Genomic DNA, 57,671 nt, shown 5'->3' with positions numbered 1-57,671 from the left:
GCCTTTGTATATGTATAAAAAAGCGGGATATGGCGCAGTAGCCAGATATCCCGCTTTTTTTGTATGTCCTAAAAGAGAAAAGCCCGCTGATGAAGGAATATGAACGCTATGAAAATTACACGAATTGCAGCATGAAGTGGAGAAGTCATGAACGATGAGTCATTGAAAACACAGGGGATTTTATCATCTAAAAATAGGTGAAATGTGTCGAAATGAAATATAGACGAGTGTATTTTGAACATTAATCATTGCGTAAAACGGTTAAAATCGTGCAGAAACATTCACATTTCTGCAAATTTCGCATTCCATGTTAGATATGTATAAATAAATGGGTTCATAAGGGCGATATATACAATATTAGGTATAATTTCATACCCGTGTCTTATTAATTATTGTATGTCTAAAGGGGAAAAGAGTGTGGTCAATGTGAAGAAAGCGGTGAAGGCACCAAAAGTACCAAAAGCACCGAAAATAAAGAAGGAGAAAAGCAAGCATTTTCGCTGGACGATTCGTAATCAGCTGATTGCTGCTTTTATCGTTATTTTGCTAGGTCCCAGTCTTGGCATTAGTTTAACGCTATATGATAAAGCTAGAGATCAGGTACAGTCGCAGCTGGTTACCAGTGCAGGGCAAAGCGTCAGTACAGCAGATAACTTTGTGCAAAGCTCGCTACAGGCGAAGTTTTACGATGCAGAGTATTTGTCGAAGCTATTTAACGCTTCGATGCTGGATGGGCGCTTTAGTCCACAAATTGTGCCGATACTTGCACAGTATAAGGGCTTGCATCCAGAAGTCGTGGATACTTTTGTAGGGACAACGGATGGTACGATGATCCGTGCCATCCCAAAGGAAAATGAGAACGGCTATGATCCACGTGAACGTGATTGGTACAAAATGGCGATCGCAGCGCCAGGTAAAACGGTCATGACAAGCGTTGTCATCAACTCCAGCAATCTGCCGGTTGTCGTTATCGCACGCACATTGCCGGACAATTCCGGGGTACTGGGCGTATCGCTTAACCTGCAAAATATCGCCAAGCTGGTCGATATTCCGGTTGGACATGAGGGCTACGTAATCGTACTGGATCAGGATCGTAAATATATCGTTAGCCGTAATGGTACACCGGGCGATGTAGCGACAGGCAACTATCTGGAGCAGATGTATGCGAAAGATAGCGGACAGATCGATTATGTATTCGAGAACCGTGGCAAAAAAATGGTGTTCCAAACCGACAAGCTGACCGGCTGGAAAATTGCCGGCACGATGTATACAAGTGAGATTGATAATGCTGTAGCACCGATTCGTCATACGGCAATGATCATCGTAGCGATTGCACTGGTTATCGCCGCTGGGATTATGATTTTCAGCATCCGTATGATCATGAAGCCGATTCGCTCGCTTCGTCAGACGACACAGCAGATCAGTCAGGGCGATCTTAGCGTCAAGATTGATCAGAGTAAAAATAATGAGGTTGGTGATCTGGCACGCGACTTTGCGGTCATGGTCGGCAATCTGCGTGATATGATCGAGCGTGTTCGGGATACGACCGATAATGTATCGGCTGCCTCGGAGGAGCTATCTGCTGGAGCGGAAGAAACCAGTCGTTCGGTTGAGCATGTAACGATGGCGATTCAGGAAGTTGCAACAGGCAGTGAGCGTCAGGTAAACAGTGTGAATGAGGGAGCGACAGCGATTCATCGTATGTCGGAGCGTGTAACCGAGATGTCTACGCATGTAAACGAGGTGACCACGACGCTGGGTGAAGCCTCCAAAGCTGCTGCTCGTGGTAATGAATCGGTTATCGATGTGGTACAAAAAATCTATGATATCCAGACAACGGTCGAGCATCTGAGTACAGTTATTAATCAGATGAGTGAGCATTCCTCCGAAATCGATGGTATCGTGGTGCTGATCCGCAATATCGCCAAGCAAACGAACCTGCTGGCACTGAATGCTTCGATCGAGGCAGCACGTGCAGGCGAGCATGGTAAAGGCTTCGCTGTAGTAGCAGAGGAAGTACGTAAGCTTGCTTCCGAGTCGTCAGATTCGGCACAGCGTATTGGCGATCTAATCGTTGGTATGCAGGGTGTGGTTACGCAATCGCTGGAGGTTATGGATCAGGCGAAACAAAATGTCGAGGGCGGTATTATGGCGGTAGATACGTCGGGTCGGTCGTTCTCGAAAATTAACCGCTCGATCAAAGCGGTTGCTCGTAAAATGGACGATATGACAGGCGTAACCGGACAACTGACGGGTGATGCCGAAGCGGTTGTTGCTGAGATTGAAAATATCGCTAGCATCTCGGATCAGGCAGCAGGCAATACAGAAACGATCTCCGCCGCAGCTGAGGAACAGCTTGCTTCTATGCAGGAGGTGTCCAGTGCTGCAACCGATCTGACACGTCTGGCAGAGCAGCTGCAAGAGCTGGTGGCGCGCTTCCGTCTGTAATAGAAACGGACGATAGTCAGGATTCATTCCTTAAACGTAAAGACGATGAAGCATTCCGTATATATTGGATCAATGCAGGCCTATGCATGGATGATGTCTAGCCGTGTACGTGGAATGGATGTAACGATGACGCTGGATCATTTTCACAGTATATCGCTGTAAAACTTGATCAACTATAAGGAAGTCATATAACGAAATATGCTCAGGCTTGTTTGATTGTTCAGCCGCTGCTCCATATATAGAATGGGGCAGCGGTTTTTTTTGTGGAAATAAGGCGTCAAGGAACTGGTATGTGCGTTTGAATATTTTATCGTATACACGCGACCATCTTCCGCAAATGATAGTTGTCGGATGACAGGTCGAAGATTATGCTAATGAGGACAGAAGAGGTTTGCAACTGTCGTCAGCTAGCAGGTATAATACATTATATTCGTTAGTTTGTTACAATTATTCAGTGAAATGAGTGTAGACCCTATCGAATCCAGCTTTGTGCATGTAGGCGCCGCTTGCATCTAAACAGATCAGGCAGGCTATTTAAATTTTGAGGAGGCAATCCGTCTATGATTCAGGTGTATCCTGCAGGTGAACGGTTTCATTTTGACCGTGAGTGGCTGCGTGGCAGTCACAGCTTCTCCTTTGGTGAATATCAGGACCCGAACAATATGAGCTTTGGGCCACTGCGTGTGTTTAACGATGATACGATTGCGCCATCGTATGGCTTTGGTGCACATCCGCATAGCGATATGGAGATTGTATCGATTATTTTACAGGGACAGCTTCGACATGAGGACAATATTGGTAATGTGGCAGTAAGCTCCTTTGGTGGTATTCAGCGTATGTCCGCAGGCACTGGTGTTATTCATACGGAGCATAATGCGTCCAAGGAAAACGATTGTAATCTGTTGCAGCTCTGGTTTGAACCGGAGGTACGCGGATTGACGCCATCGTATATGACATCTTCATTTAATCCAGCATCATTGAATGGGAAGCTGGTTCCGGTCGTGAGCCGTCAGGGTGGAGAGAATCAAGCGACGATCCATCAGGATCTCACGATTTATCTAAGTCGTCTGGAAAAGGGCGAGCAGATTGAGTTTGTGCAGCAGCCGAATCGCCGCATGTATGTATTCGTGATTAATGGTGCACTGCGTCTTGGCGATGGACAGGTATTGTTTGCACGTGATGCGGCACGAATCGAGCAGGAAAGCCGTCTGGAGCTGACGGCGGAGCAACCGGTATTCTGGATGCTGATTGATTTGCCTTGAGCACAAGGGGGATGACTATGAAGGAAACGGTAATGGTGAAGCATGCGGTAACAGGTCGCGAGTTTTTGAATAATAATCGGCAAGCGCTGGATTATCAGTTTTCCGAGTTGCCAGAGGGACGCTATCGGCTGGAGTTTGCTGGGATTGAGCCAGAGCTGGCGCAGGATATTTTGCGTTTTCGGCAGGAATTGAATATGTTCCGCTTTGAGCTTCCAGACAATGAGCCACAGATTAAGCACTGGTATTATGTGAACCCGGAACGAGTACAGTTTGATGCTGAGCAGGGGCGTTTGACGATTGAGGCGGATTCGCAAATCCGCTATTTGCCAACGGACTACTGGGCGTAAGTGTAGCTTTAGTCGTTTCGTCTAGGAATAGAATGTAAAAATAGGCCAGTTACCCTAGGTGACTGGCTTTTTGTTGTTGAAAATGAAGATGTTAAGAATGAAAGGGAAGTCGCTATTGGTAGAGAAACAAAAGCGAAGACGTAAAGGTAGTGGAGGATGAGGTGCAGGTATGTGACAGGCATGATCAGGTAGATCATTATGTTATATACGTATACTCACCCATTGTATGCTATACTTACTATATAAACTCTAAGAAAATGCAGTGGACTTGTTAACATCGCTTCGATTTTTAACAGGCTCGCTGCATTTTTTGCTAATGTATACTTTTCTAAACTTAACTATCCATATTACAGCTACAGGAGGTCAAATGATGAACTTAACTAACGAACAGGTCATTCACGAAACATTTGGTGTAGGGCAAGTAGTGGAAAATGACAACGAGCGTATTACCGTCATATTTGATCAAAATGTAGGCCGCAAAAGCTTCGTTTTTCCAGATGTGTTCAGCAGCCATTTGAAAATAAGCAAAGCGGATATTCAGGACACACTGAAAAAAGCATACGAGGCGAAGCTCAAACAGCAAGCCGAACAACAGGTGATTGAGAAGCGCGAAGCCGAAGAAGAAGCGGTTCGTCTTGCAGAAGAGCAAGCTCAGGCGAAGAAAAGTACTCGTAAAAAGGCAGTAAAAAAAAGTAGCTAACATTCTTAAATAATGAACAGCATGATGCTTTCATGGCAACGGAAGCAATTATGCTGTTTTAATTTTATAAAGCCTGATCGCTACATAATAGCTAGTTCGGTAGCCACACAGCATCAATAAGCACTCAAGACAATGGAAACAAAAGCAGAAAAATAACAATAACCCGCACCAGCAACAAAAATAGAATTAACGTAAATAACACCCGAATTTTAAGCTTCGACTACTTAATGCTTGCTATATTGCTTCAGTACTTATCTATATCTTTCCACCTAAACATATAAAATTTGAATTATATGTAAAATAAAACTGAAATACGGGTAAGGACATAATGAAGCCTATGCAGAAAAGGATAGAACTTTATTATGCTCCCTTATTCTGCATGCTTAGCAGGCTGCCTAAGTTTGCAAATTTAAGAACAAACACCGTGCTGAGTTAGATCGAAGTCAGATAAACGCTATCAGCGCGTCTTTACAATGCAAGCGAAGCAAGCCAACTTTCCCAATTCAGAAAGGAGAATCGATTATATATGAGTACAACCTCCAATTCCAAGACACATATCCGCCAGGCATTGTTGATTGGGGATTACGGAGATGACGCACCGTACCATCCGTTAGACCAGATTCAAGGACATATCGATAAGCTCATGCCGGAGGGTTGGGAGTTGCATGTGAGTGATGATTATGACATGTTTGAAATGGAGCGTCTGGAAGCGTATGATCTGTGCATCGTCTACACCGACGCATTCAACAAGAAGATCAGTTCAAGGCACGCCGCTGGTATTATTACATATGTAGCGAATGGAGGCGGCTTATTGATCCTCCATTGCGGCGTTTCATTACAGGAAACACGTTACGAGTTAAAGCAACTGATGGGAGCACAGTATCGTGGTCATACCGATTACCGTGCACTGGAAATGCATGTGTCCTCTCACGCGCATCCGATCATGAAGGGGATATCCAGTTTTGTGATGGAAGAGGAGCCCTATGAGTTCACTCTATTACCCGGCGCAGAGCGAACGATTTTGATGGAATATGTGATGGATGACGAAATGTGGCCTGCGGCGTGGTGCTCGGAATATGCGCTGGGGCGTACCGTTTATGTGATGCCAGGACATCATGCGCCTTCTTTTGAACAACCGGAGCTGCTTCGTCTGATCGCACAAAGCATGATCTGGGCAGCAGGGGAGTAAAGAGAAGGAATGATATACGAATGGTACCAACAGCAGACGCAAGCATGTTGCTATCCCATTCCTGTCAAAGGTATAGGTGTGCAACGATGATCGATTCTGTCGAGCGTATCTCCTATGGTTGTACGCTCGCTTCACCGCACTTAATAACGGGTAATTGATGCTTTATTCAAATGAAAGCTGGCATGCAGGCAGGATTAGGCATATGGACGGAGAACCGTTATACTAAGAACAGATAGATGACGCATGGTCATATTGGCATGAACCGATCATATTGCAATAAGATGGATCGGAGTATGCCAATATGCAAAATGGAAGTAGACGAAACACATGACTGTACTCAAATGATGTCAGGAGGAACGGAAATGAGCGATTTGTTCAAAAAAGCATTGTCTCTTGGACTTGGCGTAACGGTAGTAAGTAAGGAAAAGGTGGAAAAAGCAGTCAATGATATGGTGAAGCGCGGTGAACTGGCTCCATCTGAATCCCGTGCACTGGTGGATCGTTTGATGGATCGTGGTGCAGAGGAGCAAAACCAGATTAAAGATTGGGTTCGTCAACAAGTGCAAAAGGCCCTGACCGAGCTGGATGTGCCGACACGAGCGACCATCGACCAATTGCAGCAACGGATTACAGTTCTGGAACAGCGACTGGCTGAAAAGGAACAAGATCAGCCGCAGCCGCCACTAGCCTGAGATGTCTCTTCATATCCGGCATGCCGGGAGGTATAGAGAAATCGCCATGGCGCTGATGCGTCATGGCTTTGGTTATATGGTCGAAGAAATGGGTTTGAACCGCATGCTGTCAATCCCGCTCAAGCTCGCACGTCGAGATGTGCACGGCATTCGTACAGTAGGCGAGCGAATCCGGCTCGTATTAGAGGAGCTAGGCCCGACGTTTATTAAGCTGGGTCAGCTCGCGAGTACGCGCTCGGATCTGTTACCGGAAAATATTATCGAGGAGCTGGTGAAGCTACAGGATCAGGTGCCGCCATTTGCTGGTGAAGAAGCACGGCAGATCATCGAGCTAGAGCTAGGCTTGTCGATTGAGGACATGCTGGAAAGCTTTCAGGAGGAACCTGTCGCGGCGGCTTCGATTGGTCAGGTGCATCTGGGCAAGCTGCATTCGGGCGAGCTGGTAGCGATCAAGGTACAGCGTCCCGGTGTGGCGCGCATCGTACAGCGTGATTTGGAAATTTTGCAGGATCTGATCGGTATCGCCAAGCGTCATATGGATTGGGTTTCGCAGTACAATATTAGTGAGATTATTGACGAATTTTCCAAATCGATGCGTGCGGAGCTGGACTATAACGTGGAAGGGCGCAATATGGAGCGTTTGGGGCAGAATTTTGCCAATGATCGGCGTATCCGTATTCCGAAAACGTTCTGGAATTACACATCCGCACGGGTGCTGACGATGGAGTTTGTCGATGGGATTCATATGGGCAAGCCGGACGAGATCGTGCAGCAGGGGTTGCAATTGCCTGATGTCGCACAGCGTCTGGTCGATTCGATGCTCCAGCAGATTTTTATCGATGGCTTTTTCCATGCTGATCCGCATCCAGGTAATCTGCTGGCGCTGCGTGACGGACGCGTAGCGTATCTTGATTTTGGGATGATGGGTCGGCTGAATAGCGATACGAAAAATGGTCTGGCAAGCTTTGTGATCGCCATGCTACGTAAAAATACTGACAGTATGGTACGTGCCATTCTGAGGCTGGGCTTTGTACCGGATGATATCGATATCGCTGCGATGCGCGGTGAGCTGGAACGGCTGCGTGATCAGTATTATGAAGTGCCTTTCTCCCAGATTAACCTGGGCGAAGCACTCAATGAAATGTTCGCCATTATTCGTACATTTCGTATCGATATCCCGTCCGATCTCGCCCTGCTGGGCAAAGCACTGATCACACTTGAAGGCGTGATTGGCAGACTTGACCCGAACCTGAGCATCGTGAAAATGGCAGAGCCCTTCGGTCGCCGCCTGCTTGGTGAACGCTACAGCCCCAAACGTCTGCGCGAACGCATCACCGATGGCGCACTACAGGCCATCGAGGTACTCACCGACCTGCCACGCCAGACATCGGAGCTGTCACGCGTAATCCGCTCAGGCAAGCTAAAGGTCGAAGTCAACGTCCCCGAGCTTGGCGAGCTACTCCACAAAATGGATCAGATCGTCAACCGCCTGGCATTCAGTATCGTATTGCTCGCCTTCTGCATCATCATGGTCGGCTTAATCATCGGCTCATCGCTACGCGATCAGAGCCCCATCCTATGGGGACTCCCTGTCGTCGAGATCGGCTTCAGCATCGCAACGCTGATGGTGCTATGGTTGCTATTCGCGATCTTTAAGTCGGGACGGTTTTGAACTGTTATGCATCAATAGAGCACATAATTAGACAGACAGCTCATAGGCAAGTGATGATGGATTGTAATTACGGCATAAGATAAAGGTTATAAAATAACAATGCTATATCATTCAAGAGCGGGTCTTCTGCCCGTTCTTTTTTGCATAGCAATGAAAGTGTATACTTTTAAAAATGGCTGGAAAGGAGAACGGAATGAATAAATCTTTTGTTGGCATACTCGCAATTATATGCTCTGTAATGGTTAGCTTATCGATATTGGGGGGATTTTACATATTAAGTGAATCTTCGAAAAAACAAGAGAGTGTAGTTTCTTCTGTAAATTCGGATACGACCAAAGAAGTAATGAACGAGCAGGAGTTAGCAAGTTATCTAGGACTGACCACTTCTAATATAGAGGACATATTGAAACAAGACGCTTCTATCAAACAACAAACCGGTGGTGGAGTTTTCGATACCTATCAATTCCTACCTTACTTCCAGACAGCATCTGGACAGAAAATATTTTATAAAGAAGAAGTAAATAACTGGCTTTCTTATCAGACAAAGAGAATAAAATCTTAAGCATAGTCATCTTTTTTTGGTAAAAGGTCTACTCAGGGTAGGCCTTTTACGTTTTTCTAACGTTATAAATATTTTAATTTATACTAAATACTGATACGGTATAGCGTAGATATCATGATGTTGGAAAGTTCTGATTCTGAATAAGTATTCTAAAATTTATAAGATATCTAATAGATCGTATACGAGATACGCACATTTATTTTGAGTATAGTCTCGTTGATAAAACAACGTAGTAACTATTTAAAAGTCTACTTAGCCTGATGCGACAAGCACAGAACGGAGGAAAGGAAATAAGGGAAAAGGACTCCTTTGGAGGGGCGGGAATCTACATTTATTCCCAATCCAGTAGATTCCCGCGGCTCCACCCGAGTCCGTTCCCTTATTCCTTACCGGAGTGGTGTCCGCCCAAACTACTAAATTTCATATCATAACGCTTACATCCACAAAACATCTAGCCGTACATAATCAAATTGAGTATAATGAAGTCCTATGTTCATCCACGGCCCCGGTTGTCCTGCGAGAGGACACCCATTTATTTTGCAAACAAGCATGGCATAATGCTTCATTCGATCAGTCCTGTCCGGCAACTACACCTATGCAATCGGATCGCTGCGTTATGCCCGAAAGAGGAGGATTATGACCTATAAACAACAATGGTTTGGTAATATCCGTGCTGATGTACTGGCAGGGATAACGGTAGCGCTTGCCCTGATCCCGGAGGCGATCGGGTTTTCGATTATTGCAGGGGTAGACCCGATGGTCGGTCTGTACGCTTCGATCTGTATCGCGATTGTGATCTCACTGGCGGGTGGACGTCCGGGGATGATCTCGGCAGCAACAGGTGCGATTGCTGTGCTGGTCGGCACATTGGTTGCGCAGCATGGCGTAGAGTATCTGTTTGCAGCGACGATTCTGGCAGGTGTGTTTCAGATTATACTGGGCTGGCTACGAATTGGACGCTTTATTACATTTATTCCGCAATCGGTTTTGACCGGATTTGTGAATGCGCTGGCGATCGTTATCTTTTCCGCGCAATTGCCGCAGTTTGTAGGCGCGAGCTGGTTGATGTACGCGCTGGTGGGTCTGACGCTTCTTATTATCTATGTGTTACCGCTGTTTACAAAGGCAGTGCCGGCTCCACTGGTAGCGATTATTATCGTGTCGCTACTGACGTTCTTCCTGCATCTGGATGTGAAGACGGTGGGCGATATGGGAGATTTGAGTAATAAGCTGCCGTTTTTCCATTTGCCTGTTGTGCCGATTAGTTGGGATCTGTTCGTGACGATTTTGCCGTATTCGATCTCGATCGCATTTGTCGGTTTGCTGGAATCGTTGCTCACCGCGACGATTGTGGATGAGATGACCGATACGAAAAGTGATAAAAACCGTGAAGCCAAAGGACAGGGACTTGCGAACATTGTGAGCGGTCTGTTCGGCGGTATGGCTGGGTGCGCGATGATCGGGCAGTCGGTCATTAACGTGAAATCAGGTGGGCGCGGACGCCTGTCTACATTTATCGCAGGCGCATTCCTGCTCGTGCTGCTTGTCGTACTCGGTACAGTGGTACGCGAGGTGCCGATGGCGGCGCTCGTCGGCGTCATGATTATGGTATCGATCGGAACATTTAGCTGGAATTCGCTACGCACGATTCATAAAGTGCCGCTGGCAGAAGCCGTGATTATGGTAACGGTCGTAGTGATCGTCGTGCTGACAGACAATCTATCGATTGGTGTCGGCGTTGGTGTGGTCATGAGTGCACTGCGCTTTGGCTGGAAAATGTCGCAGCTTCATATTACAGAAGCACAGGATTCGTCCAGCGAGCATCGTGTCTATCAGGTGCGCGGACAGATGTTTTTCGGAACGATGAGTCAGTTTATCGATTATTTCAAGCCACAGGATGATTCGGATGAGGTGACAATTGATTTTGCTCGTTCGCATATCTGGGATCATTCGGCAGTGATTGGGATTAGCAAGCTGCGTGATAAATATACCGCAGCTGGCAAAACGATTCATATTCGCGGTCTAAACGAGGAAAGCCGTGAGCTGTATGACCGACTGAATCATGGAACGATTTCATCCGGGCATTGACGGGAAGCCGAATACACGTTATATTGACCCTAGGAGATTATGCCATTTGCACAGTCTTCGCTTGTTCTGGCATTGTGCTATAACGAGCAAAATGGAACCGCAATAGCATGTTTTATTTTCGAATGAGCATAGTGTATCTGACGATATAGACGCTGAAGCATCGGGATGAACCGATGCTTCTTTTTACGAGCAGCGATTGCGCTCCAACTGGCCTGAGTCGTACCCTTGTACGGCTGCACAGCAATGTGCGGACGGGCTGCCCAAATTTTATGAGAATAGGTGAATTCATTGACAACCAACTTTAATTCCTTTGACATTTCGTCTGCTGCGGTAGAACTGCTGGCAGCGAACGGCATTGCCCAGCCGACTGAAGTGCAGCAAGCCTCGATCCCTGTATTGCTAAAGGGTGACGATGCGATCGTACAGGCGAAGACCGGTACAGGTAAGACGCTGGCGTTTTTGCTCCCGATTTTTGAAAAGTTAAACCTGAATGTAACGGGTGCTCCACAAGCACTGATCGTCGCTCCAACGCGCGAGCTGGCACTACAGATTGCTACTGAAGCACGCAAGCTTGCGGATGCATATGAAGGTGTACGTATTCTGGCAGCTTATGGCGGTCAGGATGTAGAGCGTCAGCTGCGTAAGCTGGAAGGCGGTTGTCACCTCGTTGTAGGTACACCAGGACGCCTGCTTGACCATATGGGTCGTGGCACGCTGGATATGACGAAGATTCGTACGCTTGTACTGGATGAAGCGGATCAGATGCTGCATATGGGCTTCCTGAAGGAAGTAGAGCAGATCATTCTGGCAACGTCACCTTCCCGTCAAACGATGCTGTTTTCCGCAACGATTCCTGATGGGATTCGCCGTCTGTCGGCTCAATACATGCGTAAGCCGCATGATATTCGTGTCGGTACAGAAGAAACTGTTCCGCTGAATCTGATCCGTCAGCTTGTTGTAGAATGCACACCACGCGGCAAACTGGCTGCGTTAAACGAATATATTGAACGTGAACGTCCGTATCTGGCTGTTATTTTCTGCCGTACGAAGCGCCGTGCAGCGAAGCTGAATGAAGAATTGCAGGAAATGGGCTATGCATCGGATGAGCTGCATGGTGATCTGTCCCAGAACAAGCGTGAGCAGGTCATGAAGGCATTCCGTGATGCGAAGCTGCAATTACTCGTTGCTACCGATGTGGCAGCACGCGGTATCGACGTTGAAGGGGTAACTCATGTATTTAACTATGATATCCCGCAGGATGTTGAATATTATATCCACCGTATCGGTCGTACCGGTCGTGCAGGTGGTAAAGGTCGTGCGATCACATTTGTTACGCCACATGATCGTCGTGAGCTAGAGCAGATTGAGCGTGAAACCGGGCAAAATCTGCCGCGTGAAATTTCGAATACGTCGGCACAATCCGAGGATTCTGGCGAGCTGTTATCCAATGTTCGTTCACCTAAGCCACGTGCAGGCTCCAAAACTGGCAATGGTAGCAGCAGAGGCAAACGCAGTGAATCCGGTCGTTCCGAGCGCGCACAGAGCAGCGGCGGTCGCTCCGGTGGTAGACGTTCAGCACGTGGTGCTGGCGGCGAGCGCGGAGGCGCATCAGCATACGGCTCCGATGCTCCAAAACGTACAGGTAAAAACAAACGCCCAGCTAAATCTGCACGTGTAAGCGAGCAAAATGCAGTATCCAGCTACGATGCAGATGCACCGAAGCGTACAGGCTCCGGTCAATCGCGTACAGGTTCTAGCCAGCGCACAGGCTCTGATCAGCGCAGCGGCAAGCCAGCGCGTTCTGGTGGTAACGGTACAGCGATGTCTCGCCGTACAGATGAGCAGGGCAACTTCCGTCGTGATTCGTCCAAAGGAAACGGAAGCAAATCCAGTAACGGTAGTGGCAATGGACGTAGCCGTGAATACGGACCAGGCAGTCGCCAGAGCAGCAGCCGTTCCACACGCGGTGGCTCCGATGGTGGCAATCGCCGCGGACGTCGTTAATCTAATGTAGGGTGCCTGTAGGTGAAAGTAAGCCTACCGTTGCTCGGCAAAATCATGGTGTAAGATTCAATAGCATGATTAGCTTGCCACAATAAGATGACGGCACACCATTATCAGGCTTATCATTTAAATTGAGCGATTAGATCGCAGAATAGCTAGAAAAGGGTGCTCCTATGGAGCATCCTTTTTGTCTGTAGTGCGGTTGGAGTATGGCTTTGCATCTATCGTCCAATTGTATGTAGATGCTGTAGATGGGTACTCAAGCTATCTTTTTTGTTAACGATGATAGGGACAGATGCTAGCTCAAAGTGCAGAACCAGCGCGCTATATTGATCAGCAATGGGACATATGTCCTTTTCGCGAATGGTAATATACTTTTTAATGGAAACAACAGGAACACAGATAGGAAAAGGGAGGAACACGAAGTGCTGAAAGGAATTCTGTTCGCACTGCTGGGCGGTGCCTGTATTACACTGCAAGGCGTAGCGAACAATCGCATTAGCTATGATATCGGTACATGGCAGGCGGCAACGATTACCCAGCTCACCGGCTTTATTTTAGCAGCTCTGGTGCTAGTGGTTGTAAGGGATGGTAGCTGGAAGGATATGCGTCAGGTGCCGGCACTGTACTGGTTTGGCGGAGCCTTTGCTTCGGTCATTATTTTCAGTGAAGTGACGGCGATTCAATATATTGGCGTTACTTTTACAATTGCGATGCTGCTCATTGCGCAACTCTGTATGACGTTTGTGATTGATAGTCGAGGCTGGTTTGGTGTATTGCGTCGAAAAGTTACAGTGCCACAATGTATCGGTGTGATGCTGATGATTGCAGGCGTACTGATTTTGAAGCTGTAGGAGGAACGAGATATGGTTATGGGCATATTGCTCGCTATTGTAGCTGGCGCATTGGTCAGCTTGCAGACGATTTTTAACAATCAGGTAAATGCTAGAGCTGGTTCATGGGCGACCACGACACTGGTACTCGGGATGGGCTTTATTGCTTCATTTATCGCCAGCCTGATCTTTGAGGGTAGCGCGACATTTTCACTACAAAATATGAAGCCGTGGTATTGGATTAGCGGTGCGATTGGCGTCGGTGTGGTCTTTTGTCTGGTGCAGGGGATTAAGCGTCTGGGTCCGACTTTTGCTACATCGATCGTGCTTATTGCACAGCTCAGTACAGCGCTGCTATTTGATACAACAGGCTGGCTGGTTGCGCAGAAGATCGCGCTCACACCAGGTAAAATTATCGGCGTACTCGTCATTATTGTCGGTATTATCGTCTACAAATTCGGTGATCGCTGGGTTGGTAAAGCTGCACGCAGCAAAAAGCCTTCCACGTCACACACGCTAGGACAATAATCGTCGGCAGGCGTCAGGCATAGAATGCTTCAGACTTATAGCTTCAGATCATACGATAAAAGAAAAGGCAGACGGTCGATATGAGCCGTCTGCCTTTTTCGTATTGGAAGTTATTTAAAGCTATTTTTAGAAAGCAAGCGGATCATCTCAGTGTGATGCCATTACACAGGCTGACATTCCTGTGGTCATGCTAGGAAGCAGCAAGATGGCATCCCCATACTTTATCACATGTATCGTATTACATCAGACTGTCATTTTAAAAGTAAGGAATCAGACACCCTGACAACAAGGTAATCCGAACGAGCTGCCATCTACCTGAGCACTGAGCAGCTTAGCTTGAGATTCCATTCATAATCGTCTGTAGACTGGCACGCGTATTCTCGTAATTCAGGAACGCTCCTGCAATCTTCGTCAGCATCCATTGCTCATCATGCTTATGATAATGGATCGTGACCGCATTCGGCAGCAGATATACCAGTTCATCCGTCAGATCAAACGGCTCCAGCTTCACGCCAGCGCCAGTTGCATGCAGAAATAATCCTTCAGGTGTGCGGATCCCAATCTCACCGCAGTCGGAGCAATCTGCCCATACATCCACACTATCAAACAGATACGTACCATCCAAGCATCGGAACGTCATATTGACCGCATGTCCCGCATAATGGAAGGTTAACACCTCGTGTTGCCCGTCGCCCCATACTTCATCCGCCTGCGGCTTGAGTGCATCGAGCGCAGGAATTGCGCTACCAGCCAGACAGAGGGGGAGCTGTCCCTGAAATGCATACTGTTCAATCGGAACCGTCGCGATTGCTGCTCTGAATTTGCCGTTCATCGGATCACCACTTTCTGTTAAATGGAGTACGGGTACAAAACCAACGCCAGAGGCGTGTACACCGTTATGGACATTATACCGTGTTTTACGCAAAAAGCTCATTTTGCGCTCAAGTTATACATTCGACATACCAACCGAATTGCCTTCTCTGCTATAGTAGAACATAGTCATAGCTACAAAAGAATAGCATAGGACGCTAGCGTAAGCTCGGATACGATCGAGGTCTTTTACGTGAAGCGGTGAGGTTTACGATGTACGGCTCGCTATCCATGTACGTAATCGATGTATGTAATTGATGTACGTAGCTAGCACGCAATCTATTCCGAACAACATTGTCCAGATAGCAGGCTCACCGTGCTTTCCGCTCCAGCGTAATGCCCTGTCATACAGTAACAAATAGATCAAGCAGAACAAACTAGATACAATAGGAGTGGTGCATACATGAGTATGGAACAAATGCAAAAGCTAAAAAAGAAGTTGCCGGAATGGCTGGAAACGAGCCGCCTGCGTACAGGTCAGGGCGATGTAGCCGCCTATATTCCAGAGCTGGCAAAAGCATCACGTGATACGCTGGGCATTCATATTGCTGATTCACAGGGACAGACGGTATCGGCTGGAGATTGCGGTCTGCCATTTACGATGCAGAGCATTTCCAAAGTGTTCACGCTGATTCTGGCGCTCATGGATCATGGCGAGGAAGCGGTCTTTTATAATGTAGGCAAGGAGCCAACGGGCGATGATTTTAATTCGATGATCAAGCTGGAGCTGGTGGAGCCGGGGATTCCATTTAATCCGTTAATTAATGCAGGAGCGATTACCGTATCGTCGCTCATTGCTGGCGATAGCCCGGAGGAGAAGTCGGAGCGGATTTTGCAATTTTTCCGTAAGCTCGCTGGTAATGATCGACTCGATTACAATATGGATGTGTATCATTCTGAGCTGGAGACGGGTGATCTGAATCGCTCACTGGCTTATTTTCTTAAGCAAAATGGTGTACTAAAGGATCCGGTGGAGGATGTGCTATCTGTTTATTTCCGCCATTGCTCGATTGAGGTGGATTGCTCCGACCTGTCGCGTATGGCGCTTGTGCTTGCCTTTGACGGGGTCGATCCGCAGAGTGGAGAGAAGCTGATCCCACGCCGCTATATCCAGATCGCTAAGACCTTTATGGTCACCTGCGGTATGTATAATGCATCCGGTGAATTTGCGATTGATGTAGGTCTACCTGCGAAAAGTGGCGTGTCCGGTGGTATTATGGCACTTGTACCGGGACAGTATGGGATCGGTGTCGTCGGTCCTTCATTGAACAGCAAAGGTAACAGCATCGCCGGTGTTCATTTACTGGAGCGTCTGTCGAAGGAGTTTGACTGGAGTCTGTTTTAGACGATGTAGTCTCGTTGCCTGAATCACAATTCAAGAGCACCGAATGAGACTCATCTTACCTTTTCAGATCATGATGTAGCTCATTACATGGAGACGATAATTAGCGAAGTGTGCTGGCATTGAATAGCATATGACATCAAATTATTAGACAAAGCCATCAGAGTAGGGATAAATTCCGTACATTCTGATGGCTTTTTTGTGATTACGGTTGACAAGTGATAATGATTATCAGTATCTTAAATGATATGCAACAAATATGAAGTTATGATGAATATCGTAAATCAAGATAATGTTCTCGATACAGCAGTATAGATCAGCATCCGATTCATCAGCGTAAGACAGACTTAACTTTGTTACGCTGCGATGGTCGTACAGGGATGACTGATCAACCCATGTGGAAAGAGGCTTGGTTATGACTCGCAAGACGTTTGTGAAAGGTCGACAGACCTCACCCAAAGAAGAAATCTGGTCTCGGCCTTACGCAGCGCTTCTCATTATTATTGGCGGATTGGTTTTACTAGCATTTGGACTGGCATTTTCAGTAGCGAAAGGTAGCCGCGAGATTCCCCTGCATGTCGTCTGGCAGGCGCTGACGCATTTTGATGCGAGCAATCAGCTGCATCAGATTATCTGGGAGCTGCGTCTGCCGCGTGCGATTGCAGGAGCGCTCGTTGGTGCTTCGTTCGCTGTCGCCGGGGCGCTGATGCAAGGGATGACGCGTAATCCGCTGGCTGATCCGGGGCTACTCGGGATCAATGCTGGCGCAGGCTTTGTGCTCGCTCTGTGCTTTGCCTTTTTTCCAGGACTAGCCTTTAACCAGCTGATTTTATTTTCCTTTATCGGCGCTGCGATTAGTGTCGCGCTGGTATATGGGATTGGCTCACTCGCACGTGGAGGTCTAACTCCGGTCAGGCTGGCTCTAGCTGGTGCGGCTGTAGCTGCGATGCTGGTCGCGCTGTCGGAGGGGATTGCGCTGTACTTCCGCATTTCTCAGGATCTCGCATTCTGGTATGCAGGCGGTGTAGCAGGTGTGACGTGGAATCAGGTGGATATTTTATGGCCATGGATTGTTGCAGCTCTGATCGGGGCATTACTGTTATCTCGATCGATAACGATTCTCAGTCTGGGCGATGATGTAGCTGCCGGATTAGGACAGCGTACCGCGCTTATCCGACTCGGCGCTGTGCTTGTCGTGATGGTGCTGGCAGGTGCCTCGGTGTCTACAGTAGGAGCGATTGGCTTTGTTGGCTTGATGGTTCCACATGCGGCGCGTGCACTGGTCGGTGTCGATTATAAATGGATCATTCCGACATCGGCGATTCTCGGTGCGCTGCTGCTCGTCTTTGCCGATACATTTGGCAGATTGCTGAACCCACCGCATGAGCAGCCGGTCAGTGCGCTCATTGCCCTGATCGGTGTTCCTTACTTCTTCTATGTCATTCGGAAGAAAGTGGGGGATAATCTGTGAATGAAGCTGTATTTCACCGTAAACGGACACTGCGCACGCTGATTACATTGATCATACTGGTATTGACCGCCTTTGCAGTGCTGCTGATCAGTATGAATACAGGCTTTACGAAAATGTCGCCACTTGAGGTGTTACGTACATTATTTGGCGGCGGAACACCTCGTGACGAGCTGGTGCTATTCCAGTTCCGCTTGCCGCGTATTGTGATTGCACTGCTGGTCGGTATGGGCTTAGCGGTAGCAGGGGCGATCCTGCAAGGTGTATCGCGTAATGCACTGGCAGATCCCGGTATTCTCGGTATTAACTCTGGTGCTGGTCTTGCGGTCGTATTGTTCGTGGTAACGAATCCGATGCGCGAGTCCGCATCCCCGATGCTGCTACCTGTGCTAGCCTTGGTCGGCGCCTTTGCTGCTGCCGCAGGCATTTACCTGATGGCTTATAAAAAGAACAAAGGCATCTCGTCCTCGCGTCTGGTGTTATCCGGTATTGCAATGGCAACCGGGATCAATGCATTGATGATCGTGCTCACGCTACAGCTGGACCCCAATGAATTCAACTTCATTGCGACCTGGCAGGCAGGAAGCATCTGGGGAAGTAACTGGAAGTTTGTCGTTGCCTTACTGCCGTGGATCATCGTATTGCTACCCGCGGCACTATGGAAGGCAAGGCAAATGAACGTCTTTTCCCTCGGAGACGATACAGCGACTGGACTTGGTTCGTATCTGAATCGTCAGCGCCTACTGCTGCTGGTGATTGCGGTAGCACTAAGTGCAGCCTGCGTTGCGGTTAGTGGAGGCATCGGCTTTGTCGGACTGCTGGGGCCACATATCGCTCGGCGACTGGTTGGACCGCGCTATGAGCATGTGATTCCAGTCAGCGCATTGATCGGCGGCGTACTGTTACTGGTAGCTGATCTGATCGGGCGTACATTAATGGACAACTCGGAAATTCCAGCAGGCGTCATGGTTGCGATTATCGGAGGGCCGTACTTCCTGTACCTGCTCGCTCGTTCGCGTACCTAATCGGCTGGTACACATGATGGAACAATATTTACGTTGAAAATAACTACCGTGGCTAATGCTACGGAATGAACTCATACAATTCATGCTACACATTGCAAGCTAAACCTGAAACACGTCGTAAGCAAAACAATAACAATGATGGTGAGTCTGGCGAATCACGCCGCTAATTATGATATGCAGCTATACCGATACGGATGAGCTGCCTGAAAGGGATGGGTAAATATGGTGCGTTTGATGACTTCCAAACTGGATATTGCTTATGAGGATCGTTTGATTGTAGAGGATCTGAACATTCAGATTCCACAGGGACGTATTACAGCACTCGTCGGTGCAAATGGCTCTGGTAAATCAACGATTTTGAAAACGATGGCACGTATTATGCAGCCGAAAAATGGTTCTGTGCTGCTGGACGGCAAATCGATTCATAAGCAATCGACACGCGAGGTTGCCAAACAGCTCGCTATTTTACCACAAACGCCGACCGCACCGGAAGGCTTGACCGTAACCGAGCTCGTATCATATGGTCGTTTCCCATATCAGAAGGGCTTTGGCTCGATGAAGGCAGAGGATAAGGAAAAGATCGCCTGGGCGATGGAAGCAACAGGCATGATCGATTTCCATGATCGTCCGATCGATCAACTATCTGGTGGTCAGCGCCAGCGTGCATGGATTGCCATGTCACTGGCACAGGATACCGATATTCTGTTCCTGGATGAGCCGACCACGTATCTGGATATGGCGCATCAGCTGGAAGTATTACAGCTACTGGAGAAGCTGAATGCTACCTCCGGTCGTACGATCATCATGGTTGTGCACGATCTGAACCATGCGTCCCGTTATGCTCACCATATGATCGCGATCAAGAAGGGCAAGGCGATTGCCGAAGGCTCTCCAACAGAAGTCATGACATGCGATGTACTGCGCGATGTATTTGGCATCGAAGCCGATATTATCGTCGATCCACGTAGTGGCGTACCATTGTGCCTGCCGTATGCGCTGGAAGGTCATACACATGAAGCCGTACAGGCGGAGCAGAAGGTACAGCAGGTTCGCCAGCAAGCACCGATGCTGCAAGCGGTTCGTAACTGATCGTAAGCAGAACAGCAAGGATCAGTTGATTGCAAAAGCATTAATACGGAAGCATCCATATTCAAGCAGCAGTGTGAAGTCTGTTGCCGAATGTTTACTACTACTGTATGTTTCGCTTCTATATAGAACGATATATAAATAGAACGTTATGTAAAGAGCCACAGTCGATACGATTGTGGCTCTTTTGCTGTGTTTTTTGTTTGAGGTGAGAGCTAGATATAGGACAATAGCAGAAACGAAGGTGTATTTTAATGGCGGCTAGATCGGATTCTACGCATCCTCATTACAGGCTATGCACTTTCTCATATTAAAATTGTGAAAATATGAACAAAGTATGAACATCCATATAATCTATTGCATTGTGACAAAAATCACAATATAATAATCACATAAGGTGAAAACATTCACAAACCAATCGTTTCCACCATACCCCAATCGGTAACGGTTATCGTCATCCAGCGGAATCATCCTCATATGCTTCGATGTAGATGACGTAGCCATTGCCAATCATACAGACAGAATCGTTCTTATCAATGAGCCGAACGATAAGGTAGCAAACGACAGCATCCAAGGATGCTCAGGTAGAAAGCAGCAGTATGAAGGGATCAACTGGCTCCAAGTAAATCTAGACCCTGTAGACCAGATCGTATTCGCAGAAGTAGACGAGTCGCTTCAAGCATCAACCGTAGTCGTTTCGTATCACCATAAATGTGAATGTATTCACTAAGTTGTCTGCCCATTCCGCAACGATGCGTGATGGAGCAATGAACTGCTGCACATGTCGGAATGGATGACCAGCTTTGCACAAATATAGAACCACACAGGAGGAAGAAATCATGAAAGTAGCTGTTATTGGATGTACACACGCAGGAACCGCCGCCATCGTCAATACCGCTAAGTTGTACCCGGATGCTGAGATTACCGTTTACGAGCGTAACGATAATATTTCATTCTTATCTTGCGGTATTGCATTGTATGTAGGTGGAGTCGTTGAGGATGCACAGGGACTGTTCTATTCGTCGCCACAGCAACTGGCCGAGCTAGGTGTAACGACCAAAATGCTGCATGAAGTGACCTCCGTAGATACCGACGCCAAAACATTAACCGCACGCAATCTGAACACAGGTGAAGTGCTGACCGATACATTTGACAAATTAATCGTAACGACCGGCTCGTGGCCGATCATTCCGAAGTTCGAAGGCATTGAGCTAAACAATATCGTCCTGTCGAAAAACTTCAACCACTCCAATACGATCATCGAAAAAGCGAAAACCGCACGCAACATCGTCGTTGTTGGCGCAGGCTATATCGGTGTCGAGCTGGTCGAAGCGTTCCAGATGAATGGCAAACAGGTGACCCTGATCGACGCAGAGGATCGCATTTTGAGCAAATATCTCGATCCAGAATTCACTGCACGTACCGAGCAAACATTGACCGAGCAAGGCATTCAACTGGCGCTGAACGAGAAGGTTGTACGCTTTGAAGGTGAGAATGGCAATGTGACGACCGTTGTTACCGACCGTGGTGAGCATACTGCGGATATGGTTATTCTGTGCATCGGCTTCCGTCCACAAACCGAGCTGCTTGCCGGACAGGTCGACATGCTGCCGAACGGTGCGATCATCGTCGATAAATATATGCAAACGAGCAAGAAGGACGTATACGCTGCGGGCGATAGCTGTGCGATCTACTACAACCCAACAGGTCAGCACGCTTATATTCCACTCGCAACGAATGCAGTACGTATGGGTACACTGGTCGCACGTAATCTGGTGCAACCAACTACTGAATATATGGGCACACAGGGCACATCCGGTATCAAAATCTACGAAGACAACATCGCGGCAACCGGTATGACCGAAACCGCTGCGCGTCTGGCTGGACTGGATGTAGAAGCATCGACAATCGAGGATAACTATCGTCCAGAGTTTATGCCTACGCATGAGAAAGTAACCTTGAAGGTCGTCTACGAGAAAACAAGCCGCCGTATTGTAGGCGCACAGATCATGTCGCACGCTGACCTGACGCAGTCGATCAATACGATCTCGGTGTTCATTCAAGCCGGCATGACCGTCGATCAGCTCGCCTTTGTCGACTTCTTCTTCCAGCCGCACTATAACAAACCGTGGAACTATCTGAATAGTGTAGGTCTGCAAGCACTGCCTCCAGTGGCTGTGAAGGAGCCAGTGAACGCGTAAGGGACGTAATGTTCAGGTATAGATGAGTTTAATGTAGATGAATTGGAGTTTTAAAGATTGCAATTGCTGTACAGTAAATAGAAGTGAAAGAACTAGAACAGGTTGCGATGACGAAATTGCTATACTTGAATCCACGTTACACATGCTGGATGAAGATAAACATATGTGTTCAGCATGTTTGATATAAACGAAAGCCTACTTGCGATTGGGATGCAAGTAGGCTTTTTATTTTTTTGGAGTTTATGTGTCTTTTTTGGTAAAATAAAGAAATGTGTTCCTGTCGTAGTAGCTCCGTTTCTATACATTAGCAGTATCTTATTCAGATCACTCATACTTACAATCAGGAGTTGAGCATTGCATGATCATAGCTTTTTCAAAGTTAATCTGGAATTCGTGGAAGCATCATACACTCATTACGCTATTCATTATGTTGAGCGTATTGATTTCGCTTACCTTTTTAACAATTACAATGTCTGCTATTCAAACCCAGGTCGATCAGATTCATTACTTCACGTCCACCAAAACGATTACGTTCAAAAAGAATGCACCCATCACAGAACTAGAGAAGTTAAAAGCAAAATGGAAGGAGGCACAATGGATCCAAGCAGCCTCCATTACAGGCAATCCAAGGAAGCTTCCTATTCAGTATAACGATAAAATAAGTAATTACTACATATCACCCTATGATCCAGAACAATTCCAAATGAATGGCAGAACCGATATCGATTTGAAAAATAATGAAGTATACATTTCTGTACAGCTTGCTTCTAAATTACTAGGCTCCGATATACATATCGAAAATCCTAAAATCATAATCAATAATAAACCTTACATTATCAAATATATCGATAAGGAAGCTTTAGGAGATTTTATAACTTTAAATTATAAAAATGCACCTTATAAAAATGTAGAATCTAATAATGTTCAGGTTGTCACGACGAATGATCAAGCGATTACTAAAATTATGAATGATCTAAAACCATACAAACCTACATTGTCTGATCTAGAGACGTCAACGAAAAAAGAAGCTCAACAAAGGATTACATTTTTAGTCGTGGTGGCTATACTGCTGCTCATGATTGCCTTAATCAATTTTATTCAGCTTTACAATTATAAGCTATCGCTGGATGAGAACAAATGGTATATGTTGACTCTGTTAGGCGCTAATCAGAGAACCGTACAACTGTATATGTATGTGGAATGTCTGGCAATATGCTTCATTGCTTTTTTATTAAGTGGATTGGAATATGTACTATTTCATCAGCTGATCGATTCTACAATTTTGAAGCAAACGTTCAAGCTCCCTGTATTTATCATACTTAACCTGGTAGCTATGATCGTGATGATGCTCATCGTGGGCATTTTTACGAAAAAATTCAAAATGAAATTCAATTTTTAAAAGGAGCTGAACGGATATTGTTAGTTCATTTCACCATACCATTTTTGAAAAAGAACAAAACTAATGTCATGATTGCCTTAATTCAATTTGTGATCATTTTTGTGATCTTACAATATGTATCCGCACTGCTGCTTGATCAATATTCTAAAAGGAATGAGTTAGATCAAGGGATTGGAGCAAATACATGGACGATTGAGGCTGCGATCAAAAATATTAAAGATATCGATGGCGAAGGTCATCTGACCTGGCTGAATACGCAAATCGATGCATTAAATAAACAAGTATCTCCACAGCATGTTAGTTACTCCTATATCGATTATAATCAAAGGTCGAATCAAGGTTATTCCGTATTGTACGTGGAGAAAAAGCTATATGATCGTCTAGCTGAGCGGCTGCGACTGGATCAGGCTCCCTATTTATACACCAATATAAGCAATGAGAAGATACAGAGTATACATATCGGCAAAAATGATTTTAAAGCAGACCAGCGTTTTTTGATGGCAGATACGGAGCTGATTGATTCGCTAACCAATGGAATGCTGCAAAATTACATCTTATTACCAACCGATGGATTTCCTTACGATAATCTATCTGTGCAGATTAACATGTTCATCTATGATCTGGATTCACAAGCATTTGACTCGGCACAGCTGTTACACCAGCTGAATTCATTGAATCCACGCTACGAATATAGTATAAGCCAGACGATTGATTCTTCTACTAGCCTATTAAACTATTCAATTAATGATTTTTTATCTTATATTTTTATTGCTATTATGGCGCTCTGTCTGATTATGATTGGGTTTATCGGGTTTCTGCTCGTTCAATTTTATGAAGAAAAACGAAATGTGCAGTTACTTCGTATTATGGGCGCTTCGACAATTCAGATGTTTGCTTTATTTTTCATCCGAAATAGCTTGATTGTTCTGCCTGCATTTACGGTGGCAAGCCTTATTGGATATCTGAGCTTGAGAACACAATATGCAGACGTATGGATAGCGATGTTCTCATGGAATGTGGTTGGTATGATCGGACTATTATTGCTTGCCACCTTGCCCTCATTTATAAAAACGATCCAATTGAATCTAATCGACAATCATTAGGAGGGGTAGACATGTGCTTGATTGAGCTTGTAAATATAACTAAAGTGTATCGAGGGAAAAATGTAGAGACGAAGGTATTCGAAGGTATATCATTTGAAATTCATGTAGGCGATTATATTGGGCTGTATGGCAGATCGGGTTCAGGTAAAAGTACATTATTACATATATTAGGCTTACTGGATCGTCCGAGTAGCGGTACGGTAAAGTTTAAAGGTACAGATATTGGGCAAATTAAAGCCCATCAATTCTCGCAAATTCGGAATGAGCATATTGGATTTGTCTTTCAAGATTTTCGTTTGATTGATGAGCTAACGATATTTGAAAATGTAGAAATACCGCTAATTCTGTCCAAGCAAAAGTGTAGCAAGGCAGTGCGAGAGCAAAAAGTAATGGCTGTATTGAGTAAACTAGACATACAGGATAAACGAAACAGCTACCCGCAGGAGCTATCCGGTGGACAAAAGCAGCGCGTCGCTATTGCCAGAGCGCTCGTTAATGAGCCAAGCCTCATTTTAGCGGACGAACCAACAGGGAATTTGGACGAGCAGGCAGCCCGGAACACGATGCAAATCCTGTCTGAATTAAATAAAGAAGGAACCACTATTATAATTGTCACTCATGATCCAGAGGTCAAAAAGTATACGGATAAAGTGATTGATATGCGTGAAATTGTAGCGCAGATGTAGTAGGTATGACGTGTGAGAATTGCCCTGTTCAAAATAAAATATATACAGCCTGCATCTCATTTTAAAGTGCATTTGGATCATCTAGCGATATAGCTTATATCAAAGGAATCTTATTGAAATATAGCTCAGTATCTTCATGCAGTTCAGAAGGTGCTGAGCTATTTCGTTTTTTATTTTGATGTAAATCATTGTTGTACAGATTATTTGAGATCATCACCTTTTAGAGTGCACCTGTATTTCCGCTATTTATCTACCTAGCAAGACTGATTGGACTACATACTACTTCAACCCGATTCCTTCCACGTAGCCACACTTCACATTCGAATATTAAAAATGAAAATTCAAATATTTAAAATAATTCCCTACTGCACCCTCTCAACGTGATATTTGTTACTTTTTTCACAAAGTCAATCTATTAAAATTGAAATATGAAAATAACCGCTGATTACAGGCGAAAATAAAGTGAATTCCTGCTGGATTGATAGATATCGAAGACAAGCGTGCTTCTGTCTGGGTCTCCTTCATCCAGTAATGAATTCCTCAAAGGAGAGAACCTTCATTATGGCTTATTACAAACCGCAGCAGATCGCGCTTAACACCATTGATACAGGTGTGACCAAGGCGCGCTCTAGCTGGACGCAGATGCTGGTGCTAGGCTTTCTGGCAGGTGCTTTTATCGCGCTTGGTTTCTTGCTGGATATTCGGGTGATTGCGAGCATGCCGGAGGAATGGGGAAGCTTTGCTAATTTTGTAGGCGCATCGCTTTTCCCGGTGGGGCTTGTACTCGTATTGGTTGCCGGAGGAGAGCTATTAACAGGCAATATGATGGCGGTGCCTTTAGCACGAATGGCTGGACGCATTCGTACGCTGGAGGTGGTACGTAATCTGTTTGCGATCACGATTGCGAACCTGCTGGGTGCGTTATTCGTTGCTTATTTCTTTGGACATGTGGTGGGAATGACAGAGACGGGGCCTTATCTTGCGAAGACGGTCGAGATGGCAGGGCATAAGCTGGAGGGCAGCTTCCTGCAAATGTTTATATCCGGTATTGGCTGTAACTGGCTTGTGGCGCTGGCGGTCTGGTTATCCTACAGTGCGGACAATATTAGCGGCAAAGTGCTGGGCATCTGGTTCCCAACGATGGCGTTTGTGGCGATCGGCTTCCAGCACATTGTAGCGAATATGTTCCTGATTCCGGCTGCAATCTTCGCTGGATATTACTCATGGGGACAGTACGCGATGAACTTTGTTCCAGTATGGCTTGGTAATCTGACTGGTGGTGCCTTGTTTGTCGCCTGTGCTTATTTTACAGCGTATATTCGTCCTATGAGAGCAGGAACGGCTCCAGCTTCACCAGCAGATCACACGAATCATACAACACAGCCAGAACCTGCTGTACAGCCAGGAACAGGCGCTGCTGTAGCACTGCCGCTTCAGCATAGCGAGCAGGCGCATGGATGAGTTAGCGCTATAGCTCCTCCCCATAGCTCCTCTTTCATAAATGGAAGGGAGTATGTGCAAGGCGAGAGAAGTTGCTGTAGAGTGAAATCGTATCATCTACATGCTGAATGTACTGAGTACCAGATAGTAAACAATGAACACTAAATGCTGGGTACCAAGTACTGAATACCAAATACTGAATACTGAATACTGAATACCAAAGCACCTTCTACTGAGATATTAGACGACTCACATGTACTAATATTCAGCGCAGGGTGCTTTTTTTGTAGCTAAATTGGGGAATACTAGTTATAGCACGGATTACATACCATAAGCATTGCTATGTGATCATATCTAAATCTACACTTTGAAGCAGAAGCAGAAGCAGAAGCAGAAGCAGAAGCAGAAGCAGAAGCAGAAGCAGAAGCAGAAGCAGAAGCAGAAGCAGAAGCAGAAGCAGAAACAGAAACTAAAGCTATAGCTTGTAAAATAGACGAAACCAGACAGCCACCTTCCAGTACTCAGTCTCGTTTCAAAATATGATGATCGGGTAATAAATGGATTGATATGTCGCAGAACGAATCAAGAGGTGCAGTATGGAAAAGTTGAATGAATATAAATGGAATGAAATGATCCAAAAACAAAACGAGATGGAGCAGGAGCTACGGCAGCTTCAGCAGCAGCTTGCCAGCGAACAGCAGGAACGCGAACAGGCGGAGCAGTCAGCTGAGAATAAGGCGCGCTTCATCGCCATGCTGAGCCATGAGATTCGTACACCGATGAATGGAATTTTGTCCATGAGCGACCTGCTACGCAATACGAGTCTGGATGAGGAGCAGCAGGGTTATCTTCATGTGCTGCATACGAGCAGTGAATCGCTGATGACGCTTGTGAACAATTTGCTCGATATTGGTAAAATTGAAGCAGGAAAGATGAAGCTTGCACGCGATCCGTTTGATCTGATCAATACGATGGAGGATTTGACGTATGCGCTGGCACCACGCGCCTTTGAAAAGGGTGTGCAGGTGCATTTGAATGTGCATTCAGATATTCCGCTGTTCGTGATCGGGGATGCCCTCAAGGTGCGGCAGATCATTATGAATCTGCTACAAAATGCGATCAAATTCACGAAAAAAGGCGATATTAGCGTATCGCTGTTTATGTTGCCGAATGATGATCTCGAACGATTAACGGTAAAGGTATCTGTAGAGGATACAGGCATCGGGATTCCACCGGAGCGTCTGAACGATATTTTCAAAATGTATGAGCAAATGCATGAGCAGAGCGAGCATATGCATCAGGGAACCGGGCTTGGACTGGCGATCTGTAAGCAGCTCACCGAGCTGATGGGTGGCACGATTCAAGCGGAAAGTCTGCATGGTGTGGGTACCTCGGTTAGTATTACGCTGGAGTTTGAACGGTATACCGATCTACCGTCGATTCCATTTAAGGATAATGTACTGCATGATCTGCGTATTTTGTTGCTGGAGCACAATGCGATCTGTCGTGGTTTGATTCATGACATGCTGGTGGAGTGGGGCGCGCAGGTAACGATTGCAGATGATATGGATGAGCGTTTCTTTGATGAGTTGTATCATCATGATTATGATCTGGTGCTGGTCGATCTGGATATGCTGGATCGCGAGCGCTGGATACGCGAGCGGACGAAGATTCAGAAGCAGCAGCTATTCCTGCTTGCTCCGCTGGGTGAAAAGGTCGAGGGCGAATTCCGCGATACCTTCGAGACGGTTATCACCAAGCCGATCCGTAAAATTCATCTGCTCAATAGCATTCTGGCGCTACAGCAAGGACATCGTTAAAAGATATGGACATCTTATGATCCTGACGTACACGAATGATCCGAATATACACATGAGCTATTTGTACAAAATAGACCAAAAATGACCTGCCTGCTGGCGGGTCATTTGTTTATCTATATGATGGATTGAATTATGTATACGATAGCGACAGGCATTAAGCTGAAAATAGACAAAATGAAATCCGCCATGTCGCGGTTCGGGGGAACGAAACCGTGATATGGCGGATTCCGGGAGTGGTCCATGATATGACAGAGGGTGAGAATGAAGGGGACATCACTCTCGCCAAATGCCGTTACTTATTGTTAAACGGGCGCCGACCGATTGAAACATAACTGAATTTAAAATAACTAAAAAATTTGCAGTAGATTCTTCCATCTTCGATTCCAGCATAAACAGGTGCGTTTTTAATGGTGAAATAGGGCAATGGATCGCTTACTATTGTCTTCCACATTGTTATACGATTTCGCGATTTGGCAGGAGTCTGCGCTTAACCACATACATCGTTATTCCAGCTCGAAAAAGGATACGGTGTACCTTGCCTATTCAGCTCCTTATCCGTGTAAAGCGGCAAAGGATATGCTTGCCCATTATAACTGCCATGAAGCATACTAGAAGCTATGTGTTTGATCAATCATTTTGAACATGAATACATAACATATGCCTGCCGGGTTAATGGCAGCACTTGCAGTTGATTATACAGCATAGAGGTACGCTTGCGATTAGCAGGTCTACCTAGGGAAAGGAATTCATCATGCGCTGGCTCAAAACGTATCCACGGGAAATTCAAGTCTTTCTACTCGCCAGTCTGCTCAACGCAGCAGGCGGGTCTTTGATGTGGCCACTCGTCACATTATTCGTTTATCAGGAGCTAGGGCGTCCGATGCAGGATGCCGGGCTGGTGGTGCTCTTACAATCACTTGGTGGTATTATTGGGCAGCTATTAGGTGGCGCGCTCTATCATCGATTGGGTGTACGGCGTCTGATCGTAGGCTCGCTGCTGTTAAATGGGGCATTCTTGTTCACATTACCAGCCGTTAGCAGCCATTTTCCATTATTCATGGGGGCAATGGTGTTTATCGGATTGTTCAACTCTATGTCGATGCCAGCGATTCAGGCGTTTATCGGCTTCCGGTTTGCGGATCGGCGGGGAGAGCTATTTAATATCGTGTATGTAGCGAATAATATCGGGGTTGCGCTGGGGACGGCATTGTGTGGCGTGCTGGCGGATATTTCGTATTATTTATCATTTGTCATTAATGGGATCAGCTGCGTTGGATTTGCGATCTTTTTCTTTGTGTATCTGGGTAAGATCGGGACAGCCGATCCGTCTCAGATCGATGATAATAATCCAGGGCGACCCAAGTCTGCGCCAGGCGAACGAACAGGCTGGCTGCTACGGCAGGTGCGTGTGTATTTGTTTATGGGGATTGCGACGATGTTTCTATGGCTGGGCAATTCGATCTGGAATACAGGCGTATCGCCGCATATCGTCAGTTCCGGTCTGCTGATTAGCTATTACAGTCTGCTCTGGACGCTAAATGGCGTGCTGATCTTTGCCGGACAGCCATTTGTGAATCTGGTACGACGACTATTCGCGCGCACGGCACAGGCGCAGATGACAGCAAGTGCGGTCTTTTATTTGCTCGGGTACATTGTCATTTTAACGTATCCGGGATATCCAGCCTTTGTCATTGCGATGGTGCTGACAACGTTTGGTGAAATGCTCATCTCGCCAGCGATTCCGTCCTTTGTATCGGAACGCACGGGGGCGTATGCGCCATTTTATCTCGGTGTTGCAGGTGGGATTGGTGCAGTCGGTCGTGTCATCGGGCCATATGTGATGGGTGTATTTTATGATCGGGGTGGATTGATGCCAGTGACATGGGTGGCAGTCGCGGCTGCCATTCTGTCGTTGCTGTTTTATATGGTACACAGTGCAGCACAGCGGCATGGGGCGCAGCTACAGCCACGGCAGTAAGATTAATTAAGGTAAGGGCAGTAGAGAAGTATGGCAATAAAATAGTAGGTTGATAAATCGTTAAACTATAGCAGGGAACATAGGCTTACTGACGGTAGTGAAGCGAATAAGAAGGATAGCCGGAGATTTTGTAAAACGGACGCGGTGCAGTGTAAAACTTTGACTCCTCGATGTTAAGTATGGAGTGAGCAGTGCTATAATAAGCCATACAGGCGAACAATAGCGCTAAGACGTTGGTGATGTGCATTTCATGCCAGCGTCTATATGCTCAACCATTGCCTGATTGGATGGGCATAGCCCAGACCGCTGCTTTTTCCGAAAGGAGTCCTGTCATGTCGATCCCATTGACTTCTGAAACGATCATTCGCCCCTCTACAATGAAGGATGCTCGTCAGCTGATGCAGCTGGATCAGCTTGTGTGGAATCATTTGAATACACCGTCGGTCTTTTACTGCTCATCTCGCCGTCAATATTTGCAGGCGTGTCCGCCTGGTAGTCAGCTCCTGGCTGTGCATGGAGATCAGGTATGTGGGTATGTTGGCTTTGGTTATCCGCAATCGTTTACCGTTAGCCAGCATGTGTATGATATTCATATCGCGGTGCATCCGGATTATCGTCGTCAGGGCATTGCCAGACGGTTGCTGGATGCATTATGTGAGCATGCGCGTACACGACATATTCGTAAGCTAACGCTACGGGTGCTGTCGACCAATACAGAAGCCGTCCACTTTTACGACAAATACGGATTCGTCGAAAATGGACGGCTTCAGGAACAATTTTATATTCATGGACGATATGTGGATGACATTTTAATGACGTACTGGCTGTAGCCTACAGGTTATAAGGATGCTGTCCGTATACGCTTTTGGTAATCAGCTCGGTCAGCTCTTCCTTTTGCGCCCGGTATGTATCAGGCGTGATACTTCCGTTAATCAGTCGCTGCGTAAGCAGCTCGTTCATTTGTGCAACCTGCAGGTCGATAACCGCCTGCGGGTTTTTGTTGTTGCGGCGGGCAGTGTCTGCCAGGCTACCGCCTTCGTACAGGTCATCATAGACATCCTCATCTGAATCGGCGCCAACTGTACTCAAGAACGGGTCCTGCTGTTGCCGGACAACAGAAGAGCCAGTGGACGTTTTAACGGCTGCCTGTGCGTTGGCTTGCTCTCCGAGCAACAGACTGCTGATTGCGATGCCAAGCAGCAGTGTACTGATCATCCTTTTGCCCTTGCGAGCATGGTGATTAATGGTCGTGCGTTTCATATGGATACCTCGCTTTGCTATGCTTTCGTAATGAGTTGTTGCATAGCTATCATAACCGAGCTGGCTTAAATCAAACTTAAATTGACGTAAAGGGGAGATAAAAGTTTGGGCTCACTTAGGAGCCTTGTAATTAAGAATTGGATTATTAAGCAATCGATAAAAAGATAATGATTCCGATTCTATTCATCCATCATTTCGATCTCCGATGGGTAGATATAAATCCGCTTCGCAATAATCTTCGCGTGTGTTAACGATATCGATATATTCAAAATGGTGAGGGTGAGATTGTATGTAAGACGATCTTATCAGCCAATCGTCTATATAGTTCCAGATATCGTTAAGATCATGAATATTTAGATGTTCTGCATGAAAATCTCCAATGTATTTGAATACGGCGTATTTACAGCTAGGAATGACCGCTGTATCCCATTTCCCATCTATGCCGTCAAAAGAAGAAACCTCTGCCGAAGTCAGATAATCGGTCGCATAAGGCAGATGCTCCGGTGTATAAAGCGTCAGTCCAATATATACACCAGGATTTAGTTTATTTGGGATGTTCGGGTGTTCGTTGTAAAAGAATGAAGCTCCTTGTATATTTGCCGTCAGATTCTCCCAATTATCCTGCTCATTGATGGTCGCTTTCCGTCCGGCATACAGACTTTGCGGCTTCATCACAAATGTTGGTTCAAATACAATACCGCGCCGGATTTCCTTTAACGCTGACGTATCATACCGTTCGACCAGTGTGATCTCCTGATGTCCACGGCGAAATTGGGCTGGCGTCACGCCGAACTGCCGTTTGAACGAGCGGATATACGACTGCTCGTGATCAAAACCATAGGATAGTGCGAGATTCAGTATAGTCTTCTCACCGTCTGAAGCAAGCAGGTCTGTTACACTAGCAGACAATCGACGTGCACGGATATATTCCATAAGTGGTAGCCCCGTCGCAGCACGTATTAAGCGATGGAGGTGGAACTTGGACAGATGTACACACGCTGCTAATTCATCAAGCACGATTTTCTCCGCGAGCCGTCGTTCTACTTCTTGAAGGACTTTATCGATCCTCTCGATTGTTCCGTATTTTTCAGTTGAATCGGCGTCATATCGAGTATTCGTTTCTGTATGCGATTGTAGATGATACTGTGTTTTTTCATTCATGCTCATTTCCATCGTCCCACTTACCGACGTTCCTTTCACTTGTCCGATCTTTCCTACTATCCTAACAAAAAACGCCAGAGCCGTCAGCTTCGATCGATTTGGCGCTTTTCCGTTCATTTCAGTCTTTTACCGATCTTTCCAGCTGGGTGGAATGCAGTCATATAAGTCTGCAAGGATTGGATGAGAATCACAGCTAAAATAACCACATTTATTTCAATTTGCGCAAGAACGGTTCATTTCATCTCTTTTTTCTAGATCATACTGGAAATAAGCGGTTACTTGCTGGAAAGGATGATTCCATTTGATGGAATATCATGCTGCGAATTCCGATTTTTGTAAGGGGAACGCAATTTCATTGCAACGTAAAAATTCTGTTTATTCTATCCGACATTTTCGCGAAAGCGACTTCCCGGCACTTGATGCCTTTTACAATCAAATAGTTGAAGGGTGGCGTGTTATCCGTCGATCATGACCGAGTCGCATATACATTCTTAAACTGAAAGGGAGGATTGCTATGACCAAATTCGCTTTTCCTCATGTGACTTTTGCCGATTGTGTTTACAACTATTGGCTACCTGGCAACAATCGTACACAGCCTGGGACATATCGTGTGATCGTCGATGCCGAGCTACCGTCGGCGCGTAGTGTCATGCTACTTGATCTGTGTGGAGCGGGCGGGTTCCTTTCACTATCGCCCGATATTGCGCAGCGAACAGGATTGGAACTGGATAACGAGATTACTACCGATAAGTTATTCGAAACGCTTCAGCGTACGGGAGTAGAATTGAATGGCGCGGACCATCTGTTCTACTTACCAAGCGCGGAGCAAAATCGGATACAAAACGAACATTTCCCGGCAACGATTCGGCAGTTAACGCTAGACGATACCGCTGCTTTCGAAACCTTCTTCTCTGCTGCGCCCAAAGATGATTTGGATGAAGCGTTCGTTGAATTAGACCACTGGCTTGTGTTCGGATGTTTCATCGAGGATCGATTAGTATCGGTGGCTAGTATGTATCCATGGAAAGGTACGTCATTCGCTGATCTCGGTGTGATCACATTACCCCATTTCCGTGGTCACGGCTTCGGACGCCAGATTGTGCGGGCGATTTCTGCTCAGGCTTTAAAGCAAGGCTTCGAACCTCAGTATCGTTGTCAGCAGAATAATATATCATCCATTCGCTTAGCGGAAGCTTCCGGGTTCTCGCTGTTTGCGAATTGGGATGTGATTAAGTTGGATGAAGATTAGATTTGTAAGAGGGGACAAGCAAAAAGTTGAATAGCAAATCAGTTAAAGCTCGGCTTTTAAAGCCGAGCTTTTGCATGTATATAGAGGAAATTGCCTTTCCAAACTCTGTACAGGGTATTATCGTAATGTCTTAACATTATTTTGTGGTAGAAGAACATATATAGCTAAGCATTCCAAACATGCAAAGATGTATCTTATTACATATACTATTACTATAAAAGTAATAAATGTTTGGAATAAACCATCTATGATCATGCGAAGCTAGACTGCAAAGGTAATGAACAGTGTAAAGTACATAAGTAAAAAGGAGAAGAAATATGAAGAGAATACTATTAACCTGTACAGCGTTCGCTATAATCGCACTGTGTGCTGCCTGCTCCAACACGGCACCTGTAGACAAGTCGAACATAAATACATCGGCAGCAGAATCGGTTACAGCAGACAGCGCTGATACAAACAGCAATACTCCAGAGAATGGTGAAGAGTCGAGCTCTGATCTGGCAGAGGAGATGTCAAATACGCCAGACATGGCTACCTCTGATAAAGCAGCGTCAACAGCACCCACGGAATCTACCGATTCTAACTCAACCCAAAAGGAAGCAGTTCCAGCAACAGATACTCAGCAGCCAGCCGTTTATCATTATGTAAATAGTCGTTATGGCTATTCCATTGCTTATCCTGCGACATGGACAGCCGGCGAGGAGGCAGACAATGGGGATGGGAAGATACTGTATGTTGGCAATCCGGACATCGATATTCGCGTCTATGCTTCCAACTATATGGAGGACGTATCCGATCCATATCATAATGAGGATAACCATGTACAGCGACAACGCGTTGCTTTTAATAATGGCAAAGAGGGTACACTTGTAATCGGTAAAGAAGATAACAAGATTCTATATGACATGGTATATGTGTCAAAAGACGACGTAGAGTATCATTTTTACGCTAACGTCCCACAAAGCTTTTTTGATCAGAATGAGAAAGTGCTCTTAAAAGTTGCTAAAAGTCTGGATATTCCTAACGAATAATCAGTATTCATTTTAATCATATTAAGTTCTAAAGCTTTGCTACTGCAAAAACACCACGTTCCAGCGACTCATCGCCTGAACGTGGTGTTTTCATTATAGATAGAATGAAGAAGTATAGATAGAATGAAGAAGCACGAGTAAATAAAGCGAAAGCACATAAGCTACAAACAGCAATATGGGGCACACCCTACCGCTTCAGCTTCCATTCCTGCTGCAGCATGCCATACACCGCATGATCCACATAACCTGCTGGCAGCAGCTCCGCCTCCCGAATAATCCCTTCCAAAATAAAACCAAGCCGCTCCGGTACTGCCCGACTGCGCTTATTGCCTGTCGCACAGCGAATCTCTACCCGATGCAAATTCAGCTCAATGAGCGCATAGTCCAGCATCGCACGCAGGGCAGACGTAATCAGCCCATTGCCCTGAAATCGCTCACCCAGCCAGTAGCCAATGCCAACCGAGCGATGATTCCAGTTAATCTCATGAAATCCAATAATTCCAGCGAATTGCCCTTTGTACCAGATGCCCGCGTTCCAGCCGCCATTTTCCATCGCCTGTGTCAGGCTGGCACGTACAAAGTCTTCACTTGCATTTAGTGAGGTGGTCGAGTCGACCCAGGGTAGCCACTGGCGCAGATGCGCACGCGATTGATCGATCAGCTGGTAAATATGTCGTGCATGCGCTGGCTCCAGCGGACGCAGCTCGGTTTCTTCATCCAATATGTAAGTGAACATGCAGCTTGTCCTCTCTTTCTGTAAAGGTATATGCCAGTGCCGACAAGATGATAGCGTGAATCGCTCCACATCTGTATGTACATGTTAGCATTAACGAGGTCGCATAGGAGGACGCTGCTCCAATGCATAAATATCTTCTTCTATTCCTGCCATTCGTTCATTCACCAGCGTACGGCAATCTGCCAGCGCCTGATTGTACACATGCGGTCCAATCGTCGTCATCATAAAGTCCAGCACCTGATCGGCAGCTAGCTCGCCAATCGTCTCGCCGCGCTCCATTTCAAAAAACTGCTGAATGTTCGCAATCATTGTTTCACGTGTCTCACGTGGTAGCTTCGTCGGCTTCATCGAGCACGCTCCTTCCTGCATAGGTTTGCATTTTATTGTCTATGCTATCGTATTCGAGATCAGTCGTCAAAAGTCGCAAGTCCCGTCCTGATCGGCTTGTATACGGTATCATATCGGGTAGAAGAGGCGAACTGCCTTGCCTATGCCTGTATAACCGTTATAATAGATATATTCGCAACAGAAACTGAACGATGAAAGGTTGATAGGTGTGGAGAACTCGAATTTGACTCCTTCTAATTTTATTAAAACAATCATTACCGACGACCTGAAGTCCGGTAAGGTCAACAAAGTGGTGACCCGTTTCCCACCGGAGCCGAACGGCTATCTTCATATCGGTCATGCCAAAGCAATCTGGGTGAACTTTGCGCTGGCAGATGAGTTCGGTGGTAAGACGCATCTGCGTTTTGACGATACGAACCCGGCGAAGGAAGACGATGAATATGTACGTGCCATTGAAGAAGATGTAAAATGGCTCGGTTATGAGTGGGAAGGCAAATATTTTGCATCCGACTATTTTGATTTTATGTACGAAAAAGCAGAGCTGCTGATCAACAAAGGCCTTGCCTATGTAGATGACCAAACCGCGGATCAAATCCGTGAAACACGCGGCACACTGACTGAGCCGGGCACGAACAGCCCGTATCGTGATCGCAGTGTAGAGGAAAATCTGGAGCTATTCCGCCAGATGCGTGATGGCAAGTTTGGTAACGGGGAAAAGGTACTGCGTGCGAAGGTGGATATGGGCTCGCCGAACATCAATATGCGTGATCCGGTTATTTATCGTATTGCTCATCTGGAGCATCATAATACAGGTAACAAATGGTGCATCTATCCGATGTATACGTACGCTCATCCGTTGGAGGATGCATACGAGAAGATCACGCACTCTCTCTGTACGGTGGAGTTCGAGGATCAACGTCCATTTTATGACTGGGTGATCCGTGAGTGTGAAGTTGATGCGGAGCCGCATCAATATGAATACGGTCGCCTGAATGTCGCACAGACACTTACGAGTAAGCGTAAGCTCAAGCTGCTCGTCGATGAGAATATCGTTGATGGCTGGGACGATCCACGTATGCCAACGATCTCCGGTCTAAGACGTCGCGGCTACACACCGGAAGCGCTGCGCTCCTTTGTATATGAGACAGGTATTTCGAAAAGTCAGGGCATCATCGACCTGCAAATGCTGGATCACTTCGTTCGCGAGGATCTGAAGCTGAAGGTTCCACGCACGATGGGTGTACTGCGTCCGCTCAAAGTTGTCATTACCAACTATCCAGAAGGACAGGTGGAAATGCTGGATGCTGAGAACAATCCGGAGAATGAGGAAATGGGTGTTCGCCAAATTCCGTTCTCACGTGAAATCTACATCGAGCAGGACGACTTTATGGAAGTGCCACCACCGAAGTATCATCGTCTGTATCCAGGCAATGAGGTTCGTCTCAAGCATGCGTACTTCATTAAATGTAATGACTTTATCAAGGATGAAGACGGCAATATCGTCGAAATTCATTGCACATATGATATCGAAACGAAGAGCGGCAGCGACTTCAATGCTCGTAAAGTAAAAGGTACGATTCACTGGGTCGAAGCTTCTCAAGCCGTTCCAGCTGAATTCCGTCTGTACGAGCCATTGATCAAAGCAGAAGACGAAGAGCTGGTTGAAGAAACCGCTGGTGGTACAGATGAGATTCCAGAAAAAACATTCCTGGATTCGATCAATCCCAACTCGCTCGAAATCGTACATGGCTTCGTCGAGCCAGGCTTGAAAGATACCGCTGCATTTGATCGTTACCAATTTTTCCGCCACGGCTATTTCAGCGCTGATCCAAAATACACAATGCCAGGCGATCCTGTTTTCAATCTGGTCGTATCGATGAAGAGCTCGTTCAAATTGCCAAAGGCATAAGATATCTAACATTAATCTCTATGCATAACCGAGTGAGCATGATGTTTTCACGCTCATGATAAACAAAAAGGCGTTATCCCTGAGGGGATAGCGCCTTTTATTTACATTTATCCTTCTTCATCAGGCAGCTGATACCCTGTTCGCCGCACATTCAGCCACATCAATGCAAAACCAATCGACCCTACCAGCGACAATGCCACCCCAGCTAGATACATCTGCTCCGACCCAAAGTTCTGGAATAGCCACCCACCGAGAAAGCCAGCGATCACGCCCGAGACACCACTCCATGTCATCGTATACAGCGCCTGCCCTGTACTGCGGAACGCATTCGGTACGAACATCATCGTTAGCTGTGTTCCAACGTAAAAGTAACCGCCAAACGTCACGGCATGCAGCAATTGGATGAAAATAACCTGTATTGGACTCACTGCTTCTGCCATTAGCAGCCAGCGGAACGTGAACAACAGACTCACAATCGCTAGCCAGCCGATCATAAACGACACCTTTTTACGTAGAAAGCGATCGAATAGCAGGAATAGTACGGCTTCAAAAATAGACGAAGCGAATACTGCCCATCCGACCATACTTTTCGATCCGCCCAGCTCGATCACATACAGCGATAGGAAGGTGCTGTTCATCATATTGGGAATTGCGACCAGCACGCCCAGTATAATAAAGCCGATAAAATACAGATTGCTGCCGATCTGCTTTAATGTTGTCCAGTTGATCGGAGCAGCACCACCGGACAAACGCTCCTGCGGTGGCAATACGAGCATGAGCAGAATAGCGACTAGCAGGAGCGCGGTAAACACAATCCCGATTCGAGGTACGCCCAGCTGATCAATGACAGGCCCAGCAACGACGGCTGTCAGCGCCCATCCGAGCGAGCCATACAATCGGAAGCCGCCGAATTTATACGGGGTTCCATCGATATAGTTCAGAATCAATGTACTCGATTGCGCGAACATCGGTGTTTGAAAAAAGAAAAAGCAGGTCATCACAATATAAATAAGCGTATAATTTTCCACATTAAAGACGATCTGTACGAGCACAAGTGTACCAATCATCATCGTAAGCAGCACAAAGCGCACATTTTGCATCCGATCACCGAGATAGCCCCAGAATGGATTCGCAAATAGCGATACAAAGGGTCCGATCGCCATCAATGCGCCAATCTCGCTCTGGCTCATGCCGATATCTTGCAAATAAAGCTGAAAGAAGCTGGTGAAGATCACCATCGTTCCATAAATGAAAAACGTATACCAGCGAAGGGTGAGAAAAGGCGATTTAGAAGGTATAGAGCTCAAGAGACGACAATCCTTTCAAGGCGACATTTAGTTCACTTTATCATTTGTTGAAAGGGGATACAAACCATTTCCAGCCAATTTCACCTAACTATGGATTGGAGAAGTGACAAAAGAAATAGCAACTGTGAGCGTGTGCATTTTCGTCCTTCATTTTGGACTATAGGATGGTGCTGTATGTATAATGAACAGGTGAGGGGCTAGAAGTAGAAACAGACATACCTATACATACAGGGAATGTATTCAAGATCAAAGTATTAAAGAGAGAAGCGTACATACAACATAACCGAGATGATGGAAGCATCTTATCTCGAGAGGAGGAAGACATATGAAGCAGAAGATAGCAGGGATTCTGCTGGCTGGTGGGCAATCTAGCCGCATGGGTAGGGATAAGGCGATGCTGGATATCGGCGGCAAGCCCGTCATTCAGCGTGTGGCAGATACATTACTGCAATGCACACCTGATGTCTGTCTGGCGGTAGCGAATGAGGGCGATTATCGATTTCTGAATTTGCCAGTAGCTGCCGATGAGTACCCAGGATATGGACCTTTAGCAGGCATCTATGCCGGAATGAAGCATATCAAAGCAGAGTGGTATCTCGTCGCAGCTTGTGATATGCCATTTAGCAGTGTGGATTTAATGCGCAATATGTTGGAAATAGCGATTGACATGCATGGAGATGGAATTGGAATTCCGCTCAGTCAGGCTGTAGTACCTACGTATCAGGATCGTATGCATCCGCTGTATGCGGTCTATCATCGCACAGCAATGCCAGCACTCAAGAACGCATTGGAGCACAAACAGCTTAAAGTGATGAATTGGGTGGAGCAGCATAATCTGGGAGAAATACCGCTAGAAGGACAATTGCCTGATAGTCAGGATGAATTCCTAGAATCCTGCGATATTACGCCATGGTGCCTCTACAACATGAATGATCCAGAAGCCTATGAGCAAGCAAGACGGATGCATATTTTAAAAGAAATGCCCGGCAATTAAGCGATCTGCCGGGCATTATGACCATTTTATGAACGTATAGGCAAAATGCCCATATCGCTTGTGATATCGGTTACAATATAAGTAAGCAAAAACACAACCACGCAATACAGTTGGATCAGGCAGTATGATAAGTATTATTTATCAAGCTGATTACTATCATAACGCACATCCATCATTATGGTAGTGAATAAAATCACAAGGAGTGTATTTCAGATGGCAGTGAATACGGAAGTGAAAATGAGCATCGATTGGTTGTACAGTCGGGTAATCACGTATCGTTTGTTAAGTGAAATGCTACAGCGCAAGCCAACCCTGTCCAAGCTGATCGAATGGCGCCGGGATGCCGGACGCATTCGGCAGCTGTCTGCTCGCTCGTATTCCCTGCTGTCTGAACTGGAACAGACACCACTCGCTACAATTATTCAGTCGGCGACAGACCATGCGACAGCATATGAACGGCTGCTGAGCGCAGATCAGAGGGAAGAGCATCTGCGTGCTGCGCATTATGTATGTGGTGGGCAGGAACGCTGTGGATACGAGGCAATCTTGAATTCGGTCTATGCACGCGCAGGTATTGCTTTTAAAAAGATGGAGCATGAGTCGGATGATCATATTGGAATCGAGCTGGAATTCATGTCTCTGCTAGCAGAGCGTCTGGCAGAGAGTGAGGAGCGTCCATTAGAGCAGGCGGCGGTCATTCAGGCGCAGCTTGATTTTATCGAGCATTATCTGCTCGTCTGGACAGATAAGATGGGGACATGGCTTGCTGAGACTGCACCGGGTTCACTTTATCAGCAATGGGGCACGATGTTGTACGATTATTTGCGCCAGGATATGGACGATCTGCGGCAGTATGCTGTTCAGCTGCATGAGCATGCGTGAGAGTAGGCTTTTAGCAGACATGGATGAGTACATGAATGTTCATATTCAATTATGATCCTGGCACGTATAAGAGCAACAATCGATCGTGTTCGTGCATTCGATTTTTCAACCAATATAGACAAGCTATACAATCATCCAATATAAGCAAGCTATACGATGATAAGGAAGCGCTCGATCATGAAGATAGTCATCGAGCGCTTCTTATGTATGAGCAACTTGGTTAGCCAGCGCAGCGAGCAAGAGAACTTCATGTGCCTGCTCGTTCTAAGCTTCTAATAATCCCAAACATAATAATTTACTGTATGAATATAAATAATTCTGCAAATCGTTACAAAATTATTTGTAAGCGGATTCAATTTAGCATAAATAGTCTAATGGAGTAATAAAGGAGGTTTGCACCTTGAGCCACTACAGGGAGATACTGCCAAAGATCATCGTCAGATCATGTGATCGGACGAGGGAATTCCCTTCGCTCGATTGGGCAAGACAGTATGCGCTAAAGGAACTGGTCCCGCAGGAGATTAATTTTGTCGTTAGCGATCAGCAAACCGGTGAGATTTTTATGGACGTACGCTTTGCAGCACGAACCACAACAACAATCCCCTGAGCCTCAGGCTACAGGGGATTGTTCGATCTGAATAGCATTACCGATCTGCATCACATCATCTTTATCGATCCAGCCAGCGGCAGGCTGCAATGCACATGCACTGCCACATGCCGTACCCAGTCGTAGCATCGCACGGGTCGAACCCCCACGACTGGCAGAGACGATCATGCCTGCCATCATCGCATCTCCACTACCGAGTGCACTGCGAATAGATAGACGCGGCACACGAATCTGGTAAAAGGAGCCGGTGGAGCGTTCCGCTGCAATCGCACCTTCCGCGCCAAGCGAGATCACGGGTAGCTCGATACCATGATCCATCATCGCGGTGAGCGCCTGATGCAGACGTTCCTGTCGATTACTGCTATCCAGTGCGATACCTGCCCATTCACAGGCCTCCTGCTCATTCGGCTTTACCATATACGGTGCTGCTTTCATACCGTGCATCAATGCTTCACCGCTACTATCGAGCGCGGTGCCTGCTCCATTGCGACGTGCAATTTCGATCAGTCGTACATACACATCAGGTGGACAATGCTGGGGCAGACTACCGGAGAAAAGCACCCAGCTAGAGCAGGCTGCCAGCTCCGCAACGGTTTGCTCCAGCAGATCCAGCTGTTCAGCCGTAACCGTTGGAGCTTGCTCGATCAGCTCGGTTTGTGTGCGGCGGCTTTGATCGAGAACGGTAATCGCGAGCCTGGTCTCGCCCTCTGCTTCGGTAAATCGGCAACCGACCTGCTCCTGCCGCAATAAGGACACCAGCTTGCGTCCATTATGCCCGGCGATCAGCCCGGTAGCCGTAACGGGCTCACCTAATTGTTGGATGATGCGTGCGGCGTTCACGCCCTTGCCGCCTGGTAGTGTAATCGCATCCTCAATACGATGAACGGTATTTGGACGCAGGGAAGGCACCTGATAAATAACATCAAGTGCCGTATTCAGTGTTACTGTCGTAATCATGCCAACTACTCCTTCAACCTGCGAAAGTCATTGCTGGATTGGCGTTTACTTCATCTATGCTGCCGTTTGTATAAGTAAACGACAGACGGATCGTCACGCAATAAGCTTCAAGCCCACTGCGGACGTAATAATCATCGCGATGAACAGGATGCGCAATCCGCTTCTTGCTTCATTATACATGAGCATGCCCACCAATGCGCCACCGACTGTTCCGATTCCTGTCCATACTGCATAAGCGGTTCCCATCGAAATGCCATTCATGGCAATCGTCAGGAAGGAAAAGCTTCCGACAAACGCGATCACCATCATGAACAGATTAAGGAATGAGCGCTGCCGAATAATTCGATTCATCGAGATGACGCCGAATACTTCAAATGCGCCAGCAATCACAAGACTCAGCCAGTACATGATGCTTCACCTGCCTTTGTGTTTGCTTTTGTCTTCGCTTCTGCTTTGTGATCCTTATCCGTAACAAGCTTCAAGCCGATTACACCAGCGAGTAATAGTAAAATAAGTGCAATCTTCGTCCACTGGATCGGTTCGCCGAAAATAATCATCTCTGCCGCGACCGTACCTCCTGTACCAAGTCCAGTAAAAACAGCATAGACCGTGCCAACAGGCAGACGACGCGATGCCTGAATAATCAGATAAAAGCTAAACGCGATACCTATAGCGGTTAATGTCCATTCTCCAGCTGTAGCGGCATGCTTCAGCCCGGATACCCACACAACCTCAATCAGTCCGCCAATAAATACATAAAGCCAATTGCGATTCATACGGTGTTACCCCTTTCCAATAATTCCATTCCAATAGATCGGCCAGGTCGCATCCAGTCGCTGGACTGAGCGCTGCTCCTGACCATACAAAACCTCCAGCAAAATACCATCCGCACAGGTTAGATAAGCTCGCGCCGCTTGCATAGCCGATACGGAGCAATTTAAATTTTCCTTATGCAGATTATGTTCAAATAGTCGCACCAGTTGATTTTCCATCGTATCCAGCATGTGATAGATGAGCGGCATCACTTCATGCTCCAGCTCCTTGGGTGGGAAGAAGGACATGCGCATCACGAACTTGATCGTATCATCAGAGCGATATAGCTCCTGCATATGCTCCAGCAATCCATGTAGCTTATACTCCAGCGTATGGTGATGATGCGCCAGCATATAACGCTTGAGCGAATGCTGTTGCACACGCGAAGCACGATGAAGCACCTTCATGAACAGGTCTGCTTTGCTATTAAAATGCGCATAGATCGATGGCTTTTTGATGCCTGCTTCGGTTGCGATCTTGGCGAGTGAAGCTCCTTCATAACCATCACGAGCAAAATGGGAAAGTCCAATCTGTAGCAACTGCTGTTTTACATTCATTATTCACACCTACCTAACGGTCGTTAGGTAAATCTTAAAACAATTGAATTTTAAAGTCAACCCTGTGCTTTTGAATGGCTTTTAATGAGAAGTATGAATAATAACAGGGGGCTATATAAGTGGCTATATCATTTGCGAGCCAGTCTATAGAAGGAAGTGGTGTATGAGAGAGTAGTGCCTAATCTCCACACAGCGGTGGATGAAGAAACACCCTGCTTTCGTTTAACATGAAAATAGAGAGGTCATTGGAGCGACCTCTCTGTGGATGAAGGATAGTTGTCATAGGGTGAAAAGGGTGAACGATGACTACGTTAACTTTAAAACGTAGTAAATCCAAGAATCAGCTGTAAGCGATATGCGATGTCTTTGAGCCATGTGGTCTGCTCCTGATACATGCTCAGCGGTAAGGTATATTGCTCCCCATCATTGTTCCACAGCATATTGAAGTAGCTATTCACCTCAAGCATGAGCGGATTCTGATTCGATGCGCTGATCCACAGATCGTTTTCCAGATTATAATCCTTCAGATTGCGTGGGGTGAAGTTGGAAGAACCACCGATAATCAGGTCTTTGCCATCAGGCTTATGGATGTACATCAGCTTCGTATGATACTGCTCATCCGTGGTGTTATACCAGCGAATGCCGATTCGTCCACCAGACTTCTCGTTTAGCTCGGCGGCGACAGGACGATTAGGAATACCGATCTTATCCTGTCCAAAAGCATTCTGGTTCGGGTCCAGAATAAGCTTGATCGTGACACCGCGCTGATCAGCTGCGAGTAGCTCCTTGGTCACCTCCGGGTCGGCTAGATAGAACATGCCCATCCATAGCGTATCACCCTTTTTCGTATCATTGATCGCTTCTAGTAAACGGCTGTATACCTTGCCTTCGGTAATATAACGAAGCTGAATCGGATCGGAAGTAGACGCATCTGTGTTGCTATTCGCTCCATCCGTGGTTGTGGCATCGTTATTATTGCTCGTTGTACGGGAAGAATGCGCTCCCGATGTAGCTGACGCAGAGGAAGCGGCTGATGTAGTGCGCTCCCTATTGGCTTCGTTACCATTTCCATTCGTATTGCCATTTGCGTTAGACGAATTGGATGGTGCCGCGGCTTCCTTCGTATCCGAAGACGCGGTGACCTGATCGGTATCGGATGTCGTATCGATCGCTTTGGTGGGCGGTGTATACGTCGGTAGCTTTACCGGATAACCGGATAGATCAACTACCGCCTGCTCTGCCTTGAGCAGATCGCCAATAATTTTCCCCTGCATTTCAAAGGCAACATTGGAATGATAGGCACTCGCATCATGCACATTACCGGTAGATACGAGCGCACTATGATCGGTAATGACGGCTTTGCGATGATTCGCTTTTACATTGATCAGCTTCAAGTAGGAGCGGAATGTCACATCTGGTCCGCCTGTTGCCATCGCATTCGGAATTGTACCTTCTCCAGCCTGCCCGAACCATTGGAAAAAGGTACGCCACACCGCTGAATAGACAGGAGTAGAATCCCGCAATGGATCAACATCGGTCATGATGATGCTGATTCCCGCCTGACGCATTTTCTCCAGCAGTGGATTAGGGCCAGAATTATAGTTCGTATTCACCTCATCTGTAATGAACACAATTTGCATATCCGGCTGCTGTTGCTTGCGCTTAATGAGATGGTCAGCCAGCCCCTCGCTGAGCTTCGGATACTCCTGACCTTTATGTACATAGTTATTGAACAAAAACATGTCGATCACGATAAAGCGGTCGGCTTCATCGACCATTTGCAAGATCCGGTCATAAATATGCCTTTTTTGGGTAAATCGATCGCCTGAACCGGGTGCTGGATACGTCAGATCATAATAAAAATTTACATGATCAACCGTATAAAGCGGACTTTCATACGAGACACCTGCTGGGAGTGGCTTGTGCGTTTGATACAGCATAACGGCGATCAGCCAGACAACGAGCAGTCCGAGCATAATACGGATAACAGGCAACCGCCAGCCCTTTTTACGCTTATGCTTGCTGGAACGTGATGTATGAATAGGTGCGGAATTTTCGGGGAATGCTTTCATGAGCGGTAGCTCCTTTCCATTAACACAAGCTTAACTGGCACAAGCATAAAAATTACTGAGCGACCAGCCTAGCAAATATATAGACTAGATGTCTATATATGAATCTTTTGCAACCAACTGCTTTGATAAATAACAATCGGCAATAAAAAATATATATTGAATGATGATTACATAATAGAATATGAATCTAATCAATATTTCCAAAGTTTTAAAAATCAAACGCCCGAATATTTGAGTTGAATTCGGGCGTTTGATATGAATTATAGCCGCTTATATCGAAAGACCCCTTTCACGCGACTTGCTAGATATGATCCGTGAGAAGCAGCAGATAGTAGACCATCGTATATAAATACTGGAACATCATAATAAATATAAGTTGCGCCATCATGAAATCTTACATAAAGAGAAGCTGATTTGTCGTCATAAGCAATAGAGCTAATATGTGAAGAAGATACATGAGTCCAGTTCATTTAAAGTACTCCTTTTAATGTATATTAGATTGCAATTTCAATTGTACCGGAGATTAATCTCTCCACGATACTGTTATGAATAATCCCGACAAAAGTTCGAGCTGTCTCAGCAGTAATATGGATAGTGCGATTATTGTCATCGAACGCCACTCTCAAATTAACATCCAAGCGATCAACAGCCTCTTTGATTTTAGTAATGGAATGTTGAACTTGATCGGGTTTATATTTCGCAAGTCTCCTTGTAGCTCGGATGCTCTTATCCAGTTCACTACGAACTTCCTGAGCATCTAAACCTGTAAACGTGTAGTCTTCAGTTGAAATCTTAAAGTGTCCATTTAAAAACTTATCCAGAGTCAACTGTGACTTCATTTTTTGATTTTCATTCAGCGTCAGCATACTTTCAAATTTATTAACGTCATAGACAAAAAGCGTCCGATCAGAACAATTTAATCTGGCGGTCACTGTGTAAGGAACCTGAATGCCTTTGGGTACGATCAAAGAAGTTGAATTTGCCGTAATCGACATTGAAAGAACTAGCTTATGTTTGATTACAGATGTACTTGGGACTTGGAGGAAATAAAGTGAATTATTTGATTGAGCTATAATAAATTTGATCGCTTCATTTTCTTCAAAATCCTTGATTTCTTGAGTAGCGAAAGGGTTTTTAGAGAAGTGGATCACATTACAAGCTTGATTATCCAAAATCTCGACCACCTTTTCTTTGAATGCATATAAATATTCCTCCTCATCAATATCGCTCAAAGGAATAAAATATGGAATGTCGTCGATCAGAGCGCTACCATCTAGCTTGACCATTGATGTCTCATTATCTCTGTGCAAGCTAAGGTCTTCTTCAAAACATTCTCTAATAGCAGTTCTTGTTGTACCATCGGTTTGAAGAAGGTAAATTCGATGAAGCCTAGAGCTTTTAGAAGTGCATACCCAAATTTTTTGTAAAGTCATCTTAGTTCCTCATTTCTTATATGCTGTAATATAAGTCTTTGATTTTGCGGCATCCCCAATCTGATACACGAATGCCGCATCATGATCAGCTCCAGCAAAAATGAATACATAATGGCCTTGCTTTGTTTTACAAAGATCAACTCCGAGTAGTAGAAGCATGATATTAGGGAAAATGTCAGAAGATTTCTTTATTAAAATGAAGATAATAAATTGAAGCAATATAAACAAAACTATGGCTTCAAAAAGCGAATGTTCAAGAACTAGAATCGCTGGAAGAATATTCCCAAGCAAAAATGAAGTCACGCTGCCGTTTGATTCGGCAATATTGTTTTTGGAGAAGTGATGCAAATCGATATCTGTGACTGGGGTTCCATTACCCCTTTGAAATTGCTTATAAAGTAAATGTTTCAAAAATAAAGCAGTTAAGATCAGGAACGCGAGTAAAAAACCACACCACATGTATATGGTAGTTTGAAAGCCCAATATACTCCGATCAAAGGGTTGATTGAATTTGTGGTTAATTTGTAGCAAAAACAACAGATATGCAGGGGACATAGAAGTAACAAAATAAAGAAAGTCATAAAATAACCGAGTTCCATAAAACAGATTATTCACCTCTCAATCTTAATTTTAGTTTTCTTGAACTGTATTCTAGTATTGAAATACTAAAATGTAAAGTGTATAATTTGAAATGGGAAGAAAAGAAGGGAAGAGGAGGTGCTAGATTGATTGAAACATTCTGGAATTTATGTGCACGCTACGGTCTGAACACGCGGGACCACTTACTACGTGAAGCAACACGTATAGCGAAAATGAAATTAGTTCTAGAGAAGCTACCTGCGTCAGAACGTAATTTTTTTGAACAAAGTCCTGAACGTCTCTTTACTGAGATGAAGAATGTTGTAGGTAATATTGAGTTAGGTCATTTCCCGGGAGACAGAGAAATGTTTTTTGAAATGTATCATGTAGGGAAAAACCTAGATCTGTTAGAATACGCTTTTCAAACACTTCGCCAGGATCGAGCGATTGAAGTTATGCAGGTATATGGAGAAATATTTAATACATTTATTCATGAAGTAGTAGGTCATAAAAAAGGTCATGTTCTGATTGCTGAATCAGAAAAGTTTCTTGAGGGATTATCATTGTACAAAAAACAATCAAAATTCAAACTGCAACTTGTATTACTTACGGAAAACTACCTACTAGGCAGGCTGCTTAAAACAGCTTTTGCAGACTATGAGCAAGTAGACATTGTTCAAGGTTCTTTATATCAACCTCTTCCGTTAAGCCAAAGATTCCATGCTATTCTCACTGTTCCGGTATTTGGCTCTAAGTTGGAGGATGATTCCTTAACGTATCGGGAAAGCGAAATAGCTGCAATTCATCATTTGTCCCCTTTATTAAATCGAGGAGGAACATTAGCTGCTGTATTGCCTGCTAGAATAATGTTCCAGTCGGGAGACATTAGTACATGGCGGCGAAATGTTAACGAGCATACACCAGTCAGAGCAATCTATACATTGCCAGAAGGATTTTTCCGCCCAGTTACATCGATCAAAACGTATTTATTGTTGCTGGGTGGTAGCGAAATTGAACAAAAAGTACGGATAGGACGTCTTGTGCTAACCAATGGAGAACTTGTTGAAGAGAAGATGATTAGTCTTACTTCAGCGGCGTTCAATCAACTGAAAGATTGGCGGATTGATCTGCTGTTGGAACAGAATGGAGGTACATTAACTGCTTTTCAACAGTCCGTTATACCTAAGATCAAGCTTAAAGAGGCAGCTACTGATATTTTCCGAGGTAAATCGATTCTCAAAAATGACCTGCGACCAGGTGCTATATCGGTTCTTAATATCTCTAATTTAGATAATGGCGAAGTGCTGATGGAAGAAATGGAGACAATAGATGAAGAAGAGCGCAAATTAAAAAGATATCAGATAGAAGAAGGGGATCTTGTAATAACCTGTAGAGGGACACAAACGAAATTAGCTGTATTCCCTTCGAGTAATTCATTTGTGATCGCTTCCGCCAATATTATTGTGATTCGTTTCAAGGAAGTGATTGATAGTTATTATGCCAAAATATTTTTAGAAAGTCCGTTAGGTATTACCTTAATTCAGAGCTTTCAACGAGGAACGACAGTGATGAATTTGAATCCTTCAGATGTGAGTGAGATTGAGATTCCATTACTCTCTAAGGAACGACAAAAGGAACTTAGCGATCGATACAGGCTGGAAAAGCAGCGTTATACTGAAGTGGTTACTGAAGCTACGAATCGGTGGGAAAATCAAAAAAAAGAATTATACGAAGCGGTACTAAGTGATTCAAACAAGGAGGAAGAGCGTTTATATGGCAACGGCGAATATCGGTTTTGAGGAAAAATTGTGGAGTATGGCGGATAAGTTACGTGGTAGCATGGACTCTTCGGAATATAAGCATGTGGTGTTAGGATTATTATTTTTGAAATATACTTCGGATGCATTCGAAGAAAAGTATGCTGAGTTACAGACTATAGCTAATGCCGATCCAGAGGATCGAGATGAATATATGGCGGATAATGTGTTTTGGGTACCGAAAGAAGCTCGTTGGAATTATATCCAAGACAATGCGAAAAAGCCAGAGAATGGACGTATTATCGATAATGCTATGGTTCAGATTGAAAAAGAAAATCCTTCGCTCAAGGGTGTGTTACCCAAAGATTTTGCACGTCCGACATTAGATAAAACAAGACTGGGTGAAGTGATCGACCTATTCTCTTTCAAAGTCGGAGATAAAGATAGTCGCTCGAAAGATGTGCTTGGGCGAGTATATGAATATTTCCTAAGTAAATTTGCGAGTGCAGAAGGCAAAAACGGGGGTGAGTTTTATACGCCATCAAGTGTTGTTCGTTTATTGGTCGAAATGTTACAACCATTTAAAGGACGCGTATATGATCCATGCTGCGGTTCGGGTGGTATGTTTGTACAAAGTGAGAAATTTGTAGAAGAACACCAAGGGAAAATTGGTGATATCGCTATTTACGGACAAGAGTCCAACCCAACGACATGGCGTCTATGTAAAATGAACTTGGCCATTCGTGGTGTAGATAGCAATCTAGGCGCATTCAATGCAGATACATTCCATAACGATCTGCATAAGACACTTAAAGCGGATTATATTCTGGCGAACCCACCGTTTAATATTAGCGATTGGGGCGGTCAGCGTCTGCTTGAAGATCCGCGTTGGGCTTATGGTATTCCACCAGCAGGTAATGCCAACTATGGCTGGATTCAGCATATCTTATCTAAACTAGCTCCAAACGGCGTAGCAGGTTTTGTGCTGGCAAATGGTTCGATGTCCACGAATACAACAGCAGAATTAGAAATTCGCAGTAAATTAGTCAATGCTGATCTGGTAGATTGCATTGTAACTCTTCCAGGGCAACTATTCTATTCAACACAGATTCCGGTTTGCCTCTGGTTTATGACAAAGAATAAACAGCCAAAGGGACTCCGTGATCGTCGTGGCGAGATTTTGTTTATCGATGCTCGTAAACTCGGATATATGGCAGACCGGACGCATAAAGAGTTGAGTGCAGAAGATATGAAAAAGATTGCCGATACGTATCACGCTTGGCGTGGACAGGAAGAAGCTGGTAAGTATGAAGATGTAAAAGGATTCTGCAAGTCAGCTAAGCTGTCGGAAGTGCAAGAGCATCAATATATTTTAACGCCAGGACGCTATGTTGGTGTTGAAGATGTGGAAGAAGATAACGAACCGTTTGAGGATAAGATGGTACGGTTGACAGCGGAGCTGGCAGAGCAATTTGCGAAGTCAGGGCAACTTGAAGAAGAGATTCGGAAACGGCTTGGAGGGATTGGGTTTGAGTTTTGATTATGATAAAAGTAAGAATATAGATTTTGTTCAATGGAGCGAGTGTACAATAGGCGAGCAGATAACTTTACAACGTGGATTCGATATTACAAAAAAAAAAATTAGAGTTGGCGCTTATCCTGTTATTTCTTCGAGTGGAATAACTGGATTTCATAAAGAATTTAAAGTAGAAGGTCCTGGCGTGATTATTGGCAGAAAAGGAACCTTAGGTACTGTGTTTTATGTGGATAAAAACTATTGGCCGCATGACACTTCATTATGGGTGAAGGATTTTAAAGGCAATGATCCTAAATTCGTTTATTATTTTCTTAAAACGTTGGATATGAAACAATACAATGTTGGTTCTGCTAATCCTACTTTAAACAGAAACCATGTTCATCCTTTAAAAGTTAAATGGCCTATATTTACATTACAAAGAAAGATATCAGACATTCTAGGAGTATTGGATGAGCAAATCGAACTCAACAACGCCATCAACAAAAACCTCGAACAAATAGCTCAAGCTCTTTTTAAACGTTGGTTTATCGATTTCGAATTCCCTAATGAAAACGGCGAACCTTATAAATCGAGTGGGGGAGAATTTGAGGAAAGTGAGTTAGGGTTTATTCCAAAAGGGTGGATAGTTTCTAATATTTATGAGGTCGCAGAGATTTCTATGGGGCAGTCTCCTAAATCAGAATTTTATAACAATATAGGGGATGGTCTACCATTTCATCAAGGTGTTACGAATTATGGAATAAGATTCCCCAAAAATAATCAGTTTAGCTCTCAACTTTTAAGAGTAGCAAAAAAAGGAAGTGTTTTGATAAGTGTGCGTGCTCCTGTGGGGAGGCTGAATATTGCAAATTGTGATATGGTAATTGGTCGAGGTTTAGGAGCCATAAATTCAAAGACCGAGAATAATTCGTATCTCTTTTACTCACTAAAAACTATATTTGCCCGCGAAGACCAATATGGATCAGGTACTATCTTCAATTCTGTTACAAAAAAAGAACTTGAAAATATAAAAATTGTTTATCCAATAGCGCGCGTTATTAATCAATATGAAAAAGTTGCTAAATTTATCGATAAACAAATTTTTAACTTATCTAATGAGATTGATAGCCTAGTCAACCTCCGTGACACCCTTCTCCCTAAGCTCATGTCTGGGGAACTCCGCGTCCCTGTTGAAAAAGACACTGAAGTGACAATTCAACCTTAATTGCTTTACTTTATATTCTTATTCCTACACCCTACCTACAACAAAGGAGGTTCGCCATGTACATTGCTTCTTACACCGAAAGCGATCTTGAACAAGCTGCAATCGAATGGTTTCAAGAATTGAATTACACTTGGAGCTATGGACCAGAGATTTCGCCGGAAGGCGAATATCCGGAGCGCGAGCGTTATAACGATATTATCTTGAGTGAACGTCTGCGTGATGCGCTGATCCGGATTAATCCAGATGCGCCGCGTGAGGCGATTGAAGAGGCTGTTCGGATCGTAGAAATTCCGCAGAGTCCCAGTTTGCTGATCAACAACCGTGCTTTTCAGCGGATGATTACCGATGGTGTAGATGTACAGTATCGCAATGTGGATGGAGAAACACAGACCCTCAAAATTTGGCTGTTTGAGACAACACCCGATCGAATCGAAGATAATGATTTCCTCGTTGTTAATCAATTTACGGTCGTAGAACATGATACGGAGAGACGACCAGATATCGTTGTGTTTATAAATGGCATTCCAATTGCCGTTTTTGAACTTAAAAGTGCCTCAAATGAGGAAATAGGAATTGCAGAAGCTTACAATCAAGTCCAAAATTATAAAGATAGCATCTCGTCGCTATTTACGTATAACTCTTTTCTCGTAATTAGCGATGGAATTAATGCACAGGCAGGTACGCTTACTTCGGATACAGAACGCTTTATGATGTGGCGTACGATCGATGGGATGGAACTTGCGTCACCTACGCTGCCTCAGTTGGAAGTTCTGATCAAAGGCATGTTTGATAAGCAGCGGTTAATGGATTTGATCAAACACTTTGTACTGTTTCAAAGTGACGGGGACAAATACAGCAAAATTTTGGCAGGCTATCATCAATTTCATGCAGTCAATAAAGCAATTCGTAGTACGGAACGAGCGGCACAAGATGAGGGAGACCGTAAGGTTGGAGTAATCTGGCATACGCAAGGTTCAGGCAAAAGTCTAACGATGGTCTTCTACGCAGGCAAGCTGGTGCAGGAGATGAACAATCCGACAATTGTAGTTGTCACTGACCGTAATGATCTTGATGACCAGTTGTTTGCAACATTTGGTCAATCGATTGATCTGCTGCGTCAGACACCAAAACAAGCAGAGAGTCGGGAGCATTTGCGCGAACTGCTTGCAGTAGAATCAGGTGGTATCGTTTTTACAACGGTACACAAGTTTAGCCCGGAGAAAGACGAATCTGAATTTCCTGAATTGACTGATCGGAAAAATGTCATTGTTATTGCCGATGAAGCGCATCGTAGTCAATACGGTTTTGAAGCTGAATTGGTTGTTAATCAGCAGACGGATGAAGCCAACATTAAATACGGATATGCTAAATATATGCGGGATGCACTACCGAATGCTTCTTATATCGGCTTTACAGGCACACCGGTAGAACTCAGCGATAAAAATACGCCTGCTGTATTTGGCGACTATATTGATATCTATAATATGACTCGTGCGGTTGAAGATGGCACGACAGTCAAGGTGTATTATGAGAGCCGAGTCGCACGTCTGGAACTATCAGAAAGTGAACGCCCTATTATCGATAGCGCTTATGATGAAATCACCGAATACCAAGAAATTTCTCAAAAGGAAAAACTCAAATCCAGATGGGCGCGCCTAGAGGCACTAGCTGGTTCAGAGAAACGTGTAAAGAAAATTGCAGCTGATATGGTCAAACATTATGAACAACGCCAGAGTGGCATGTTCGGTAAAGCGATGATTGTTGTGATGTCACGGCGTATCGCAATCAATTTGTACAAGGAGATTATTGCACTAAGACCGGAGTGGCACAGTGATGAGGATGATAAAGGCAAGATTAAGATTGTGATGACTGGTACATCGAGTGATCCACAAGAATGGCAACCGTATATTGGTACTAAGAAACGCCGTGAATATTTTGCCAGACGAATGAAAGATATTAATGATCCGCTAGAGATTGTTATCGTTCGTGATATGTGGTTAACTGGCTTTGATGTTCCAGCTATGAGTACGATGTATATTGACAAGCCGATGAGAGGACATAACTTGATGCAGGCAATCGCCCGTGTTAATCGAGTGTTCCGCGATAAGCCAGGTGGTCTGGTAGTTGACTATATTGGCATTGCTGAGCTACTCAAAGATGCATTACAGCAGTATACAGAAAGTGATCGTGAAAACGCCGGGATTGATACTGAGCAAGCGGTCGAAGCGATGCTGGAGCGATTGGATCTTATTCATGACTTGTTACATGGGCATAATTATAGCAAGTTTAAGTCTGGACGTGCCTCTGACCGGATGAAATCTCTAGTCGAAACGGTTGATTATGTACTGGGCTTGAACGAAGAGAGTAAACAAAACTTTATGAGGTGGGTCGCAGAACTTGCAAAAGCTTATGCGCTCTGTGCAACAACATTAGCAGCGGAAAATGTCAATGAGGAAATCGGTTTTTTGAAAGCAGTCAAAGCGGGAATTGTTAAACTTATTACCGATGATAATAAGAAGAAGACCCCATCTGAATTGGATGCTGAACTGAATCAATTAATCTCAAAGTCAATCATTTCTGAAGAGGTTGTTGATATTTTAGAAGCGGCTGGTCTGCAAAAACCAAATATTGCGATTCTCTCTGACGAATTTCTTGAGAGTGTACGAGGTTTAAAACAGAAAAACTTGGCGGTTGAACTTCTAAAACGTCTTCTTCAAGGGAAAGTCAAAACATTTCAGCGGCATAGCATTGTACAAGCTCGTAAATTTTCAGAAATGTTAGAAGAAGCCATTCGTAAATATAATAATCGAACAATCGAAACTTCACAGATTATTGAAGAATTAATCCAAATGGCGAAGGATATTAACACCGAAGTACAACGCGGTAGCGAATCGGGTATGATTGCTGAAGAACTTGCTTTTTATGATGCACTTGCTTCTAATGAATCAGCTAAGACGCTTATGGGAGACTTGATGCTGAAGCAGATTGCCCACGAATTAATGCAGTCAATTAAAAACAATATTACGGTGGATTGGACACTGCGTGAGAATGTACGTGCGCAGATGCGGGTAACCGTTAAACGATTACTAAAAAAATATGGATATCCACCTGATCTGGAAAAATTGGCAGTAGATATGGTACTTAATCAAGCAGAGTTAATGAGCGCTGAAACAGCGCACGAGTTTAAGTACTAAATATGACAATACAATTTACTATCTGTAAACAAGCTATTGACCTTAATCTAAGGTTGATAGCTTGTTTTATGATTTTGTACTAAAACTACATATTTTATAAATTCCAATGAATTATTTGTATTTAAAAATTAATAGTTGATTTATTTATAGATTCAATACAAGATTTTTTGTGGTATTCGTTTGCTTTCAATTGTTCAAATTTTGTTCAAAATTAACCAAATTTAATTTTGTAAAATGGGTCTGGTGACGGTGCAAATCGGTTGTTATTTGTTTATATATACTTTATGGGTATTGGTTACATGTGTAGCACGCGCGGGAACAACAACATCCCGGCACTAATTTCAGTTCAAAAAAGGGGAATGTTATGAAAGCGACTCAATCTGCCCGCAAAGCAGTTATCGTTGGAGCAGGACCTGGTGGACTGGCGGCGGCTATGCTGCTAGCGAGCCACGGGTACGAGGTGGATGTGTTCGAAAAACAGCCGGTTGTCGGCGGCCGTTCCGGTCGTTTGGAAGTCGGAAAATATCGCTTTGATCGGGGCGCAACATTTTTAATGATGCCGCATCTGATCGAAGAGCTGTTTGCCCTCTCAGGGCGTTCACTGCACGATTATGTGGAGATGAAGGAGCTTTCACCACTGTACAGCCTGCATTTTGGAGATACAGTTTTCAAGCCGTCACGTAACCGTGAGGATACGGCAGAGCAGATTGCACGACTGTTTCCAGGTAATGAAGCGGGATACTATCGCTATCTGGAAGAAGAGGACGTGAAGCTGGATAAAGTGATGCCGCTGCTGCGTCGTCCATTTTCTAATCTGCTTGATTATGTACGTTCTGATGTCATACGCGCACTGCCGAAGCTGCATCTAAACGATACGGTATATGGGCGTTTATCCAAATATTTTGATGATGAAAGATTGAAGCAGGCATTTACGTTTCAATCTAAATATCTGGGCATGTCAGCATGGGATTGCCCGGGCACCTTTACGATTTTATCTTACCTTGAGCACCGCTATGGTCTGTTCCATCCTACAGGCGGCATACATGCTGTATTCGAAGCGATGGCAAAAGTGATCTCTGAGCACGGTGGACGCGTACATACTTCCAGAGGCGTACAGCGGATACTGACAGAGAACGGAAAGGCTACTGGCGTAGTGCTTGAGGATGGCGAGCACCTTTTGGCTGACCGGGTGGTCATTAATGCCGATTTTGCTACGGCGATGAACCGATTGTTTGAACCGGGTGTATTGCGTAAGTATGCACCGGAGCGTATCGCAGCGAAGACCTATTCTTGCTCAGCTGCCATGCTCTATCTTGGCGTGGATGGCGAGATTGATCTGGA

The 57,671-nt window shown here is 45.2% G+C and carries 49 protein-coding genes (1 of these 49 cut by a window edge); 35 read left to right on the top strand and 14 right to left on the bottom strand.

All coding sequences use genetic code 11. The features are described 5' to 3' along the window. The first annotated feature begins 417 nt into the window (after nucleotides 1-417). The 12 genes from IEX62_RS04490 to IEX62_RS04435 all read left to right on the top strand — a co-directional run bounded on the left by IEX62_RS04490 (nucleotide 418) and on the right by IEX62_RS04435 (nucleotide 14,325). Complete coding sequence (locus tag IEX62_RS04490; RefSeq protein ID WP_188774227.1) at nucleotides 418-2,448, top strand: methyl-accepting chemotaxis protein; 2,031 nt, start codon at nucleotides 418-420, stop codon at nucleotides 2,446-2,448. 560 nt (nucleotides 2,449-3,008) lie between these two features. Further along, nucleotides 3,009-3,710 carry a pirin family protein gene (locus tag IEX62_RS04485; RefSeq protein WP_188774226.1) on the top strand — a complete coding sequence of 234 codons (702 nt, stop codon included), beginning with the start codon at nucleotides 3,009-3,011 and terminating at the stop codon, nucleotides 3,708-3,710. Between the two features lie 17 nt (nucleotides 3,711-3,727). After that, nucleotides 3,728-4,057, top strand: a complete 330-nt coding sequence (locus tag IEX62_RS04480) for a hypothetical protein (RefSeq protein WP_188774225.1) — start codon at nucleotides 3,728-3,730, stop codon at nucleotides 4,055-4,057. Nucleotides 4,058-4,424: 367 nt separating this feature from the next. Next, complete coding sequence (locus IEX62_RS04475; protein ID WP_188774224.1) at nucleotides 4,425-4,757, top strand: hypothetical protein; 333 nt, start codon at nucleotides 4,425-4,427, stop codon at nucleotides 4,755-4,757. A 526-nt stretch (nucleotides 4,758-5,283) separates the two neighbouring features. Beyond that, complete coding sequence (locus tag IEX62_RS04470) at nucleotides 5,284-5,946, top strand: ThuA domain-containing protein (RefSeq protein WP_188774223.1); 663 nt, start codon at nucleotides 5,284-5,286, stop codon at nucleotides 5,944-5,946. A gap of 362 nt (nucleotides 5,947-6,308) precedes the next feature. Continuing rightward, on the top strand, nucleotides 6,309-6,638 hold the full coding sequence (locus tag IEX62_RS04465) for a phasin family protein (RefSeq protein WP_188774222.1): 330 nt from the start codon (nucleotides 6,309-6,311) through the stop codon (nucleotides 6,636-6,638). Between the two features lies 1 nt (nucleotide 6,639). Beyond that, nucleotides 6,640-8,310: an ABC1 kinase family protein gene (locus IEX62_RS04460; protein ID WP_188774221.1), complete on the top strand. Its 1,671-nt coding sequence runs from the start codon at nucleotides 6,640-6,642 to the stop codon at nucleotides 8,308-8,310. 193 nt (nucleotides 8,311-8,503) lie between these two features. Then, nucleotides 8,504-8,872, top strand: coding sequence for a hypothetical protein (locus tag IEX62_RS04455; RefSeq protein WP_188774220.1), 369 nt, complete (start codon nucleotides 8,504-8,506; stop codon nucleotides 8,870-8,872). Between the two features lie 636 nt (nucleotides 8,873-9,508). Then, complete coding sequence (locus IEX62_RS04450) at nucleotides 9,509-10,960, top strand: SulP family inorganic anion transporter (RefSeq protein ID WP_188774219.1); 1,452 nt, start codon at nucleotides 9,509-9,511, stop codon at nucleotides 10,958-10,960. A 288-nt stretch (nucleotides 10,961-11,248) separates the two neighbouring features. After that, on the top strand, nucleotides 11,249-12,964 hold the full coding sequence (locus IEX62_RS04445) for a DEAD/DEAH box helicase (protein WP_188774218.1): 1,716 nt from the start codon (nucleotides 11,249-11,251) through the stop codon (nucleotides 12,962-12,964). 428 nt (nucleotides 12,965-13,392) lie between these two features. After that, the gene (locus IEX62_RS04440) at nucleotides 13,393-13,818 is read left to right on the top strand and encodes a DMT family transporter (protein ID WP_188774576.1); all 426 of its coding nucleotides are present in this window, start codon (nucleotides 13,393-13,395) and stop codon (nucleotides 13,816-13,818) included. A gap of 12 nt (nucleotides 13,819-13,830) precedes the next feature. Next, nucleotides 13,831-14,325: a DMT family transporter gene (locus IEX62_RS04435; protein WP_188774217.1), complete on the top strand. Its 495-nt coding sequence runs from the start codon at nucleotides 13,831-13,833 to the stop codon at nucleotides 14,323-14,325. A gap of 331 nt (nucleotides 14,326-14,656) precedes the next feature. On the opposite strand, the gene IEX62_RS04430 is transcribed toward IEX62_RS04435, so the two are convergent. Beyond that, nucleotides 14,657-15,259 carry a hypothetical protein gene (locus tag IEX62_RS04430; RefSeq protein ID WP_188774216.1) on the bottom strand — a complete coding sequence of 201 codons (603 nt, stop codon included), beginning with the start codon at nucleotides 15,257-15,259 and terminating at the stop codon, nucleotides 14,657-14,659. Between the two features lie 339 nt (nucleotides 15,260-15,598). On the opposite strand from IEX62_RS04430, the gene glsA reads away from it, so the two are divergent. The 12 genes from glsA to IEX62_RS04370 all read left to right on the top strand — a co-directional run bounded on the left by glsA (nucleotide 15,599) and on the right by IEX62_RS04370 (nucleotide 31,573). Then, the gene (glsA, locus tag IEX62_RS04425; RefSeq protein ID WP_188774215.1) at nucleotides 15,599-16,540 is read left to right on the top strand and encodes a glutaminase A; all 942 of its coding nucleotides are present in this window, start codon (nucleotides 15,599-15,601) and stop codon (nucleotides 16,538-16,540) included. A 412-nt stretch (nucleotides 16,541-16,952) separates the two neighbouring features. Beyond that, entirely contained in the window at nucleotides 16,953-18,008 is a 1,056-nt protein-coding gene (locus IEX62_RS04420; RefSeq protein WP_188774214.1) for a FecCD family ABC transporter permease, read from the top strand. Then, nucleotides 18,005-19,030 (top strand): FecCD family ABC transporter permease, encoded by a 1,026-nt coding sequence (locus IEX62_RS04415; RefSeq protein ID WP_188774213.1) that lies wholly within the window; start codon nucleotides 18,005-18,007, stop codon nucleotides 19,028-19,030. Before IEX62_RS04420 ends, IEX62_RS04415 begins: the two co-directional genes overlap by 4 nt. A 222-nt stretch (nucleotides 19,031-19,252) precedes the next feature. Then, nucleotides 19,253-20,119, top strand: coding sequence for an ABC transporter ATP-binding protein (locus IEX62_RS04410; protein WP_188774212.1), 867 nt, complete (start codon nucleotides 19,253-19,255; stop codon nucleotides 20,117-20,119). Nucleotides 20,120-20,955: 836 nt separating this feature from the next. After that, nucleotides 20,956-22,317, top strand: coding sequence for an FAD-dependent oxidoreductase (locus IEX62_RS04405; RefSeq protein WP_188774211.1), 1,362 nt, complete (start codon nucleotides 20,956-20,958; stop codon nucleotides 22,315-22,317). Nucleotides 22,318-22,675: 358 nt separating this feature from the next. Next, entirely contained in the window at nucleotides 22,676-23,716 is a 1,041-nt protein-coding gene (locus IEX62_RS04400) for an ABC transporter permease (protein WP_188774210.1), read from the top strand. 17 nt (nucleotides 23,717-23,733) lie between these two features. Continuing rightward, nucleotides 23,734-24,819 (top strand): ABC transporter permease, encoded by a 1,086-nt coding sequence (locus IEX62_RS04395; RefSeq protein WP_188774209.1) that lies wholly within the window; start codon nucleotides 23,734-23,736, stop codon nucleotides 24,817-24,819. Between the two features lie 11 nt (nucleotides 24,820-24,830). Further along, nucleotides 24,831-25,505: an ABC transporter ATP-binding protein gene (locus IEX62_RS04390; RefSeq protein WP_229685614.1), complete on the top strand. Its 675-nt coding sequence runs from the start codon at nucleotides 24,831-24,833 to the stop codon at nucleotides 25,503-25,505. Nucleotides 25,506-26,066: 561 nt separating this feature from the next. Beyond that, nucleotides 26,067-26,966 (top strand): formate/nitrite transporter family protein, encoded by a 900-nt coding sequence (locus IEX62_RS04385; protein ID WP_229685613.1) that lies wholly within the window; start codon nucleotides 26,067-26,069, stop codon nucleotides 26,964-26,966. Between the two features lie 575 nt (nucleotides 26,967-27,541). Continuing rightward, entirely contained in the window at nucleotides 27,542-28,765 is a 1,224-nt protein-coding gene (locus tag IEX62_RS04380; protein ID WP_188774208.1) for an ATP-binding response regulator, read from the top strand. A 751-nt stretch (nucleotides 28,766-29,516) separates the two neighbouring features. Then, nucleotides 29,517-30,743 carry an MFS transporter gene (locus IEX62_RS04375; protein ID WP_188774207.1) on the top strand — a complete coding sequence of 409 codons (1,227 nt, stop codon included), beginning with the start codon at nucleotides 29,517-29,519 and terminating at the stop codon, nucleotides 30,741-30,743. A gap of 332 nt (nucleotides 30,744-31,075) precedes the next feature. Next, nucleotides 31,076-31,573 (top strand): GNAT family N-acetyltransferase, encoded by a 498-nt coding sequence (locus IEX62_RS04370; RefSeq protein WP_188774206.1) that lies wholly within the window; start codon nucleotides 31,076-31,078, stop codon nucleotides 31,571-31,573. 1 nt (nucleotide 31,574) lies between these two features. On the opposite strand, the gene IEX62_RS04365 is transcribed toward IEX62_RS04370, so the two are convergent. Then, complete coding sequence (locus IEX62_RS04365; RefSeq protein ID WP_188774205.1) at nucleotides 31,575-32,003, bottom strand: hypothetical protein; 429 nt, start codon at nucleotides 32,001-32,003, stop codon at nucleotides 31,575-31,577. Nucleotides 32,004-32,186: 183 nt separating this feature from the next. Continuing rightward, complete coding sequence (locus IEX62_RS04360; RefSeq protein WP_188774204.1) at nucleotides 32,187-33,203, bottom strand: AraC family transcriptional regulator; 1,017 nt, start codon at nucleotides 33,201-33,203, stop codon at nucleotides 32,187-32,189. Nucleotides 33,204-33,678: 475 nt separating this feature from the next. Here IEX62_RS04360 and IEX62_RS04355 point away from each other — a divergent pair, with 475 nt between their 5' ends. Together IEX62_RS04355 and IEX62_RS04350 are read left to right on the top strand one after the other, a co-directional pair. Further along, nucleotides 33,679-34,413, top strand: a complete 735-nt coding sequence (locus IEX62_RS04355) for a GNAT family N-acetyltransferase (protein WP_188774203.1) — start codon at nucleotides 33,679-33,681, stop codon at nucleotides 34,411-34,413. Nucleotides 34,414-34,730: 317 nt separating this feature from the next. Next, nucleotides 34,731-35,444, top strand: coding sequence for a hypothetical protein (locus tag IEX62_RS04350; protein WP_188774202.1), 714 nt, complete (start codon nucleotides 34,731-34,733; stop codon nucleotides 35,442-35,444). Between the two features lie 187 nt (nucleotides 35,445-35,631). On the opposite strand, the gene IEX62_RS04345 is transcribed toward IEX62_RS04350, so the two are convergent. After that, nucleotides 35,632-36,180, bottom strand: a complete 549-nt coding sequence (locus IEX62_RS04345) for a GNAT family N-acetyltransferase (protein WP_188774201.1) — start codon at nucleotides 36,178-36,180, stop codon at nucleotides 35,632-35,634. A 90-nt stretch (nucleotides 36,181-36,270) separates the two neighbouring features. After that, nucleotides 36,271-36,528 (bottom strand): DUF2164 domain-containing protein, encoded by a 258-nt coding sequence (locus IEX62_RS04340; RefSeq protein WP_188774200.1) that lies wholly within the window; start codon nucleotides 36,526-36,528, stop codon nucleotides 36,271-36,273. Between the two features lie 199 nt (nucleotides 36,529-36,727). Between IEX62_RS04340 and IEX62_RS04335 the strand changes: the two genes are divergently transcribed. Next, complete coding sequence (locus IEX62_RS04335) at nucleotides 36,728-38,437, top strand: glutamine--tRNA ligase/YqeY domain fusion protein (RefSeq protein ID WP_188774199.1); 1,710 nt, start codon at nucleotides 36,728-36,730, stop codon at nucleotides 38,435-38,437. A 107-nt stretch (nucleotides 38,438-38,544) separates the two neighbouring features. On the opposite strand, the gene IEX62_RS04330 is transcribed toward IEX62_RS04335, so the two are convergent. Beyond that, entirely contained in the window at nucleotides 38,545-39,744 is a 1,200-nt protein-coding gene (locus tag IEX62_RS04330) for an MFS transporter (RefSeq protein WP_188774198.1), read from the bottom strand. Between the two features lie 325 nt (nucleotides 39,745-40,069). Between IEX62_RS04330 and mobA the strand changes: the two genes are divergently transcribed. From mobA to IEX62_RS04315, 3 genes are all read left to right on the top strand, one after another. Further along, nucleotides 40,070-40,738 (top strand): molybdenum cofactor guanylyltransferase, encoded by a 669-nt coding sequence (gene mobA / locus IEX62_RS04325; RefSeq protein ID WP_188774197.1) that lies wholly within the window; start codon nucleotides 40,070-40,072, stop codon nucleotides 40,736-40,738. Between the two features lie 213 nt (nucleotides 40,739-40,951). Then, nucleotides 40,952-41,620: a TorD/DmsD family molecular chaperone gene (locus tag IEX62_RS04320; protein ID WP_188774196.1), complete on the top strand. Its 669-nt coding sequence runs from the start codon at nucleotides 40,952-40,954 to the stop codon at nucleotides 41,618-41,620. 400 nt (nucleotides 41,621-42,020) lie between these two features. Continuing rightward, nucleotides 42,021-42,227 carry a hypothetical protein gene (locus tag IEX62_RS04315; protein WP_188774195.1) on the top strand — a complete coding sequence of 69 codons (207 nt, stop codon included), beginning with the start codon at nucleotides 42,021-42,023 and terminating at the stop codon, nucleotides 42,225-42,227. Nucleotides 42,228-42,230: 3 nt separating this feature from the next. Here the strand turns inward: IEX62_RS04315 and IEX62_RS04310 are convergent, their stop codons facing one another. The 8 genes from IEX62_RS04310 to IEX62_RS04275 form a co-directional block, all read right to left on the bottom strand. Further along, entirely contained in the window at nucleotides 42,231-43,184 is a 954-nt protein-coding gene (locus IEX62_RS04310; RefSeq protein WP_188774194.1) for a 1-phosphofructokinase family hexose kinase, read from the bottom strand. A 93-nt stretch (nucleotides 43,185-43,277) separates the two neighbouring features. Continuing rightward, the gene (locus IEX62_RS04305; RefSeq protein WP_188774193.1) at nucleotides 43,278-43,592 is read right to left on the bottom strand and encodes a DMT family transporter; all 315 of its coding nucleotides are present in this window, start codon (nucleotides 43,590-43,592) and stop codon (nucleotides 43,278-43,280) included. After that, a complete protein-coding gene (locus IEX62_RS04300) occupies nucleotides 43,580-43,960 on the bottom strand; it encodes a DMT family transporter (protein ID WP_188774192.1) in 381 nt (126 codons plus the stop codon). The genes IEX62_RS04305 and IEX62_RS04300 overlap by 13 nt, the downstream gene beginning before the upstream one ends. Before the next feature lie 6 nt (nucleotides 43,961-43,966). After that, nucleotides 43,967-44,554 carry a TetR/AcrR family transcriptional regulator gene (locus IEX62_RS04295; RefSeq protein ID WP_188774191.1) on the bottom strand — a complete coding sequence of 196 codons (588 nt, stop codon included), beginning with the start codon at nucleotides 44,552-44,554 and terminating at the stop codon, nucleotides 43,967-43,969. Between the two features lie 317 nt (nucleotides 44,555-44,871). After that, entirely contained in the window at nucleotides 44,872-46,626 is a 1,755-nt protein-coding gene (locus tag IEX62_RS23685) for a phospholipase D family protein (RefSeq protein ID WP_229685612.1), read from the bottom strand. Between the two features lie 260 nt (nucleotides 46,627-46,886). Next, nucleotides 46,887-47,096 (bottom strand): KTSC domain-containing protein, encoded by a 210-nt coding sequence (locus tag IEX62_RS04285; RefSeq protein WP_188774190.1) that lies wholly within the window; start codon nucleotides 47,094-47,096, stop codon nucleotides 46,887-46,889. 24 nt (nucleotides 47,097-47,120) lie between these two features. Further along, the gene (locus IEX62_RS04280; RefSeq protein ID WP_188774189.1) at nucleotides 47,121-48,059 is read right to left on the bottom strand and encodes a hypothetical protein; all 939 of its coding nucleotides are present in this window, start codon (nucleotides 48,057-48,059) and stop codon (nucleotides 47,121-47,123) included. Between the two features lie 9 nt (nucleotides 48,060-48,068). Further along, on the bottom strand, nucleotides 48,069-48,674 hold the full coding sequence (locus tag IEX62_RS04275) for a KwaA family protein (protein ID WP_506329714.1): 606 nt from the start codon (nucleotides 48,672-48,674) through the stop codon (nucleotides 48,069-48,071). Between the two features lie 110 nt (nucleotides 48,675-48,784). Between IEX62_RS04275 and IEX62_RS04270 the strand changes: the two genes are divergently transcribed. From IEX62_RS04270 to IEX62_RS04250, 5 genes are all read left to right on the top strand, one after another. After that, nucleotides 48,785-50,437, top strand: a complete 1,653-nt coding sequence (locus IEX62_RS04270; RefSeq protein WP_229685611.1) for a restriction endonuclease subunit S — start codon at nucleotides 48,785-48,787, stop codon at nucleotides 50,435-50,437. After that, the gene (locus IEX62_RS04265) at nucleotides 50,412-51,935 is read left to right on the top strand and encodes a class I SAM-dependent DNA methyltransferase (RefSeq protein ID WP_188774187.1); all 1,524 of its coding nucleotides are present in this window, start codon (nucleotides 50,412-50,414) and stop codon (nucleotides 51,933-51,935) included. The genes IEX62_RS04270 and IEX62_RS04265 overlap by 26 nt, the downstream gene beginning before the upstream one ends. Then, entirely contained in the window at nucleotides 51,925-53,136 is a 1,212-nt protein-coding gene (locus IEX62_RS04260; RefSeq protein ID WP_188774186.1) for a restriction endonuclease subunit S, read from the top strand. Before IEX62_RS04265 ends, IEX62_RS04260 begins: the two co-directional genes overlap by 11 nt. A gap of 56 nt (nucleotides 53,137-53,192) precedes the next feature. Next, nucleotides 53,193-56,330 (top strand): type I restriction endonuclease subunit R, encoded by a 3,138-nt coding sequence (locus IEX62_RS04255; RefSeq protein ID WP_188774185.1) that lies wholly within the window; start codon nucleotides 53,193-53,195, stop codon nucleotides 56,328-56,330. Between the two features lie 364 nt (nucleotides 56,331-56,694). Next, on the top strand, nucleotides 56,695-57,671 hold the 5' portion of the coding sequence (locus tag IEX62_RS04250; protein ID WP_188774184.1) for a phytoene desaturase family protein. The gene runs 574 nt beyond the window's last position; only the first 977 of its 1,551 coding nucleotides appear in the window; the start codon lies at nucleotides 56,695-56,697; the stop codon falls past the right edge of the window.

It is taken from the genome of Paenibacillus hunanensis (genome assembly GCF_014645615.1).
Classification (GTDB): domain Bacteria; phylum Bacillota; class Bacilli; order Paenibacillales; family Paenibacillaceae; genus Saccharibacillus; species Saccharibacillus hunanensis.
This window is presented reverse-complemented; position numbering and strand designations above follow the sequence as displayed.

Bases quoted from the DNA above. Each gene is read 5' to 3' on its own strand.
- IEX62_RS04485 (WP_188774226.1), top strand. From the start codon at position 3,009: ATGATTCAGGTGTATCCTGCAGGTGAACGGTTTCATTTTGACCGTGAG.
- IEX62_RS04480 (WP_188774225.1), top strand. From the start codon at position 3,728: ATGAAGGAAACGGTAATGGTGAAGCATGCGGTAACAGGTCGCGAGTTT.
- IEX62_RS04475 (WP_188774224.1), top strand. From the start codon at position 4,425: ATGATGAACTTAACTAACGAACAGGTCATTCACGAAACATTTGGTGTA.
- IEX62_RS04470 (WP_188774223.1), top strand. From the start codon at position 5,284: ATGAGTACAACCTCCAATTCCAAGACACATATCCGCCAGGCATTGTTG.
- IEX62_RS04465 (WP_188774222.1), top strand. From the start codon at position 6,309: ATGAGCGATTTGTTCAAAAAAGCATTGTCTCTTGGACTTGGCGTAACG.
- IEX62_RS04460 (WP_188774221.1), top strand. From the start codon at position 6,640: ATGTCTCTTCATATCCGGCATGCCGGGAGGTATAGAGAAATCGCCATG.
- IEX62_RS04455 (WP_188774220.1), top strand. From the start codon at position 8,504: ATGAATAAATCTTTTGTTGGCATACTCGCAATTATATGCTCTGTAATG.
- IEX62_RS04450 (WP_188774219.1), top strand. From the start codon at position 9,509: ATGACCTATAAACAACAATGGTTTGGTAATATCCGTGCTGATGTACTG.
- IEX62_RS04435 (WP_188774217.1), top strand. From the start codon at position 13,831: ATGGTTATGGGCATATTGCTCGCTATTGTAGCTGGCGCATTGGTCAGC.
- IEX62_RS04430 (WP_188774216.1), bottom strand. From the start codon at position 15,259: ATGAGCTTTTTGCGTAAAACACGGTATAATGTCCATAACGGTGTACAC.
- glsA (WP_188774215.1), top strand. From the start codon at position 15,599: ATGAGTATGGAACAAATGCAAAAGCTAAAAAAGAAGTTGCCGGAATGG.
- IEX62_RS04420 (WP_188774214.1), top strand. From the start codon at position 16,953: ATGACTCGCAAGACGTTTGTGAAAGGTCGACAGACCTCACCCAAAGAA.
- IEX62_RS04410 (WP_188774212.1), top strand. From the start codon at position 19,253: ATGGTGCGTTTGATGACTTCCAAACTGGATATTGCTTATGAGGATCGT.
- IEX62_RS04405 (WP_188774211.1), top strand. From the start codon at position 20,956: ATGAAAGTAGCTGTTATTGGATGTACACACGCAGGAACCGCCGCCATC.
- IEX62_RS04400 (WP_188774210.1), top strand. From the start codon at position 22,676: ATGATCATAGCTTTTTCAAAGTTAATCTGGAATTCGTGGAAGCATCAT.
- IEX62_RS04390 (WP_229685614.1), top strand. From the start codon at position 24,831: ATGTGCTTGATTGAGCTTGTAAATATAACTAAAGTGTATCGAGGGAAA.
- IEX62_RS04385 (WP_229685613.1), top strand. From the start codon at position 26,067: ATGGCTTATTACAAACCGCAGCAGATCGCGCTTAACACCATTGATACA.
- IEX62_RS04380 (WP_188774208.1), top strand. From the start codon at position 27,542: ATGGAAAAGTTGAATGAATATAAATGGAATGAAATGATCCAAAAACAA.
- IEX62_RS04375 (WP_188774207.1), top strand. From the start codon at position 29,517: ATGCGCTGGCTCAAAACGTATCCACGGGAAATTCAAGTCTTTCTACTC.
- IEX62_RS04370 (WP_188774206.1), top strand. From the start codon at position 31,076: ATGTCGATCCCATTGACTTCTGAAACGATCATTCGCCCCTCTACAATG.
- IEX62_RS04365 (WP_188774205.1), bottom strand. From the start codon at position 32,003: ATGAAACGCACGACCATTAATCACCATGCTCGCAAGGGCAAAAGGATG.
- IEX62_RS04355 (WP_188774203.1), top strand. From the start codon at position 33,679: ATGACCAAATTCGCTTTTCCTCATGTGACTTTTGCCGATTGTGTTTAC.
- IEX62_RS04350 (WP_188774202.1), top strand. From the start codon at position 34,731: ATGAAGAGAATACTATTAACCTGTACAGCGTTCGCTATAATCGCACTG.
- IEX62_RS04345 (WP_188774201.1), bottom strand. From the start codon at position 36,180: ATGTTCACTTACATATTGGATGAAGAAACCGAGCTGCGTCCGCTGGAG.
- IEX62_RS04340 (WP_188774200.1), bottom strand. From the start codon at position 36,528: ATGAAGCCGACGAAGCTACCACGTGAGACACGTGAAACAATGATTGCG.
- mobA (WP_188774197.1), top strand. From the start codon at position 40,070: ATGAAGCAGAAGATAGCAGGGATTCTGCTGGCTGGTGGGCAATCTAGC.
- IEX62_RS04320 (WP_188774196.1), top strand. From the start codon at position 40,952: ATGGCAGTGAATACGGAAGTGAAAATGAGCATCGATTGGTTGTACAGT.
- IEX62_RS04310 (WP_188774194.1), bottom strand. From the start codon at position 43,184: ATGATTACGACAGTAACACTGAATACGGCACTTGATGTTATTTATCAG.
- IEX62_RS04305 (WP_188774193.1), bottom strand. From the start codon at position 43,592: ATGTACTGGCTGAGTCTTGTGATTGCTGGCGCATTTGAAGTATTCGGC.
- IEX62_RS04300 (WP_188774192.1), bottom strand. From the start codon at position 43,960: ATGAATCGCAATTGGCTTTATGTATTTATTGGCGGACTGATTGAGGTT.
- IEX62_RS04295 (WP_188774191.1), bottom strand. From the start codon at position 44,554: ATGAATGTAAAACAGCAGTTGCTACAGATTGGACTTTCCCATTTTGCT.
- IEX62_RS23685 (WP_229685612.1), bottom strand. From the start codon at position 46,626: ATGAAAGCATTCCCCGAAAATTCCGCACCTATTCATACATCACGTTCC.
- IEX62_RS04285 (WP_188774190.1), bottom strand. From the start codon at position 47,096: ATGAACTGGACTCATGTATCTTCTTCACATATTAGCTCTATTGCTTAT.
- IEX62_RS04280 (WP_188774189.1), bottom strand. From the start codon at position 48,059: ATGACTTTACAAAAAATTTGGGTATGCACTTCTAAAAGCTCTAGGCTT.
- IEX62_RS04265 (WP_188774187.1), top strand. From the start codon at position 50,412: ATGGCAACGGCGAATATCGGTTTTGAGGAAAAATTGTGGAGTATGGCG.
- IEX62_RS04255 (WP_188774185.1), top strand. From the start codon at position 53,193: ATGTACATTGCTTCTTACACCGAAAGCGATCTTGAACAAGCTGCAATC.